The sequence below is a fragment of the Photobacterium japonica genome, from assembly GCF_050337005.1.
In the GTDB taxonomy this organism is placed as follows: domain Bacteria; phylum Pseudomonadota; class Gammaproteobacteria; order Enterobacterales; family Vibrionaceae; genus Photobacterium; species Photobacterium japonica.
Genome location: NZ_JAKJSN010000027.1, coordinates 1 through 57671 on the forward strand (window position 1 = coordinate 1; position 57671 = coordinate 57671).

Sequence of the window (57671 nt, forward strand, 5' to 3'; positions counted from 1 at the left end):
ATACTATACGACTATACTATACGACTAACTGAAGTATGATGTATGTCTAATTTATGAAAACATGCTCTTGATCTTCTTTTTTCAACCAAAAAACCAAAGTTTATATATAAGAAGAACAATTGATTAACAACAATTAAATCTATTACACACAGCCACTTTCATTCTGGTAACGCAATTATTTACAAATATCTTCCATAACGAGAAACCATTATAAATAAAACAGCGTACAACTATTTTCAGTGGCCTCTCCAGTACAAAAATAAAAATCACTGTGCATTTGCATATTATCGATAATTTCAATCATATCAATATCAGGTATCATCACTACACCTCAATAGAAAGCTGAATGATAACGTATTTCCTTGTACTTAATTTGACTCAATATTGATGTTATGTCTTGTATATCTTCACATACAGCATAATAATAAATCAGCGTTCAAAATTAACGAACGCCTATAGTATCAGCCCGCATGAAATAGAGACAGAACAGGTAACTCCGTTTACGCCCCCTCCCCCCCTATTTCACACCACAACAAATAGCCATCAAAATCAACAGTTTATCCCAAGCTTGTTACCATAAAGATGAAAAGTGACACGAAAAAAGGCTTGATGCGTAATTATCAATAAGCATTAACTCACTCAAATAAAAAACCACCGTTTTATTATTGATACACAACATTATAGTATAAATGTTAATAAGGCTATTTTTTGCTCAAAGGGAGGATATTCATATAGGAATAATGATATCTTTGATGTTACTAATACACTCGCATTTAGCATCATAGCTTATGATGCTATTTACACCACATGATGAAATGACCAATAATGATATAATGTTAATTATCATTATGAGTGAAATTTTACTCAAAATAACGACTAATGGTTACTACCCCCTTCTCGTATTTGGTAACCTCTTGCCTGCAATATATGCATCACTGCGAGAATCCTCACGCTTTCATCAATATAATCAAACAGTGTGCGGTTATATTTTTGTATCAAAAACGCGTCGATTTGTCGTTTTTCTCTATATTCTACTCATATTACGCGCGAACAAAAAACATACAAATAAGAGCAATAATATACATGTCATTTACATTTTCGTGACACTGTCACTTTTTTTATTTATTGACCGTTGGCGGGGAAATCGAGTAGCAATGACAACTTACGACCCATTCCCATCATATAAAAACGCGATAACCCTTACGGGCTACCGCGTTTAATCGAAATATTTCATGCTCAACGGTGATCGATGTTCCTTCAATCACCAAACGGCATGGACAGCTATCCTTGTTTTAGAAAAAGAACATTATCCAAAGGCTCCAATGGCTCTCGTTGTTCTTGTTGTTTATCGAGTGCTGACAATTGTTCCCGCATTTCACCCAGCTCTCTTTCCATATAACGTATGTTCCTCACAAGCATTTGCCTATCCATAACCACCCTCTCATGAATGCACTTAGGTTTAGCTTACCCATTTCAACAGATTGATACGCTACACAAAATTCACTATAGCGATTATTTATTAAGGAGAAATACCTCAATCAACAATGGATAAGTATTATCGCCAATGGTTAAAAGTCAAACACTGCTACGCTAACATTTCGACCGGACTGCATTATCGATAAGACAGGTATGACATTTGTTTGAGAAAATGCTGGCGATCTCTAAGTTTTGCTCTTAAAATGCGCCTGCTTTGGGGAGTAGTCACCAACTGTTCGCCTGTCGTCATCTCGAAGCCAAAAGCTTCCGGCAGCCGGGGATGGATAATGCGCACCGCCGCACCATCTTGACGAGACCAACGCCATTAATCATGCATACCATTGCAGGATGTTGCTCATCTTTGGCTAGTCACCTAGCGAAGAAACAACGTCTTTTTTAATGCGCGAAAGGTCCGGTTTATTTCCTATTTCCTGCCCTTTTGCGCGATCGTTCGTGAAAGGAGAAAACTATGAGCCTTTTTAGCTATGAAGGGTTCTTTGTTCTGACCATCTTGATGTTGGCGCTGGACTTATACCAAACTCGTGGCGGACAAGTCACAATCAAAAAAGCCGCGATTTGGAGCCTGTTCTGGGTTGCACTTGCCCTTATCTTCAACGTTGTTATCTATATGTACTGGCCACAAATGGCACCAGACAGCGCTTATACTAACAGCGAAGCAGCAACGGCTTTCTTAACAGGTTACCTGCTAGAAAAATCATTGAGTGTCGATAACTTGTTTGTCTTCGCCCTGATCTTCGGCCAGTTTGCTGTACCTGAATCGATCCGCCCTCGCGTATTGATGCTAGGTGTCGTCGGTGCATTGATCCTACGTGCGTTTATGATCATGGTTGGTTCCGAACTGCTTACCCAGTTCCATTGGATCCTATACATCTTCGCGGCTTTCCTTCTTTACACCGGTTACAAACTGTGGAGTGAAGACGAAGAAGAACAAGAAGATTTCTCTGAATCGCTGCCTGTACGCTTAGTGAAGAAATGTTTCCGCGTAACCGATGATTACAAAGGTAACCGCTTCTTTGTCAAAGACAGCAAAGGTTGGTTGGCAACGCCGCTGTTGATCGTTATCGCCGTCATTGCACTAACTGACGTGATGTTCGCACTGGATTCAATCCCTGCGATCTTCGCGGTAACGAAAGAACCGTTCTTGGTCATGACCGCTAACGTATTCGCCCTATTGGGCCTACGTTCTCTGTACTTTGTACTGGAAGGCATGCTGACACGTTTCTGCTACCTACGCCCTGCACTGGCGTTCATCCTAAGCTTCATCGGTATCAAGATGCTGCTTATGGAAACCGCGTATGCTATCCCAACCGTGATTTCTCTTGGTGTGATCGTGCTGACCATCACCATTGCAATCGTGGGTTCATTGTGGAAAACACGTGAAGTCAAAGTGAAAGCGTAATCACATTACTTAATGTGAACCACGCATAAATAAACAAAAAGCCCCACTTCGGTGGGGCTTTGTTTTATCCGTTGACCATGCTGTACAATTAATTAGCGTTAATAACGGCGATAATTCTTCAACGTCGAGAACTTATCTTCTACCGGCTCGCGAATCGGCCTGTCGTAGCCATAAATGTCTTCACGCATCTGGAGTACATCATTTTCATCCACCCATGCCGTCACGTACGTGAAATCAACATCAATTTTTCTCGGTAAATTGATGTTATCAATCCCTTCCGTTTTCACTAAATGCTTATAAGACTGCGTGCGACGCTGGTAATCCAGAATGTAATCCGCCAATTCTGCCGCTTTTTCGACCCTTACGCACCCAGAACTCAGGTTACGTTTAGTGCGGCCGAATAAACTGCGCGCGGGAGTATCGTGTAAATAGATCGAATAGTCGTTCGGCATCAGGAATTTCACATTCCCCAAGGCATTCGTCGGCCCAGGTCCCTGCATAAATTCATACGGGAAGGTTTCAGGATCAACCGTGCTCCATTCGATCTGCTCCATCGGTATTTCGGTGCGATCACGCCAACTATGGATAATCGTCATATTTTTACGTTGCAGATAATCCGGCGAGGCTTTCACGCCGGGGATCACATCTTCTTTCTTGATGGTTTCCGGTACGTTCCAACGAGGATTCACCACCATGACACTCAGCGCCGACGAAAATAAGTTGGTTGGTCGTGCCGTGCGTCCGACAATCACTTTCGATTCAAAAACCACTTCATCTTTGTGGGTGATCTGCATGTGATAGTCAGGAATATTGACGCGAATACTTGGCCGCTCTTCGCCTGTTGCCCCAAACTGATTGCGATGGAGGTTCAATGCGATAACGCGTGCCACGTCATGGAATGGCAAAGCGAGTTGCCGTGCGGTAGCCGGACCGTACACTCCATCGACCTGTAAGCCGTTACGCTTTTGAAAACGCTTCAGTGCGGCATGAACGTGACCACTGTTGGTCACCACCGTTTCCTGCTTTAGCCAGTCGTACTCAACCTCGGGCAAGTCGCCATGTTGATAGAGGATAGCGAGCACCTTCTGGGCATCAGGAATGATCTTCCCTTCTTTCACTAACACTTTTTTTGCGGGCACATAATCATGCTCAGGCAGTTGCTGATAACGCTTAGCCTGTTCCAGACTGCGCTGGGTCGTGGTGAATGCGGCTTCATCCGCCCGCAAACTCATCATTAACGCTTGTTCATTGGTGCCAAACTGCGGCATCGTGCTGGCAGGCCCCATCGATAATGCGGCCAACATTTGATGATTCACTTGCGTCAAGGTTTGATGACGGAAAAGGATGCTGGGTTTTTTCGTCATTTGCTGCATCAACACCTGATACACCAAATACGAGTCAGTCGCGAGAATATCAAAACCACGCTGGTCATGCTGCGCTTCGAGGTATTCTAACTCCATAATGCGCTCTGCCATGCCCGGCATGAGTTGTGCGTAATCCAAGGTTCTTAAGCGTGTGTACAAGGCTTCTCGCAGTTCAGCGTTTTGCCACAACGGCATAAAACCATTCGTGGCATAAATGCGCTCTATCGGTTCGCTGAAACACAGCGCATTAAGATTATTCAAACAAAGCTGCTGATAACTCTTCAACGCGTCTGGGCGCACTAAACCTACGGCTAACCGTTGTTCCGATTGGATACTCACCGACGCTGTAATCGGTACAGCGGGTTGAGCAGATGCATCACTCACGGTATTCGTGGGTTGAGCTTTCACACCGAAGGTAGAAGCACACAGTGTGATGGCTAAAGACCCGAAGAGGTTGACCGGACGTAAACTAGAGCGGGTGCAAAACATTACAAACTATCCTGAGCTGCGAACATTGACCTATATGAGGCTCATCCCTGAACGGGGCATGATAATCAATGCGGGCTATCGCTTCTTCGACGCACTACGCATAATATTAGTTCTAGTCAAAATAGTGACATAATGACAATTTTGTAACCTAAAATATTGACACCGTTATAAATTAAATTTTCTAAGTCACTCCCAAAAGCCTGCCCGCCTCCTAAATACCCTGCAGTTTTATGTGATCCACACATCGAATTTCCAATTTGGAAATCAACAAAGCTATTATTTTCACTTCAAGAAATCACAGCAGATCGAGTATCTTAGTACCCATAATCAATACGTGGTTAATAACATCATGACACAAGATAAATTTAAACAAATCATCACCCATCCAACCCTTTCTCCTAAGCAAAAATCAAGCTACCTTGCGCTTGAAGCGGATGCGAGCTTGGACTATCTCTCTGTTTCTGATGCCGTCACACAGGCAATGAAAGACGCGGTGTTGTGTGACATGTTTGAAGGTAACGCACCGTTCAAACCACGTTATGTCCTACCTGATTACGCTAAATTCCTAAAGCAAGGTTCTGAATACCTTGAATTGGCGCCGGCAACGGATTTCGATGAGGCACTGAACAACCTTACGATCATTTACCACCATGTACCGTCTGTGACGAACATCCCGGTTTACCTTGGTCAGTTGGATGACGTGCTATTGCCATACGTTGGCGATTTGAGCGATGAAGCGGTATACCGCAAACTGCGTATGTTCTGGATCATGCTTGACCGCACCCTGCCAGATGCCTTCATGCACGTGAACATCGGCCCAACAGACAACATCATCTGCCGTACTATCCTGCGCGTTGATGCAGAGTTGAAGCAAGTTGCGCCTAACCTGACATTCATGTACGACCCAGCTGTTACGCCTGACGATCTACTGCGCGTTGCCAACCAGAACATCTGTGAGTGCAGCAAGCCACACATTGCTAACTTCCCAATGCATGCTAGTGCTTATGATTCGCGCGGCTTTGGTATCGTGAGCTGCTACAACTCACTGCCATTGGCAGGTGGTGCGAATACGCTAGTGCGTATGAACCTGAAGGAAGTGGCAAAAAAAGCCGATTCAAGCCAGCACTTCTTCGACAGCGTACTGCCACAGTACTGCACAACCATGTTTGAGTTGATTGACGCACGTGCAGCGTTCTTGCACGAAGAGTCTGGTTTCTTCAACAGCTTCCTTGTGACGGAAGGCGTGATCGATGAAGACCGTTTTGCTCCAATGTTCGGCATCTTCGGCATGGCTGAAGCAGTCAACACCCTGATGGAAAAAGACGGTGCAGAAGGCCAATACGGTCACGCTGATACCGCTAACCGCTTGGGTCACAGCATCTCTCGTCGCTTGAGCGACATTGTGACAGCAACACCTGTAAAATACGGTTACAACGGCCGTGCTCTACTGCACTCTCAGGGCGGTATCAGCCTAGATGTGGATGTGACACCGGGCGTACGTATTCCTTACGGCACAGAACCGGATCCAGTGAGTCACGTACAAGCATTGGCAGAACACCACCAGTACTACACATCGGGTATCAGTGACATTCTGACCATTGATGAAACCGTAAAAGCAAACCCAGAAGCGATGTACCAGCTATGTAAAGGTGCATTGGCTATCGGTTTCCGTGAATTTACGGCGAACGTACACTCCAATGACTTGATCCGTGTAACGGGTTACATGATCAAGCTATCAGACATTGCGAAATTCAAAGAGCAAGGTTCGCGTACTAACACGACCGGTCTGGGTGAAGAAGCGGCTGCGACAACAGGTATCCTGAATCGCGCACCACGAGTTGTGAGTCATGAGCAAGCACCACGTTTCTGCGACGGTCAGTAAAATACTCAACTTCTCATGCGTTGACGGGCCTGGCAACAGGCTCGTCATCTTTCTGCAGGGGTGTAACTATCAGTGCATAAATTGCCATAACCCACACACGATTGGTGTGTGTAACCATTGTGGTGATTGTGTTACACCGTGCCCTGCAAATGCATTGCGCATGGAAGAAGGAAAGGTTAAATGGGATGCCAGCCTCTGCACACAGTGTGATCTGTGTTTGACGGTGTGTCCTAATCAGTCGAATCCCAAAACACAGGTGATGACGCTGGATGAGATTTTAGGGTTGATACGCAAGCAACACTTTTTCCTTTCGGGGATCACAGTGAGTGGCGGCGAAGCAACCTTACAACTGCCCTTCATTGTCGCGCTCTTTAATGCGGTAAAAGCGGATGACGAACTGAAGCATTTATCTTGCATGGTAGACAGCAATGGCAGCTTAAGTGTGACGGGATGGGAAAAACTCTTACCCGTGCTTGATGGCGCCATGATTGATTTGAAAGCGTGGCAGGAAGAAACACATCGCTGGTTAACAGGACGCAGTCATCACCGAGTGATGCAGTCGATTAACCTGTTAGCGGCGCAGGATAAGTTAGAAGAAATTCGCTTATTACACATTCCCGGTATCACGGACTACGACAGCGAAATTGATGCTGTCAGTACATACCTGCATACCCTTCCACCGCGTACAACGATCCGCTTAAATGCGTTTCAACACCATGGTGTGACAGGCGAAGCATTAACGTGGGATGTTTGCAGCAATGAGGCCATTAGCGCCTTTGCGATGCAACTTGAACAACGAGGCCTAACGGTGACCTATCGCGAACCGCTTGGCGGCTAGTTTTCGCAACTACACGTCGAAACATCAGCGTTAAACTCGCTTAACGCTGCTTTACATTAACGGAATACTTCACCGTTTTCGCCTTCCGTACTATTACGGGAGGCGTTTTTTTATGCACTATTCAGTGTTCGCACATCTTCGCTAAATCAACAACCCCATCAGCCTTATCAAGGCGAATCATGCGTGACTGTCTTCAGCAAAATGCCCTTCTACTTCTACAGGCTGCTGCGAGGCATGGGCAACCTCCACGATTTGCTCATACAACCAACGTTGTGCTGGGTCATTCATGCTTGGCTGATGCCACACCAAACTGTACGAGACTTCCCCGTAATTGAACGGCAGGGGTTTAATTACTAACCCTTTCGCTTGTAACGCCACATCAGCCCACTGACGAGAGCAGGTAAACAACAATTCGCTATGATGACACATGACTGCTGCACTGCCGAAATCCGGCACAGTGACCGCGATACGGCGTTTATGGTGCTGCTGTGCCAACTGCATTTCAAAGAACGGGACATTCAAATCGCCGTCCATGATGCTGACGTGGCCATAATGCAAATAGTCTTCCACCGTCATGGGCAGATCCGCCAACGGGTGATTCGGGCTCATCAAACACACCATTTCATCATCCAGCAGGGTTTCCCAGACCAAATTGGTGTTGGCACTGGGTGGCTGGCTTTTATCATGGGGCAATAAAATGAAATCCAACTGCCCTTTTGACAGGCTGTCGAGTCCCATAGTTTCTCGGGACCAAATTTCCAACCGCATACCGGGCGCGGACTGCAACACGCGGGCTGTTAGCGTTGCTGCCAGTAGCTCAAACGTACTTTCGCGCATTGCCAACGAAAAGCGCCCTTGGTAAGACGCGGGATCAAACGCTTCTTGTGTCAGCATCTGATTCATTTCATTGATCATCTGGTGCACAGTGGGCCCTAAGCGACGCGCAAGCGGGGTGGCCACCAGCTGATTGCCATGGCGGTAAAAAAGCTCGTCATTTAAGCTCTCACGCAACTGGGTCAGGGTTTTACTGACAGAAGAAGGGCTTAAGCAAAGTCTCTCCGCACTGGCCGTCACACTGAGGGTGTCCAACATGACGTGAAGCGTCACAAGGTGCTTCATACTGATTCGAGAAAGTTTGATTAAATCCATAGTCGCTGCACTGGTTATCGTCGATAAAAAAAGCCAGTAGAACATTCTACTGGCTTGTTTAATAATAAATAAATCTGAATATGCGTCAAATGATGATTAACGCACGCCATGCAGAAATTCTGCACGCGTCGCGGGATTACGCTTGAAAATCCCACCCAATGCGGTGGTGGTGGTCACGCTGGTTGCGTCCATCACACCACGGGCTTTCACGCAGTAGTGAGTCGCATCAATCGTGATGGCCACATCGTCGCTTTCTAGCAAGGTTTGTAATGCCACCAGAATTTGTTGCGTCATGCGCTCTTGCACCTGTGGGCGCTGGGCAAAGAAACGAACAATACGGTTGATCTTAGACAGACCGATGATTTTGCCGCGTGGAATATAGGCCACTGTCGCTTTACCGTCGATGGTCACCAAGTGGTGCTCACAGGTACTGGTCAAGGTAATGTCTTTTACCCGCACCATTTCATCACAGTTCATTTTGTTTTCGATGACCGTGATTTTCGGGAAATTGGCGTAGTCTAAGCCAGAGAACACTTCGTCAACGTACATCTTCGCGATGCGATGCGGGGTTTCTACCAAGCTATCATCCGACAGATCCAAGGAAAGCAATTCGAGGATCTCACGCATGTGATACTCGATTTTCTCTTTTTTCTCTTCGCGGCTAACGACTTTATCAGTCATCGGCGTTTCAAGGCCGCGTTCAATCAGTGCTTGGCGCACCAGTTGCGCAGATTCGCTAAATGCAGTCATTCTCTTCCTCCAACTCGCTGGGCTTGTAGAGCAAACATTGAGCATTATTAAATACTTAACTGTTTAAAAAAGCGTGCCAGCCATATTTCAGCCCGCAGGATACCTGTAATTGAAAAGAATTACACCACGAATTTACTCAGGTATTAGTCCTCCTACCCTTTTTTTGTCATAATAATGGCTATAGATAATAAGAAGATGTAGACGGATACCACTATGGGATGTTGTGACGCGCCAGGCTTGATGCCGGTTGAAAAGGCTCTGGATAAAATTCTGGACCAAGTAAAACCACTGGATACCGTAAAGACCGTTGCCCTCTCTGATGCGATGGGCATGGTATTAGCGGAGGATATTCATTCACCAATTAATGTGCCGCCTTTCGCCAATTCTGCGATGGACGGCTATGCACTGCGCAGTGCCGATCTTGAACACACCGATACCCTCGACATGGCCGGTAAATCGTTCGCGGGCGTACCCTTTGAAGGAACCTGCCAAGCGGGTCAATGCATTCGTATCATGACGGGCGCACAAATGCCGGACGGGACGGATACGGTGATCATGCAGGAAGAAACGGAAGCCGATGGCAACGCCATTCGCTTTACCACCAAAGCCCCTCACGGGGATAACGTTCGCCCGATTGGTGACGATGTGGCGCAAGGCGACGTAGTGGTTGCGAAAGGCAACCGCATTACGGCCCGTGAAATGCCTCTCTTAGCGTCACTCGGCGTTGCAACGCTGCCTGTCTTTGCCCGACCGACGGTGGCCTTTTTCTCGACCGGTGATGAACTTCGCCCTGTGGGTGAGCCTTTGGCTGCGGGTCAAATCTACGACAGCAACCGCTACGGCATCCGTGCGCTACTGGAAAAGTTTAATTGTGATGTGATCGATCTGGGTATCATCCCTGATTGCCCTGAAAAATTGCGTGAAGCCTTCACGACGGCGACACAAGCCGATGTATTGGTGACATCAGGCGGCGTAAGTGTCGGTGAAGCCGACTACACTAAAGACATTTTGGATGAACAAGGCCAAATTGGTTTCTGGAAAATCGCGATGAAGCCGGGTAAACCTTTTGCCTTTGGTACCATCAACAACACATGGTTCTGCGGGCTACCGGGTAACCCTGTTTCGGCCATGGTGACACTTTACCAATTGGTACAGCCTATGTTGGCAAAACTGGCCGGTCACAGCCACTACCAGCCACCAACGCGCTTAAAAGCGAAAGCCACCAGCGTATTTAAAAAACGCCCTGGCCGTGCTGATTACCAGCGTGGTATTTACCAGATCAATGCAGAAGGCCAATTGGAAGTCGCGACAACCGGCAACCAAGGTTCTGGCGCGTTCAGTTCGATGCATCAAGCCAACTGCTTCGTCGTTCTTGAACAAGAGCGCGGTCGCGTTATGCCCGGTGAATACGTGACGGTTGAACTGTTTAATCACACGATGTATTAAGCCCGTCTTTATTAATCACAGGCTCATAACCGTCTTTGCAAACACACAACGTGGCACGGTGGCTACACACTGGCGCCACATTGTCGTCTTTGATACAACACCATGAGACAACACAACAGGAAGAACCCCGTGGTAGAACTTACCGATGCGGAAATGCTGCGCTATAACCGCCAAATCATTCTGAAACAATTTGATTTTGAGGGACAAGAAGCCCTTAAAGCCTGCTCGATGCTGATTTTGGGGGCGGGGGGATTAGGGTGTGCATCTAGCCAATATCTGGCGGCTGCCGGTGTCGGCAAGCTCACCTTGATTGATGATGATAAGGTTGAAGTGTCGAACCTACAACGCCAAGTATTACACAACGACAATACCGTAGGTATGTTAAAAGTGGACTCCGCCAAACAAGCGCTGAACACGATTAACCCTAACATCCAGATCGAGACATTCGCGCGTCGCTTGGGTGATGAGGAACTGCAGGCGTTAATCGCACAGCATGACCTTGTGCTCGACTGCTGTGATAACGTAGATACGCGTAACCAACTTAACCGTTTGTGTTTCCAAACGAAAACGCCGCTCATTTCAGGGGCTGCGATTCGCATGGAAGGCCAAATCAGTGTGTACACCTATGAAGACGACGCCCCTTGCTACCAGTGCTTGAGTGCCCTTTTCGGCCAGCAGGCATTAACGTGTGTGGAAGCGGGGATCATGTCACCGGTTGTCGGTATTGTAGGCGCAGTACAAGCAATGGAAGCGATTAAAGTGGCCAGTCAGTTAGGTCAACCGCTGGTAGGTAAGATCCTGATGTTGGATGCGATGAACATGGCCTGGCGTGAAATGAAACTGAGTAAGCAACCAAGTTGCTCAGTATGTAGCTCAGAAGCTTGAGTTCACGCGCGGATAAAACATGACAAAGAAAAAAGGAAGCCATAGCTTCCTTTTTTATGTTGTGTGCATTGTTACTCATGCGATTGACGCTGGCCGATTACTCGAGGAAATTATCAAAAATAGGCGTCAAACGGATTTCAATACGGCGGTTGTCTTGACGACCAGACGCTTTCTTATTGTCTCCAATTGGTGCACTTTCACCAAAACCGAACACACCAACGCGCTTGCTGTCGACGCCGTAAGTGGTCAGTAAGTCTGACACTGACGTTGCACGCTTGGTAGACAATACGCGGTTGTACTCATCAGAGCCCACGCTGTCGGTATGGCCACCGACAAAAATACGTGAATCTTTCTCATTCACCAAAATACCAGAAAGCTTTCTTAGTACATCTTCACCTTCTGCACGCACTGTTGCACTGTCATGATTAAAGCTCTGATCACCTTTCAGTGTGATCAAGACTTGATCGCCTTTACGAGCAACACTGCCGACATCACGGCCGACGACCGCTTGAACATCACGAAGACTCTGACTTAAAAACGCATCCACTTTCTCTTTCGAGACGGTTTTCGTCTTTGTCACCACTTCTTCACTTGTTGACGCACACCCTACAACAAACAGGGAGAATAAAAATACCCATACAACTTTCATTTAAACACCACGCTAAGAAAAAGCAAAACCCTATGAATAAATGACTTTATCAAAAGGCGCTTTCCACATCTGAGCGAAAAAGTAGAGTATGGAGATACTTCACAATCAAATTTGCAAGCGAATAGCGGATTCTTTCAAATTGTGCCGAATTACTATTTCTACTTCACATGGCGTGAAATGATAAAACCCATTTCCTCTCAACAGATACAGTCAGTCATATCAATATGGACCACCCAGAGTGTAAGACGGCTCACGTTTTGAGGACTTATCATGTTACTTATCAAAAATACCAATGTATTCAATGGCAATGATGGCACCCTGCTAGAAGCAGTCAACATCGTCATCAACAACAACCGGATTGAAACCATCAGCCACCAGCCTATCAACGAAGCTGGCTTTGAGCAGGTTATTCATGCTACAGGCCATACTGTGATGCCCGGCTTGATTGATGCACACGTTCACATCTCACTGTCCGCCGCACCACACGTACTCGACACCATGACCCGTGAAGAGATAGCGATCCGTTCTGCCAAGGTGGCTGAAGGCATGCTCATGCGCGGCTTTACCTCCGTGCGGGATGTGGCCGGTAATACCATCGGCCTCAAAACCGCCATCGACAGTGGCTATGCCGTCGGCCCGCGTATTTTTCCTTCACAGGCGGCCATTTCCCAAACCTCTGGCCATTCCGATTATCGTCAGAATCGCGGTCAGCAACGCCTGCGTGGCCATGAAGATTCACCGCTGATGAAAACCGGGGCTTTCACCATTGCCGATGGACGCGCCGAAGTGCTTAAAGCCGTACGAGAACAACTCTTCATGGGTGCTTCACAAATTAAGATCATGGCCGGGGGCGGCGCATCATCGACCTTTGATCCGCTGGATACCCTACAGTACACACTGGACGAACTGAAAGCAGCGGTCGAAGCGGCCTCCGATTACGGCACCTATGTCGCGGCGCATATCCATACCACACCCGCCATGAAGCGTGCAGCCGAAGCCGGCATCATGTCGTTTGAACACGCCACTATCATGGATGATGAGATTGCCCAGATCATAAAGGAAAAAGGCATTTTTGTGATTCCGTCCTATTTTACATCGTCACTGATTGCTGAACGTAAAATTCCATTGGGATCAGAGTCGCTCTATCAAAAGACCGAACGTGTAGGGAAAGCCATGCTGAAATCCGCAGATCTAATCAAAAAGTACGAGATCGACAACCTCTGCTTTGGGACTGACTGCGTGGGCGACTTAGGCGTCCATGCCACTCAGTCACACGAACTGGCGGCCATTGAGCAGGTCTTTGATACGCTTACCGCCTTGCGCATGGCGACCTCTAACTGTGCCAAGCTGTTTAACTTGTCAACGTATCAACATCCGTACCAGGACGGCACATTGGGTGAAATTGCTGAAGGGGCTTACGCGGATTTACTGATTATTGAGGGCAACCCTCTGGAAGGTGTGGCCTGTGTGGTAAATCCAGAGACCCAAAAAGTGATCATGAAAGACGGGATTATCTATAAAAACACACTACCCCAGTGATCAGGGAACGAGGATGATATGACCCCCATGGTATGACCCCATACTCTAATGTCTACGTTCATACCTGCCACAGTAAAGAGCCGACATGATGTCGGCTCTTTGTTATGTAAATACGATTAAACGCGCGGCATACAGTTATTTCTTCATATACAGATCGCGGGTATAGCGCGGTTCTGATGCATTGGTGGTGGAATAGCCCCCGACTTTAGTGTTTTTCAGTACTGATCGCGTGTAGTGATAAAGCGGAATAGCAGGCATAGCATCGGCAAAAATCCTTTCCGCTTGCTGGTAATACTGATTACGGACAGCATCGGTCGGTGCCTGAATCGCTTGTTTCATCGCGTCATCGTAAGCGGCATCTGACCAGCGGGCGTAGTTCATCCCTGTCGATTCAAAGTAAGATAAGAAAGTAGAGGCTTCATTGTAATCCCCCATCCAAGCATAACGGGCCACGGAGAAATCTTGCTGACCCAGTTTCTGCAAGAATGTTTTCCACTCTTGATTCGCCAAATCAACCTTTGCCCCCAGTGTTTTATTCCACATCGATGACATCACAATGGCTAATTTCTTGTGTGATTCCGACGTGTTATACACCAATTCAAAAGACAGTGGCTTAGACGGCCCATACCCGGCTTCAACTAACAAGGCTTTGGCCTGTTTATTCCGTGCCTTTTGACTGAGTTCACCCCATGCCAATACCGGCGCCTCAAAACCATCCACGGACGGCGGGGTTACCCCATAAGCCGGGACTTGCCCCTGCCCTAAAATGGCTTTTGTGACAATGTCACGATCAATGGCATAGGCTAACGCTTTACGCACGCGTGGATCATCAAACGGCTTCTGATGCACATTGAACAGATAGTAATAGGTGCCCAACGATGGCATGGTCAACAACTCATCGGCTCGCTGTTTTTTAATCGCATTGTATTGCTCAAGTGGGAATGAGGAGGTGATATCAATTTCACCGGTACGGAAGCGATTGTACTCCGCCGTCAGATCGGCAATCGGTAAGTAAGTCACCTGCTCGATGACTGTTTTATCGTTGTTCCAGTATGTCGGGTTGCGCTCCAGCACAATCCGCTCGTTCAATGTCCAATGTGTCAGCTTATACGCACTGCTGGTGACGATGTTTTCGGGTTTTGTCCACGCATCACCGTAGGTTTCAATCGCGGGACGGTACACCGGAAATGTGGAGTCATGCGTCAGCATTTTCACCAAATACGGCACGGGGCGATCAAGCGTGATCTGCAAGGTTTTCGTATCCAGCGCCTTCACCCCTAATTTATCCGGAGATAGCTGGCCTTTGCTGATCTTGTCTGCATTCAAAATATGCGCGGTACTGTAATACCAGGAATACGGTGTGGCTTTGTGTGGATCGATAACCCGCTTGAAGCTGTATTCAAAGTCCATCGCCACAATAGGCTCGCCGTTTGACCAACGAATGTTGTCACGCAAATGAAACGTATACACTTTGCCATCGGCTGACGTTTCCCAGTGAGTCGCCAAAGCCGGAATGATCTCCCCTTCCGGACTTTGCGTCACAAGGCCTTCAAACATATCTGAAATCACGCGCGAACTGGCGGTGTCCGACGAGTATGAAGGATCGAGCGTCGGCACTTCATCACCATTCCCCCGAACCAACTCCTGCACTGCCGCCAAGGTGACGTGGTCCGGTACATCTGCGGCCCATGTTGGGGCGACAGCAAGCAGCGCAACCACCGCTGCAATAACCGTTAGCTTACTTCCTTGCATATTTTATCCTTCCTAGATACCTGTTACTCATCAGTTAATTATTAACATACCGCTTAACTTCACAACACGATAGTCTAACAGGCACAAAAAAGCCGGTGATTAACACCGGCTTTTTCTTAATTTGAGTCTGTCACCACGGATCAGTTGTCGTTCAAACGGATACCGTCACGTTCAATCACGATCATGCCCTGCTTATACAGACCACCGATAGTTTTCTTAAACGTTGCTTTACTGGTACGGAACTCTTTGAAAATTTCATCCGGTGACGATTTATCACTCAGTGGCATGAAGCCGCCTTTACGCGCTAACGTGGTGAGTACTTTATCTGCCAAATCGTCCACTTTCGCACGGCCTGCTTTTTGCAGTGACAGGTTAATTTTGCCGTCTTCACGGATCTCTTTCACGTAGGCTTTTAGCTTCTTGCCCGGGAACAATTTACCGAACGATTCTGTACGGAATAACAAGCCCCAGTGCTGATCTTCAATCACCGCTTTGTAACCCAACTCACTCGTTTCTGCGATCAAAACCTGCACTTCTTGGCCTACCGTGTAGTTGGCGGGCGTTTTGTCCAAGAAGCGGTTGAATTTGGTTGAACCCACGATACGACCAGACGCTTTGTCGGTGTACACGCGTACCATAATGTCTTGGCCTTCTTCCAAGCGGCGACGCTGCTCACTAAAAGGAACAAGCAGGTCTTTGTCTAGGCCCCAATCCACAAAAGCACCGAAACTACAAATACCGACAACACGCAGCAGCGCAAAATCACCCACTGTGGCGAACGGCTGTTTAGTGGTCGCGATGATTTCATCGTTTGAATCGAAGTAAATGAATACTTCAAGTTGGTCACCCAGATCCGTACCAGAAGGAACGACAGCTTTCGGCAGTAAAATATTACCGAAATCCTCTCCACCATCAAGGAATACGCCAAATTCAACTTTCTTGACGACCTCTAATGTGTTGTATTGTCCAATTCTAATCATTATCTCGACACTCTCTGGGTAACTCGAACTGCTCGGTGCGCTATGCACCGAGCAGTAACAAAAATGTGATCACGCTCAACGTCATCGTTAGGTCGCGCATTATACGTGATGTTCCTCTGCCATGCCTGACCTATCTTCAATTATTTGTCTGTTTTTCACGCTAATAAAGGGACGATGGGAAAATACCGCTGCTAATAAACGGCTAATTCATCTAAAATTAGCCCACTTCTGCATGCAAGCACAATCGTAAACACGATACTGTACGCGTTGTTTATTCTATCAGTCTGTTTACCGAGGTTATTGAGTATAGTGATCACTGTTGAAAAGAAAGACGGCCACAAGCTAAAAATTTCACACGTCATTCAAGAAACAACCAACAGAGAACTGGATCTCTATATTTTCGTGCCTGGCGAATTGGGGCTGAGCCGGCATATCATCACGGAAGAAGAATTCTTCCACAATGCCATTGTGGGTAAACGTACCTACTACAGTGACATTAACCATTTGCCGCTAGTACACAGCCGCTTAGCCAGCCGAGGAAAACTGTCGACGGAACAGTATCGACTCAGTTTGAGCTTGTACGCCTACCAGTATGCGCTCGCCCTTGAAAAAACGACGCAAATGCTGCTCGACGACAAAGAAGAACGTTCGCTCGAAGAAGTGGAAGAAGTCGCGCAACTGACCATCCGTATTCTTAAGCGTCTGCGTCGAAATGTGCCGAGCGATCAAAAGCTGCACAAGTACTATGAAAACGTCGACAACTACCTCTCTTGGTTTACCGAACAGAAGTTATTGGAGTTAGTGGCGCACCTGCCCCGCAGCAGCGATTACAGTGACATTAAAACCTTGTTGCTCGACATTTCTGCCGCCGAATCTGCACACCGCATCGAGTTAAAGTACAACTCCAGCAAAGCCATGGATGACTTAACCCGTATGTCAAACAAGATGCGCTTATTGCGTCGCTTGATTGAATACCCAGTTACCATGAAAGAAAAAACCACGGAACTGGGTCAAAACACCCGCAAAGTGGTCACGGGGTTCGCCGCCGGTTTTGTGATGATTTTCGTTACCTTAATGCTGATGAAAGCCCGTGGTGTGCTGGGTGATATCACCGCCTCCTTCATTCTGGTGCTGTCGTTTATTTACGCCGCCCGTGAAGTGTTTAAGGATGACTTGAAGGTTATGCTGTGGCGTTGGGTGCGCAAAGGCAAGCCAAAATGGCGAAAGCAATTTTTTGATGCCAACTCCAACCAATTGATCGGCCGTCAGTTGGAATGGATGGAATATCAAGCGTATAAAACGCTGGATAAAGAGATCCGTCGCGTGCGCAAGCACAAGGTCTCACAGCACGAAGAAACGATCTTACATTATAAAAGCACCACCCGCATGTCGCCGACGAAGTTCTTAACCGGTTACGAGCAAACGCGTGAATCCATCATTTTGGATCTTCGCAGCATCACCAAGCTGATGGAAAAAGGGTCACAGAAAATCTATCAATTAAAAGATGGCCAAGTCGCGAAAGAGTCTGTCGAAAAACGCCATTTGATCAACCTGATCACGCGCGAAACCGACGAAGATAAAACCGTGCGTATCCAACGTTGGAAGATCATTATGAACCGTTCCAAAATCGTGGATATCGAACCGATTGATGTAGATAAATAACGCACTGACTGTCGGTCAATAGCCCTACTTTCTCTACGTTGTAAGCATCGCTCAAGTTGTTATGCTTAAAGGGATCATCACTGTTGTTGAGCCCTTTATGAAAACACTGTCCCAGCTAATTTGCCACAATACTTATCGCCAACTGCCGACCGCTTTTGGCACGCCGGTGTCACCACAACCGTTGGATGCCCCTTTCTTGGTGCATGTGAATCCGCACGTGTGCGAATGGCTCGAACTGGATCCGCAACAAGCCCATACCTCCTACTTTGTCGATCTGTTCACCGGTAACGCTACCCACCCAACCTTTGACCCCATTGCAATGAAATACACGGGGCACCAGTTTGGCCAATACAATCCCGATTTAGGGGATGGCCGTGGCCTACTGTTAGGGGAAGTGTTGACCTCAACCGGTAAAAAGTGGGATCTCCACCTCAAAGGTGCAGGCTTAACGCCTTACTCGCGTCAAGGTGATGGACGGGCGGTATTACGTTCAAGCATTCGGGAGTATTTGGCCAGTGCGGCCATGGCAGGACTCGGGATCAACACCACCCATGCATTGGCACTGCTTGGCAGTGAGACACCCGTTTATCGAGAAACAGAAGAACGCGGCGCGACCTTGGTACGCGTGGCAGAAAGCCATGTGCGATTTGGGCACTTTGAATACCTGTTTTACACCCAACAACATGATGAATTGCGCCTGCTGGCTGACTACCTTATTTGTCATCACTTCCCGCACCTCGATAAGCAAAGCGATCAAGACGCTATCGCAGGCGAAGACGCGAGTAGCAACGAAGCTATTAACAAAGAGGCAATGAATAACGAGGCAATAAATAAAGAGACAAGCCGTTATGCGTTGCTGTTTCAGGAGATCGTCACACTCACCGCCACCATGATTGCAGACTGGCAAGCCATCGGCTTTGCCCATGGTGTGATGAACACCGATAACATGTCTGTGTTGGGACTCACGTTTGACTACGGCCCTTATGCCTTTATGGATGATTACGATCCATCCTTCATCTGTAATCATTCTGACTACAGTGGCCGTTATGCCTTTTATCAGCAGCCATCGATCGCCCTGTGGAATTTGTCGGCACTGGGCTACGCCCTCACCCCACTGCTGAGCAAAGCAGCCACTGATGATGCACTCAACCGCTACGAACCCACGTTACAGAAAGCCTATAGCCGCAACATGCGAAACAAATTGGGCCTCGTGCTAGCCTTAGACCAAGATACCGCGTTGTTTTCGGCCTTATTTACCCTACTGAAACAGCAGAGCGTCGACTACACCCTGTTCTTTTATACCTTGTCACAGATCCCCGCGGATGCCCTTGCAACGTCCGGCGATGATTTTGCCTCGTTGATCGCCAATCTCGCCCCTGTGCAAGCGTGGCTTCAAGACTACATGGCACGGGTACAACTCGAACCCCAGTCGGATACAGAGCGGCGTAAGTTAATGCAACAGCATAATCCCAAGTTCATTTTGCGCAATTATTTGGCTCAGCAAGCGATTGAAAAAGCCGAGCGGGGGGATTACAGCATGATTGATGACTTACTCACCGTCCTGCAATCTCCTTATGACGAGCACCCCTCTTTAGCACACCTTGCTGAGCGGACACCGGCTTGGGGCAAAACCCTGGCAATCAGTTGCTCTTCATAATTCATCCAACTCGCACATTAATTCTTCGCCGTTTGTGCGAGTCATTTCACGATTTCCTTATGGCACTTTCACAATATGAGATAATAAATCAAATATTTGATCTGGCTTGTAAATTTACAAGTCAGACCCTGTTAGATTTCGTCGCTTACAATAAAAATTCAAGCGCTCACTGTCTTTGGTCTAGGGATTTATGAACACTCAACGTATTGCGAGCTTTGAATGGGGACGTGTCGCTGCGCTCTGTGCAGTCATCACTCTTCACACTCAAGCTTTTCTCACGACACCACTCATTAACGAAAAACCGTGGATCGGGATGATTATTAATCAATCCTGTCGATTTGCCGTCCCTTTGTTTTTCTTGTTAGCAGGCTATTTCATCATGCCAAAGTTGAAACGCGCCCCTTGGGAAACGTTTCGTCAATATGCAGCGCCTCTGCTCACTGTGTGGGTGTCATGGAGCGTCATCTACCTGCTCATGCCCTTTAACTTCGCAACAGTGATCGAGCAAGGATACCTCGCTGAGCGCAGTGGCTATTGGCAATATTTATTAAGCAACCCACTCAATACCCTCTTTGAGGGCGGCCTGGTGCATTTATGGTACATCCCCGGCTTGCTGTGTGGCTTGGCGGTGATGGCGCAATTGTGCAAAATGGATCAGCAAAAATGGCTACTGCCAGTGGGGATCACGCTGTATGCTTATGGACTATCTGCGGGTAGCTACGAACCGATTTTCATGACGGAATCACCGATCTTTACGCGTAACGGGCCATTCTTTAGCACTCTGTTACTCACGATCGGCTTTACGTTCCGCCACCATAATATTCATGCCTCTAAACCTGTTGCGATTATGCTGGCGGTAGTCGGCATGATGATGCACTTTGCTGAAGCCTTCTTCTTAACCCGTTATGACATGCCGTTTGTGGAACATGACTACCTGATCGGCACGCCATTCTGGACGGCGGGCATCTTCTTGTTCTTAGCCGGTAACCGAACGTTAGGCACATCAAGATTTGTCTCTCAGCTCAGTCAGCGTACCTTGGGCGTCTACCTGTGCCACCTCTTGGTTTTGGTGGTGCTAATGAATCTGCTCCCTCTGCTCGGTTTACACATTCTCATTGAAGACGTACTGGTAATTGTATTGGGCATTGGCCTGTCATTTGGTTTCGCGACATTGATTGAACGCAGCCCGTTCAGTCCATGGCTTCTGCGTCCACGCACAAAGCCGGCAGCCGAACCCCACACACCCCAAAGCAAAACCCAAAGTCACGGGGCGTAGATTAGCTCCCATCTTGAGGCTATTGCCCTAACATAAAAAAACCAGCACTCGCTGGTTTTTTTATGCGTGTCAGTGATCACCACCGCTTGGCTGCTACGAGCTACGAGCTACGAACATAATCAGAAAATCAACAACACGTACTACAGCTAAACCCCACTCGGTCTCCCTTTTCTGCTTTATCCAGCATATCCATTGCGTGGTTTGAAATGGATAAATAGGCATATTTCATCCACACCACGATTGCTTTTATGGCCTTCTTCTCTGAATGAAATTCCTCATAGTTTGATCAAGATGGCTAAGATATGAATAAAAGCAACACCGTTCAGAATAAAAAACTAAGCTATATCACAAGTTTGGTTTATTCCTGACGCCTTTTGGGCTATCTTTACGCGTCGTTAATTTTTGTAATACCGAGATAGGCAACTGCTATGCCCATGAAAACAGATGAACTTCGCACCGTTAGCCTTGGCCCAATGCCAACGGCCGCAGAGGTGGAAGCCGCTTACCCCGTCACTGATGCCATTGCGGATCACATCGCACACGCTCGCCGTCAGGTTGAAGCCATTCTAACCGGCAATGACAGTCGTCTACTTGTTATCGTGGGTCCTTGCTCTGTGCATGATCCTGATGCCGCTATCGACTACGCCAAACGTTTGCTCGATGTGCAGGCACAATACAACGATCAACTTTTCATTGTGATGCGCACCTACTTTGAAAAACCCCGCACCGTTGTGGGTTGGAAAGGCTTGGTGTCGGATCCGAACCTTGATGGCAGCCTGGATTTAGCCAAAGGCCTGCACACCGCACGCAAACTGCTGGTGGACATCAACCGCCTTGGCATGCCAACGGCCACTGAATTCCTTGATATGATCACCGGTCAATATCTGGCGGATTTGATCACGTGGGGTGCCATTGGTGCACGTACCACAGAATCACAAATTCACCGTGAAATGGCATCTGCCCTGTCTTGCCCTGTCGGTTTTAAGAACGGCACTGACGGTAACATTCAAATCGCTGTGGATGCGATCCGTGCGACCCGCGAGTCACACGTGTTCTGTTCACCATCGAAAGACGGTGAGATGACCATTTACCGTACATCAGGTAACCCTTACGGCCACGTGATCCTACGCGGCGGTAAGATGCCAAACTACCACCGTGAAGATGTGGCTGCCGCGTGCGATACGCTGACGAACTTTGCCTTGCCTGCACGCTTGGTGGTGGATTTCAGTCACGGTAACTGCCAGAAACAACACAAACGCCAATTGGATGTGACTGCGGATATTTGTCAGCAGATTGTCTCAGGCAGCACACACGTTGCCGGTATCATGGCCGAAAGTTTCATTGTTGAAGGCAACCAAGCGGTTGATATCAACAATCTCGATGGATTGACTTATGGGCAGTCCATCACCGATCCGTGCCTTGCTTGGGACGATACAGTAACAATGTTGAACATGCTGGCGGATGCCATCGCGACGCGTCAGTCATAATCACTATAATAAACGGTCTCATCCCGCAGGTTGAGACACAATATAATCATCACTGTTTTAGATAGTAATCATTTAGGATTTAGCCATGCCATCTTTTGATATTGTTTCTGAAGTTGATAACGTAGAACTGAAGAATGCTGTAGATAACTCTGGCCGTGAACTCGCGACACGTTTTGACTTCCGTAATGTCGATGCCAGCTTCAGCCTAAGCAAAGAAGTCGTCAAAGTGTCTGCAGAGTCTGATTTCCAGATCAACCAGATGATGGACATTTTCCGCGGTAACTTGTCAAAGCGCGGCGTTGATGCGAAAGCGATGGAACTGAAAGACATCGTTCACTCAGGCAAAACCTTCTACCAAGAAGTGGCTTTCAAACAAGGCGTAGAAAGCTTGATCGCAAAAAAAGTTGTCAAAGCGATCAAAGACGCAAAAATGAAAGTGCAGGTTGCGATTCAAGGTGACAAAATCCGCGTAACCGGAAAGAAGCGTGATGACCTGCAAGGCGTCATGGCACTGATCCGTGAAGGTGATTTCGGTCAGCCATTCCAGTTTGATAACTTCCGCGACTAATTCCTCGCGTCGGTTTCACCCCTATTGAAAAAGGAAAAGCACTGTCTTTTCCTTTTTTTTTCTTCTTTTTTTGTCATGCCCCTTCACATAATCACTGGCGATACTCTGACCATACTTTCTGATATTTGTGCAAACAGACGAACAAACAATGGAAAACCATAGGTATGGTATGGATATTCCCCTATAATCCGCCCTCCTATCTAGGGTTCAATTTGTCGTTTAAAGGTTTTATTAATTAGAGATATCGAGCAGACATGACCCACTAGCGATGTACTCGCATGGAATTGCACCGAAAGATAACGGACATCAACGAAGCCACTTGACCGCTAAGCGGACTTCTCTCACCACTCGCCTTTGCCATGTTCACCTTTGAATGCAGCGATTTAACGCCGCATCCTGCTCATATTCCTTTGTCATTGAATCATTCATGACAAAGCATGGAAGATACACAGCGAGAACCCTTTGAAGGTTATATAAACGATACCTAAAAAGGAGATGTCCATAATGGACTCTGTGAAAAACAATACTGCATCATCTGCCGCTAGCGATAAAAAGCTTGGTTGGAGCAAAAGCGATACAGTATGGGCGCTAGGCCTATACGGTACCGCTGTAGGTGCAGGTACACTATTCCTGCCAATTAACGCAGGTGTGGGCGGTTTGATCCCACTTTTGGTCATGGCTATTCTTGCACTACCAATGACCTACTATGCGCACCGTGGCATGACACGTTTTGTCCTTTCGAGCTCTAACCCAGGTGCCGATATCACTGAAGTGGTAGAAGAACACTTTGGCGCTGGCATGGGTAAAGTCATCACTCTGCTTTACTTCTTTGCGATCTACCCAATTTTGCTTGTATACAGCGTGGCGTTGACCAACACCGTTGAAAGCTTCATGCAGTTCCAGCTTGGCATTGAGCCACCAGCGCGTGCGGTATTAGCTTTTGTGCTGATCGTTGCCCTGATGGCGATTGTTCGTTTAGGCGAGCAACTTATCATTAAAGCCATGAGCGTATTGGTATTCCCATTCGTTGCTGTATTGCTGATGCTGGCAATGTACTTGGTGCCTTACTGGAACAGCTCGATCTTCGATCACGTTATGCCAGCTGAAGGCGGTATGACAACGGTACTGATGGCAGTTTGGTTGATCCTACCGGTGATGGTGTTCTCGTTTAACCACTCGCCTGTAATTTCATCCTTTGCGGTAGCAAAGCAGAAAGAATACGGCGAGCAAGCTGAAAAGCAATGTGCACGCATTCTTGCACGCAGCCACATCATGATGGTTGTCACTGTCATGTTCTTCGTGTTCAGCTGCGTATTGAGCTTGTCGCCTGCGAACCTTGCAGAAGCAAAAGCACAGAACGTTTCTATCCTGACGTACCTGTCTAACCACTTCAACACACCGATGATCGCATACGCAGCCCCGATTGTGGCTATCATTGCTATCACTAAATCTTTCCTTGGTCACTACTTGGGTGCAAGTGAAGGCATGAATGGTCTGATGCTGAAAGTAGCACGTGGACGCGGTAAAGAAGTGAGCAACAAAACGCTGAATACCATCACTGCGTTGTTCATGTTGCTTACAACATGGGCAGTAGCCACCATCAACCCAAGCATCTTGGGTATGATTGAGAGCCTTGGCGGTCCAATCATTGCGATGCTGCTGTTCATCATGCCGATGTACGCTATCAAGAAAGTACCGGCAATGCGTCAATACTCAGGCGCGATCAGCAACGTATTCGTTGTGATCATCGGTCTGATTTCTATGTCTGCGATCTTCTACTCGCTAGCACAGTAATACGTATCGATTACGCAAAAATGAAGGCGACCTTAGGTCGCCTTTTTTATGCATAAAAAAAGCACTTCATCAGAAGTGCTTTTTCAGTAAGTACGTTATAAGTGCCACGTCATGAAAAGGCCAGCTGCAAACGAGGTCCCTTCCATTGAAAAGCTTGATACTGCGCGCTGCTATTTGTACAGCGACCCCTGCCCTTCTGGACGGGTTTTAAAGCGACGATGCAACCACATGTATTGCTCAGGGGCTTCCATGATGGAACGCTCCACCGCCTTATTCACGTACGCGGCAGCGGCTTCTTCATCACGGTGCGGAAACTTATCCAGCGGTGGGAACACTTTCAAGGTGTATTGGCCTGAATCAGTATTTCGGATCATCGCAAAAGGCACTAACGCACAATGTGACGCATCAGCCAGCAAACTGGTCCCTGTGGTCGTGCACGCATCTTCAACCGCAAACAACGGAACGAAGGCCGAACGGTGACGACCATAGTCATGATCCGGGGCGTACCATACTCGCTCGCCCGTGCGCAGAGCATGCAACATCCCTTTCACGTCTTTTCGATCAAGCAGCACTTTATTCGACTGTAATCGACCGTGGTACTGAAAGTAATCAAAGCAAGGGTTATTATTGGGGCGGTACACGCCAATGCCCGGGATTTGTAGTCCAAATGCGCGGGCACCCAATTCTAAATTCAACGAATGCACTGCAATCAGCAGGACCCCCTTCCCTTCCGCTTCCAATTGATGGATATGTTCTAACCCTTCATAAGTTACATGACGCTGTACGCGAAGATCCGGCCAGAACCATGCCATGCTGGTTTCAAACAGCGCTAAGCCTGTATTGTCGATGTTCTTTTTGACAATTGCGTCACGCTCTTCGGGCGGCATATCCGGGAAACACAATTCAAGGTTACGAATAATGGTCGCTTTACGTGCTTTAACAAGGCGCATACCTAATCGCCCCACGACCTGCCCTAAGCGGAATTGGATAAAGTACGGCAACCAACTCAATAGGTACATCAAACCAACCATGAGTAACACTAACCAATAGCGCGGATGCAGTAATGACTTACTAAAAGTGGGTGCAATGAACTTACTCATACATTCAGATCCCGTTTTTCTTGTTATTCCGTATTCAATGTTAGCTGAATCAATACGTTGCCACACACATATTTGCATACGGAAAGCTATACGATATGAGTATATTATTGTCAGTTTTTTTTATTCTCAAGACGTTACAAAACAGTCCGCAGACTTTTCAGCTTGTATTAAGCCAACGATGAGATTTTGCTCACATATTAGTTAAACACGTTGTCAATACGTACGATATATACAGGGAAGCAGGAAGCAGGAAGCAGGAAGCAGGAAGCAGGAAGCAGGAAGCAGGAAGCAGGAAGCAGGAAGCAGGAAGCAGGAAGCAGGAAAAATAACCACACAAAAAAAAGAAGCAAGCGTTCAGCTTGCTTCTTTTTATCTCGTTTCAACAGCAATAACCGTAACGTTTATGCCGAATGCGGCGTCAGTTCTGGTTCTGCTTTCTCGTACAGCGACGGCTCACCTTCAGGGCGCGTTTTAAAACGACGGTGCAGCCACATATACTGTTCTGGGGCCTGCATGATAGAAGATTCCACAATCTTATTCACATACGCAGCGGCCTCTTCAGGCTGATCGCGCGGGAAATCGGCATAGGTCGGTGAAATACGGATCACGTACTGGCCAGAGTCTGACTCACGTACCATGGTGAAACTCAACACTTCACAACCACTGTTATCCACCAGCAAACTGGTGCCCATGGTCGTACAGGCATTTTCTACCGCAAAGAGTGGCGCAAACGTCGCACGACGTCGGCCGTAATCGTGATCCGGTGCATACCATACGCGGGCGCCATTACGCAGCGCTTTCAGCATGCCTTTTACGTCTCTTCGATCAATCAAGGTGCGGTTTGAGCGAGAACGCCCTTTATGCTGGAAGTAATCATAACAAGGGTTGTTATTCGGGCGGTATACACCGCTTGCCGATTTATGAATACCGAATGCACGAGCGCCGAGCTCTAGGTTCATCGAATGCACCGCAATACACACAACGCCTTTACCTTCACGCTCGAGTTGCTCCATATATTCCATGCCTTCAATGCGCACATGGCGATTTACACGCGCATCAGACCAGAACCACGCCATGGCCGTTTCAAACAGCGCCAAGCCAGCATTATCGATATTTTGTTTAATGATCGCTTCGCGTTCCGCTGTCGACATGTCGGGGAAACACAATGCTAGGTTTCGCTCAATGGTGAAACGGCGTTTTTTCATCAAACGCATGGCCGTACGGCCAATACCCTGACCAAGACGGCGTAGCCACGTATAAGGCAACCAACTGATCAGATACATCGTCAGTATCAACAACAGGGTTGGCCAATTGCGTGGGGTTAAAAACGTCCAAGAAAAACGAGGCGAGGTAGATTTACTCATAAAATAACCGCATTACATAAGCTCGAGAGGGAGTCATTGCGAGTGGCTATGCCACCAGTGTTGGGCTCGAATCATACGCTCTGCAGCACGAAAAAAATAGCAAAATCCACTGTCATATTTGGGAATAGGGTGTTCTCCCTAAAAAAAACTATCACACGTAATAAATCTCTGAAAAATTGCCCTCTTTTTGATGCAAAGATAAAAACAAAAACGGCTACTGCGGCCATTATTTCCACAATGAAGCAACAATAACCGTTTTTATCATCAAAAAACCGTGTCTACGACTAACTTTTTCTGCTCTCCGTGACACTAAAAGCCTTCCACCCCCTGCATGTTAGGTAAGTGGTGTGCTATCCCTTTGTGGCAGTCGATGCAGGTTTTTGACCCATCAGCCAGTGATGTGGAATGCTGCACAGAGGCACGTTGCGATTGTTGGGTAAAGTCCATATAGGTGAATTCGTGGCAGTTGCGACATTCCAATGAATCATTCTTCTTCATCCGCGTCCATTCCCTTTCCGCCATGTGCAATCGGCGCGCCTCAAATTTTTCTGGGGTCGAAATAGACCCCGTCATCCATGCCCACACCTCTTTTGATGCCTGCATTTTTCGCGCCATTTTATCGGTCCAATTGTGCGGCACATGGCAATCAGAACAAATCGCCCGCACACCTGTACGATTGGTAAAATGGATCGTCCCTTGGATTTCCTGGTAGACATTGTCTTTATGGCAACTCACACAAAAGGTTTCGGTATTGGTGAGTTCCATCCCTGTATTAAACGCCCCCCAGAAAATGATCCCAGCAATGAAGCCCCCTAAGGTCAGGAACCCCAAGCTGAAATACTTGGCTGGTGAACGCAACAGCGCCCACCATTTCTTTAACCATTGCCACATACGCCTCCTCCTTATTTCTCTTCATCGAGCAGCGTATCGAGATCGGTAAAGGTGGAGCCGACCAGAGGTTTTGCATCGGTCTGCACCACATGACATTGTTGACAGAAATACCGTCGCGGTGACAGCTCTGCCAGAAAATTACCGTCTCTATCCATATAGTGAGTGACACTGATCATTCTCGCCTGCGTTTCCTCTACGCGACTGCGCGCGTGACAGGCCATGCATTTGTTTACGTTCAAATCAACTTGGTAGTTGTCGATCTTATGCGGAATAAGCGGCGGTTGCATCGGGTAACTGCGCGCCGGGATCCGGTCGTTATTAATGGTTTTACTCATCAATGGTGGCTCGGGCTCCCCCTGTAACGCAAAGTGACGCAAGGTGGCGAGGTCATCGCTTTCAATCCCCCCCGCCGCCCCGACGATGGTGCTTACCCACATCAATAGAAGCAACGAAATCAGTCTGTTCATGCTCAGTCTCCCCTTATGCTTTCACCACTTTCACCGCACACTTTTTAAAGTCCGTTTGCTTGGATAAGGGGTCGGTCGCATCCAGAGTGACTTTATTGATGAGCTGACTGGCATCAAACCAAGGTACAAACACGAGCCCTTTAGGCGGCTTATTGCGCCCACGGGTTTCAACCCGCGTTAAGATTTCCCCACGTCGAGACACGACTTTCACTTCGTCCCCACGCCGCAGTCCGCGTTGTTTGGCATCATCGGGATGCATAAACACTTGTGCATCTGGGTACGCTTTATAAAGCTCTGTCACCCGTTGTGTCATCGAACCAGAATGCCAATGCTCCAGTACGCGCCCGGTTGAGAGCCACATATCGTATTCGTCATCCGGACTTTCTGCTGGCGGCTCATACGGCAAGGCAAAAATAATGGCTTTGCCGTCTGCATGGCCATAAAACTCAAATCCCGCCCCGGCTTTCACATACGGGTCAGACCCTTCGCGATAACGCCACAACGTTTCTTTGCCATCAACCACTGGCCAACGTAGCCCGCGCGTTTCGTGGTAACGATCAAAGGGCGCGAGATCATGGCCATGTCCACGGCCAAATTGGGCATACTCTTCAAACAACCCCTTTTGCACATAGAAGCCATACACCTGCGCTTCGCTGTTGGTGACATCTTTGGGGATGTCCTCGAGTGGATACGCATCAACATTGCCATTGGCATACAACACCTCAAACAACGTCTTCCCTTTATACGCGGGATTAGCCGCTAATAGCTCAGCGGGCCATACTTCATCCGTGGTAAACCGTTTGGAGAATTCCATGAGCTGCCAAAGGTCGGATTTCGCCTCCCCGGGCGCCTGCACCATTTGGTGCCACAATTGCGTACGACGCTCCGCGTTACCGTAGCCCCCTTCTTTTTCTACCCACATCGCAGAAGGCAGCACCAAATCAGCCGCTTGTGCGGTCACCGTCGGGTAAGCATCCGATACCACAATAAAGTTGTCAGGGTTACGATACCCAGGCAGCCCTTCTTCATTGATATTGGCCGCCGCTTGCAAGTTATTATTCACCTGTACCCAGTAGGCATTAATTTTTCCGTCTTTTAATAACCGGTTTTGCAACACCGCATGGGCGCCGACCTTCTCCGGTACTGTGCCTTCAGGCAGCTTCCAGATTTTCTCTGCGGTTTTACGGTGTTCAGGATTGGTCACAACCATGTCGGCCGGTAAACGGTGAGAGAACGTTCCGACTTCTCGCGCGGTCCCACAGGCGGACGGTTGCCCTGTCAACGAGAATGGGCTGTTGCCCGGCGTGGATATCTTGCCTGTTAGTAGGTGTATGTTGTACACCAAATTATTACACCACACGCCGCGAGTATGCTGGTTAAAGCCCATGGTCCAGAACGACGTTACTTTCACATTCGGATCGGCATACAGTTCGGCCAATTCAATAAGCTTTTCTTTCGGTACACCCGACATGTCACTGGCCTTCTCGACCGTATAGTCCGAGACAAAGGCCTTATATTCCTCAAAACTCATCGGCTCCGAGGCACCACTGTCTGGGTTTTTCGCCTTCTCCTGTAACGGATTATCAGGGCGTAACCCGTAACCGATGTCCGTCGCCCCACGTTTGAAATTAACGTGTTTACCGACAAAGTCCTGATTCACTTTGTTATTGGAGATAATGTAATTCGCAATAAAATTGAGGATGGCCAAATCGGTTTGCGGCGTAAAGATGATGGGAATATCAGCCAATTCAAAGCTGCGATGGGTATAGGTAGAGAGTACGGCGACCTTCACATCGGGATGAGACAAACGGCGATCGGTTAAACGGGTCCAGAGTATGGGGTGCATCTCGGCCATGTTCGAACCCCACAACACAAAGGCATCGGCCGCCTCAATGTCGTTATAGCAGCCCATAGGCTCATCCATCCCGAAGGTACGCATGAAACCCACTACAGCTGACGCCATACAATGTCGTGCATTCGGATCTATATTGTTCGAGCGAAAGCCGGCTTTCATCAATTTCGAGGCGGCATAGCCCTCATAGATGGTCCACTGCCCCGAGCCAAACATACCAATGGCTTCCGGCCCTTTCGCTTTTAACGTTGCCTTCCATTTCTCTGCCATAATGTCGAAGGCTTGATCCCAAGAGATCGGGGTAAATTCCCCATTCTTATCGAACTTGCCATCGGTCATCCGCAATAAAGGCAGTGTCAGACGATCATCACCGTACATGATTTTGGACAGGAAATAGCCTTTCACACAATTCAGGCCACGATTGACCGGTGACTTAATGTCCCCATGGGTCGCTACCACATGATTTTCTTTCACCCCAACGTTCACCGAACACCCCGTTCCGCAAAATCGACAAGGGGCTTTTCGCCAAGTGATTTTTGTTTGGCTGGCGTCCGTCACCACGTTACTGGCTATTGCGGGCAGTGAAATACCGGCTACCGCTGCTGCACTGGCCGCCGCCTGCGCTTTAAGAAATTTACGCCGAGAACACGTCATTGCTCCCTCACTTTACATCGTTAAATTATTGTATTGATCAGTGCAAGATGCCTATTTATGTCACCCACAGTGTCTTTCTTTCATCCTGTCACTACCTGCAAAAACCACACAAAGAACCCGTAACCGCCCACCACCGCGACAGCCAAAATCGGAAATAAAATAATGGTAATAAACAAGAAAGCTTTGAGCTCAGCACGGTGTCGATTGTCATCTGTCATGACATCCCTCCCTTTCACTCGATACTGTTAACTCTAGTTAGCTTCTGAGAAATTGATAACCCATTCAGTAAAAGCGCACCATCCAAGATGGCCTAACAATGCAACCGCAGCGTAGGATGAATGTGTTACCCTGACGGCTAACGAATTAACATTCCAAGAAAAAGGAAAAATGGGATGACAGTAAGCAAAACCAAAGCCAGTTTTTACAGACGGTTATATGTGGCGTATTTAATTGATCATGGCGTCGCAAACGTGCCAGGGATTATGTCTTATACCGGCATGCCACGAAGAACCGCGCAAGACACGATAAAAAGCTTGGCGGAGCTGGATATCAGCTGCCAATTTGTGCAGGAGGAAGGCGCACGTAACCGGAGTGGTCACTATGAAGTCAGTGATTGGGGGGCGATCAACAAACAGTGGATCGCCGATAACCTGAACGAGATTAAAACGCTGCTGGATTACCCCTAAGCCCCTTACTTATCGCTAAACACTTGCTATATAGGAGCACTTGTTATCGGTAAGCACAGGCAAAGGCCGACACAGGGCTGTTCACCCTGTTATTTTTTACCTTTTTCCATCATGGCTTTCAAATCCGCAAACGGATTGAATGTCGCCGCCACATGATCGTTATCACCGGCTTTTACCACGCTACCCATTTGGTTATCGTGCTCGGTGTACTTTTCATGCTCGTGATCATGACAGAACAAACACAATAGTTCCCAGTTGCTACCATCAGCAGGGTTATTGGTGTGGTCATGATCCACATGGTGGACGGTTAATTCACGCAGATTAGAATAAACAAACTCACGGGAACAGCGACCACATACCCAAGGGTATATCTTCAATGCTTTTTCACGATAGCCTTGCTCTTGACGTGCATAGGCTGCACTGGTTCCGCAATAGTCTGATGACATGTTCTCACCTAAATAGATAATATTTAACTCGCCGATATTAACTGAATTCTGCTTGAAGTGCCGTAATCTTGCGACAATTTCATGAATTCACTCACCGTTCCCGACAATTTGCACTAAAAATGAAGGGGAAGAAAAAGGAAATGGGGAAAATATCACAGCATATCACTCTGTTTATGTACTTATGACAGGGCTTTGTCAGTACGAGTTGCTGTTTAATTCACCGACAAGAATCCCAAATGGTTCAAATCGGTCAAAAAGTTCATGCGCAACAGTGTAATGCACCTTGATTATGATAATATTCTACCTAATTTGTGAATGTAATCTCACTTGATAGAGAAGACGGATTATGGCTTTTGATTTTTCTAAATTAACTGTGGATTTATCGGCAATGCCGACAACGATCGACATGGGGCATGCTTGGCTAGGTGGTTTATTGCTGGTCATGCTAGTACTTTACATCGCCAAGAAAGGCAAACCGGTTGAAATCGAAAAAGTCGTCGAAAAAGAAGTCGAGAAGATTGTCGAGGTTGAAAAACCTGTCGAGAAAATTGTCGAAGTCGAAAAAATCGTTGAAGTAGAAAAGATCGTAGAGAAAATCGTTGAGGTTGAACCGAAACTGAAAACCGCTACCCCTGATGCAGCGCTTCAGCTATTGTCGTTGCTTCAGCAGGAAGCGCGTTTTATCGACTTCATGCAAGAAGATCTGAAAGGCTTTGCCGATGCAGAAATTGGCGCTGCTGCCCGTGTGATCCACGAAGGTGGTCAGAAAGTCCTTAACGAATATTTCCGCTTTGCCCCAGTGCGTGACGAAGAAGAAGAATCACGCATTACGCTACCACAAGGCTTCAATGCCTCTGAAGTCCGCCTAACAGGTAACGTTGTAGGTGAAGCACCATTTACCGGCACCCTTATTCACCGTGGCTGGAAAGTTACTGACGTGAAACTGCCAAAATTGGCAGAAGGCCACGATGCGAAGATTGTTGCCGCTGCTGAGGTAGAACTGTAATGCAAGAGACACAAGAACACCGCTACAGTGTCGGTATCGACTTAGGTACTACACACTGTGTTTTATCGTATGTTGACCTTCATGACGAAGACGCCGCTGTCACTGTCATGCCAATTGCCCAACTGACCACACCGGGCAATGTGGAAGAAAAAGATCAACTGCCTTCTTTCATGTACCAAGCACATGAATCCGAATTGGCCGAAGGCGATACCGCACTGCCATGGAGCGCAAAACCGAACGCTATCGTCGGTGCCATGGCGCGTAACCTTGGCAGCAAGACCCCTATCCGTCTTATTTCAAGTGCAAAAAGTTGGCTTTGCCACGGTGGTGTTAACCGTCGTGATGCGTTCTTGCCGCTGAACAGCCCTGAAGAAGTGATCAAAGCCTCGCCTGTTGAAGCAACCCGCCACTACTTGGCACACCTTGCTGACGCATGGAATCACCAACACCCTGACTCGCCATTGTTTGAACAAGACGTGACGATCACGGTACCGGCGTCGTTTGACCCAGCAGCCCGTGATTTAACCGCTGAAGCGGCACGTGAAGTGGGCTTCAAGCACATGACGTTGCTCGAAGAACCACAAGCGGCGGTATACAGCTGGTTGAAAAACAACGAAGAAACATGGCGTGACCAGGTAACGGTTGGCGATGTGATTTTGGTTGTCGATATCGGTGGTGGTACAACGGATTTGTCTTTGGTGGCCGTAACGGAAGAAGAAGGCAACCTGACACTGAACCGCGTGGCTGTTGGCGATCACATCCTATTGGGTGGCGATAACATGGACCTAGCCCTTGCCTACCGCCTGAAGATGAAACTGGCGCAAGAAGGCAAGCCGCTACAACCTTGGCAGATCCAAGCAATCACGCACGCGTGTCGTGACGCGAAAGAAGCCCTATTAAGCGATGTAGAATTGGCGGCTGTGCCAATCGTCGTGCCAAGCCGTGGCTCTAAGCTACTGGGTGGTACGCTGCAAACAGAGCTGACACAAGAAGAAGTACAACAAACGCTGGTAGAAGGTTTCTTCCCGCGTACCGCGATTGAAGAACATCCGGTTGAAATGCAGCGCGGCGCCCTAACGCAAATGGGTCTACCATACGCACAAGATGCTGCTGTATCTCGCCATGTTGCGGGTTTCCTAAGCCGTCAGTCTTCTGCTGTCGACGAATTGTTTGAAAAATATGAGCAGTTGCACGAAGGCTTTATTCGTCCAACAGCGGTATTGTTCAACGGTGGTGTACTGAAGTCTGATCTATTGTCTGATCGTCTAATGGCGATCATCAACAGCTGGCTAACAACAGCGGGCAGCGACGAAGCCAAACGCCTGACAGGTCTGGATCTTGACCTTGCAGTAGCAAGCGGCGCGTCTTACTACGGCTCAGTACGTAAAGGTAAAGGCGTGCGTATCCGTGGCGGTATTGCAAGCAGCTACTACGTGGGTATCGAAAGCTCTATGCCTGCGATTCCAGGTATGGAACCACCAGTGGAAGCCCTTTGTGTGGCACCGTTTGGTATGGAAGAAGGCACACATGCCGATGTCCCAAGCCGCGAATTCGGTCTGGTGATTGGTCAGCCTGTACAATTTAAGTTCTTCGGTTCAACGGTTCGCCGTGAAGATCCCGCGGGTACACACCTTGATTGGTGGCAGCCGGAAGAACTTGAAGAATTGCCGTCTATTCAAGTGACATTGCCTGTCGTTGAAGGCCGTAGCGCCGGTGAAGTTGTGCCTGTTCGCTTAGCCTCACGTGTAACGGAACTGGGCACCTTGTGCCTAGAGGCCATTCCGACCGATGGCGGTCAGAAGTGGCAAGTCGAGTTCGACGTACGCGACAACTGATCCCCATCAAAACGGCGCCTAAGGGCGCCGTTTTTCTATCCCTCTCATTCTTCATGATGATGGTGTGATGACATCGACATCATTTGATACAAACGCAGACTGAAATCAAAGATTTATCTCCGCGAATATTGCTATACAGCGGTATACTATCGCTAAAATCGGTCATTCCGAATCGCTATACATCGAACGATCTGCTCTGGAGTAACGCATGCCTTCCCCTCGTTTTCTTGTTGGTATCGACCTCGGCACAACCCACACGGTTGTCGCCTATACCCCGATCTCTGACGACCTTGAGTCCAGTCCTATTACTATCTTTGAGATAGACCAGCTCATCGCCCCCGGGGAAGTCGTCCGAAAGCCCTTATTGCCCTCTTTCCGTTATCACCCAGCCGAAGGCGAAATGGATCCCACGCAACTGGTCCTCCCTTGGGATCACCACCCAGTCAGCGGCGATATCAGCTACGCCATTGTCGGTGAATTTGCTCGTGAATTAGGTGCAAAAGTCGAAGGCCGTCAAGTCGTCAGTGCCAAGAGTTGGCTGTCACACACCGGCGTTGATCGTAATGAAGCGATTCTGCCTTGGTCCTCGAATGCCAGCGTCAATAAAGTCTCGCCAGTGGTGGCCAGTGCCAGTTACTTAAACCATGTACGTCAAGCATGGGATTATCACCACCCTAGCGACAAGCTCAATGAGCAAGAAGTTGTGGTTACTGTACCGGCCTCGTTTGATGAAGCGGCACGCGCGCTAACCTTAGAAGCCGCCAAATTGGCAGGTTTAGATAACATTCTGCTGCTCGAAGAGCCACAAGCGGTCTGTTATGACTGGTACGCTAGCCACAAAGCCCAAGCCGATGTGCTGTTAAAAGATATCCCCCTATTGATGGTGTGCGATGTCGGCGGGGGTACCACTGACCTCAGCTTGATTAAAGTCGGCACCAAAGAAGACAAACTGACACTGGATCGTATCGGCGTGGGCGATCACCTCATGCTGGGTGGTGACAATATTGACTTGGCCTTGGCTCACTTGGCTGAGCAACGCTTGCATGGCGCAGATAAAAAACTCAGTGCGGCCGCCCTATCAAAGTTGATCCAACAGACCCGCAAAGTCAAAGAGAAGCTACTCTCTGGCAACGCACCAGACACCGCGAAAGTGACCATGCTAGGTAGCGGCTCTCGCCTCATTGGCGGCGCTAAAAGCGTCGATCTTACCCGTGATGAAGTCCACAGCGTGGCGCTGGATGGTTTCTTCCCTCAAACCGACTTTACCGACCAGCCGAACCAACGCCAAGCGGCAGTTGTCGAGTTCGGTTTGCCGTATGCTGCCGATCCGGCTATCAGTAAACACATGGCGCAGTTCATTGATCTGCACGATACCGTGTGTCGTGAATCGTTCGCTGCGCAAGGGGTCAACATTTCACCGTCGCAACCGGCTATCCCTGTGGCCGTACTGCTTAATGGCGGTGTTTTCAATAGCCCATTACTGTCTGAACGCGTGCTATCCACGTTTTCGCAATGGCGCGGAAAGCCTGTCATTGAACTTAGCAACCCGCATCCCGACCTGGCTGTCGCGTACGGTGCAGTGGCTTATGCCAAAGCCCGCCACGGCGCACAATTGAAAATTGGCGGAGGCTCCGCGCGTTCCTTCTTCTTGGCGCTAGAAGGAAAGAAAAAAGCCAAGCAAGGATTATGCATCTTGCCCAAAGGGCTGGATGAAGGCACTGAAATTCGTTTAAAAGATCGCAAGTTTGCCCTGACCTTGGGCGAACCGGTCCGCTTTAATTTAATGTCATCCACGGATGACACCCATACCCAAGCGGGCGGCCTGTACACCCTCGAAGCCGACAGCTTTGTGGCGCTACCGCCATTCATTGCTACATTAGACGGCGAAAAAGATCGCGCTGACTTGGCCGCGAACCAAAAGGATCGCGAAGAAGTGACACTGGCTTGCCAGCTCACCGAAGTCGGTACGCTGCAAATCGAATGCGTTAGTACGCACGATGAAAACAAGCGTTGGAAAGTAGAGTTTGCGATCCGTAAAGACATCGCCAAACTCAATCAAGGCCAAGCTGGGGGTACATTGGCAGAGTCTGCCCTACCCGCGCACATGGACGATGCCATCGCATTGGTTAAACAGGCCTACGGAGGTAGCACGAAAAACGCCGATGCCAACACCATTAAAACCCTGCGTACTCAGCTGGAAAAATGCTTAGGTAAACGTGATAACTGGGAAACGCCGTGCTTGCGCGCATTGGCCGATTCTCTGCTCGAGAGTAAAAAACGCCGTCGCCGTTCAGATATCCATGAGCGAAATTGGCTAAAACTCACTGGGTTTGCCCTACGCCCTGGCTTTGGTTACCCCACGGATGAATGGCGCATGGAACAAGTGTGGGCGTTGTACCAGCATGGGGTCCAATCTGAAAGCAACACGCAAACGTGGAGCGACTGGTGGACATTCTGGCGCCGTATTGCAGGCGGTCTTAGCCAAGAGCAGCAATTGGTGATCTACAAAGACATCGCGAAATACATCAATCCCAGCGCCACGCGTGACAGCAAGCTAGCCAAAGAGATGCAGGAGCGCAGCTACGAGGATATGGTACGTTTAGCGGCATCACTGGAAAATATTCCGTTTGATAAAAAGCTGCAGTTGATTGAATGGATTTTTGGACGCTTACAAAAAACCCAATATGCGCAAGCCCATTGGTGGGCCATTGGCCGTATTGCGACCCGTAGTCCATTTTCTGGCAGTGCACACAACCTGCTGACGCCGCAACATATCGCTTTTTGTTTGCCTGAATTAATGGATTTTGATTGGCGTAAAGATCCCAACATTGCCTTTGCGGCCGTCATGATGTGTCGTATGACAGGCGACCGCACACTGGATGTTGATGACGCTAACCGTCAGGCAGTATTGAAGAAATTACAATTAAGCAAAGTACCTGAAAGCTGGATTGAGATGGTATCAAGCGTGAAGGTATTAACGGAAAGCGAGACAAAACGGGTGTTCGGGGATGCATTACCAACAGGATTACGCTTAATCGATTAAGGTTCTGTTAGGGTTCGGCTGGTACTCTCAAAGACATAAATGAGAACGAATTTGTTATACCTTAGCACTTTGCTTTGAAATTTTGTCTAGCGAGTATTATATGAACCGTACACAATACCAGATTATTGCGGATCGGATTTTTAAATCTGATAACCAGCGTGTCGCCGTCGAAGCCGTGATTTTTGAAGGCCTCTCAAGCTATGAAGCTGAAAAACGCTTTGACGTCCCTAAAGGGACTCTGTCACGCAACGTACGTAAGTACAAGCGTGAGGTTCAATATCTTCAGAATGTTGCTGCTGCATAGCTGTCACCCACGCTATCAATAGATACAAAAAAACGGAGAGTAATATGCTTACTCTCCGTTTTTTGTCTTCATCTTTATGTGCGATGACCGGCCAAAATTAACCGCTATCAGCTATCCAATCTCATTAATATCAGACTGCTTTGGTCGCATCATCACGACCGCGTAACCAGCAGGTCACAAAATACAATGCAATCCCCGCCACCAGCATGAAACCGTTCGCCACCGTACCAAATGCAAGGTATGCATCAAGCGATGAACCGCTGATAAGGATATCCACCGGCAACCAATAAATATCCGTCAATTGGCGGCCTAACTCACCGCTACCCGTGGCTTGGAAAAGCGCAATCTTTATAATGACGATCACAAACATCACGGTCAATAACGGATAGCGCGTCAACTGTGATACCACCAATAACCCACACGCCAATGGCAATAAAGCCAAACTCATCAGGGTTAATGTGCCCATAAACTGTCCCCAATGCAGCGCAATACTCGGTAATGAGATGTGCATAGACTGCATCATATCTGCCGGTAGCCACAGCATGGCCAGTAACCACACAACCAGATCAGAGAAGATAAGCAGGCAGGAGGCAATCAGTGGCACCACACCCAAAATAAAGATCAGCTTCGCCCCGACAGTTAGATGATCAGACACTGGCATGGAGCGCCAAAACATCAGGCTCCCTTCCTGCTTTTCTTTACGTAGCGTCTTTGGCACGTAAATCATAAACAAGATGAGGTATAACATACCAGCAATCAGTACATTTAATTTACCGATTAAGCCAGCAAAGCCATCTTGGGTTAACCCCCAATCAATCAAACCATTACCGCTTGATTGAATAGAAAATGTCACATTATCGCCCATCATCACAAAGGCAAAATTCAACACCGCAAACAGCGCAAGAAATAACGGCAGTTTAACGACAATACGATATTCCCATAATTCTTTTTCCAGCAAGGTCAATAATGTTTTCATTACGCCTCCTGCTGAATAGCAATGAAAATTTCAGCTAATGTCGGACAAGAAACCTCACCGAGCGTCGACAGTTTCTCTGGTCGAGCATTCTCGTAATAGGCCACCGCACCGTTCTCCCCCAGTTGCATAAATAGCGGCTTCGCCGTTTCTGCCATTTTCACTTTGTCCATCGGTACATCCACTTTGGCATAGCGTGCCGTGACTTGTGCCAGCGACCCTTCACACACCGGTTTGCCTTTCTTTAGGATCAGCACATCGGTCAGTAAATGGGCAATTTCATTCACTTCATGGCTTGCGATAATTAATGCGCGCTCCCCTTGCTGAAACCACGCCATTAACTGCTGGTAAAAACGTTCACGGAAGAGTAAATCAAGCCCTAACGTCGGCTCATCAAGAATAAGCACGCGCGCGTCTGATGACATGATCAAGGCTAAATGCAGTTGCACTTTCATGCCTTTAGAAAGGCGAGCTATTTTTACCTTTGGCTGAACATCGGTATTCGCAAGATATTGATACGCCCTGTCTGCATCAAATTTTGGATGCACACCCGCCATATATTTAATGATTTGCTTTACCGTCATCCATTCTGGCAATAAGGCCACATCGGATATATAAGCGAGATCTTGCACGATATTGACACGGTGTTTTTGTGGCTCTAAACCAAACACCGACAATGTGCCTTCATAATCATGAGAGCCAAGCAGACTTTTGATCAGCGTTGATTTACCGGCACCATTGTGACCCAGTAAACCCAGCACCTGCCCTGCTTGTAATTGAAGGTCAACACCCATCAATGCACGGAAGTGTCCGTACGACTTTCCCAGTTGGTGGGATTGAATCAAGGTTTCCACGGTATTTTGCCTTTTATTCACAAGCATGCGTGCCATTCATTCACGCACGTTTAAAGATTTATCCTAAACGCCGTCGGGTATATTGTCATTATCTCTGTTGATATCAGAGAGGGGGAAGTGTTAAGTGTCTCCCATAACAATGAACAATATCACCATGAAACGACATACAAGAAAAGTGCACCAAGATCCCTTGGCACACTAAAGAGGTAGGATAATTTATTCTGCCTGATCGCAGCGTGTTTATCAGGGATAACGGATAGCACAACAAAAGCGACACAAATAAGCCAATCTCAAACCGTATTGTCAAAGCAAGTACGTCTTGAAATAAGAATGCGCATAAAAGTAAGAAAAAGAATGTTTAGGAAGTTTTTCCTACAGGTCGCGTTTTGCTTTTATTGCTTGTCAAAAACAAGATAATTGACACGCCTTATATGCAAGCTATTGGGTATTATTCACCCTTTTCTAATTCTAGTAGCTCTTCAGGGTGTACGCCGTCTTTTTCCATTTGAGCAAGAATCTCACTCATACGTGCCTGACGCGCTTCATCTTTAAACTCATGAAGTACCGCAATAAGATTATTAATCTTGTGAATAGGCATACGCTTAATTACAGCCTTCTGACGACCCGGTACTTCATCCGCGAAATCAATCAGCATTTGACGGTAGTCAGCACGTTCTTCTTTCACTGAACCTGTTTTTGTATCAACGTTTTTTAACATTGCTGACAATGCTTTTTCAGCAGCTGCGAAATTATCCATGAATATTACCTCTTGAACCGAATACCATGATTGTGCGACAGGCTTAGCATAAGCCAATTAACAGATGTAATGCCGCACACGGCGATCGAAAATGATGACGAATAAAATTATCTCAATCGAGAGAGAAAATCTCTGTAATATTGAACCACATACGATGCAGATCACTGATTCGTTTGAAAGCAAGGGTTGTGGCAATAGCTGAAGACCACACAAGGCAGATGCGCCGATGATACCTCTTGTTTCCAAGTAAGTGAACTTAAATTTCATCGAATCTATCATCCACTGAATCGTACACTGAAAGGCATTGAGAGCTGCATATACCAGTAGTTTGGTTCAGAGTTTTCACTTTGGCAACTCAGGGTGTGCTACATTTAGAATAAAGACAATATACCCCTGAACTGACTCGCGAATCCCTGATAGGCACTCGTGTATACATAGACTCGTGTATAATAGGTCTCATATTTTGACTCTGATAATACATTGCCTAACTTCCATGCATACACTCATTCGCATCTTCATTTTATCCCTGAGCTATTTTATCGCGTCCCCAACTCTGGCCTCCGTAAAAGTAGACGGACACTTTACCGCGACAGACACCTGCCCGGTTTATCAGTCCATCAAGAAAAAAAGTAACCCCGGCTCCCACCACACCAAAATCGGGACGAAATATCAGACCTTGTTCCTCAATAAGGTTGATGGTGATTGGGTACAAATTCGCGTACCCGACGCGATACCTAACACGCGCTGGGTCAATACCCGCTGTGGTAACGCTGCGTTTACCCCCGTCAACAGTGGTAAGAAAAATGCTCATAATGGGACATCAGGCGCGGCTTCAGGCACAGATTCATCAAATAAAAAACAATGTATAACCAAAGGGTTGCATGATTCTTATGTGCTTGCTGTCAGTTGGCAACCTGGGTTTTGTGAACACAGTAACAGCAAAACGAAAAAGCCAGAATGTGTCGCTATGGCAAAAGGGCAGCGCACTATTCACAATATGACGCTTCACGGATTATGGCCTAATAAGCGTGCGTGTGGCATCAAATATGGTCACTGTGCACCCAATAACAAGATGTCGCTATCACCGAGCACTATCAGCACGATAGCCCCATGGATGCCTAATTTTTATTATGAAAAAGATTTTGGTGCTTACCAATGGAAAAAGCACGGCACATGCCAGACCCGTGAAGATGATGCGTATTTCTTGCTTGCAGCCGGACTGGTCAAGCAAGTGGACAGTTCACCGATCGGTGAATATATAAAAGCACACATGGGGGATTCCGTGACCGTGGTGGATTTCCAACGCACCTTAACCAAACAATTAGGTCGCGAAGCGACTCAGCGCATCCAACTTTCTTGCTTGAAAAAACGCTACCTGCAAGAAGTGCGCATTAACCTTAGTAACGATTTCGAGCGTTACTCTTCGCTGCAAGAAAAACTCACGACAGGCCCGACAGCCCGTAACTTCCGCGGTAATTGCTCAGCAACTATCCATATAGAAGAGTAATGGCAACAACCGATTGACCGTTTTTTGCGCAACACCCTGCCGCTAAATGTTGAATATGAGATGTCTGTATGATTTCTCATATTCCCTATCTTGCATTCTATTCGACCTCTTGTACACTGGGTCAATAAATTGCTAACGCAATGAATACAAAGCCCTTTGGCGGACATTAGCGCAGTTTGGTAGCGCACTACTCTGGGGGAGTAGGGGTCGCTGGTTCGAATCCAGTATGTCCGACCAAAGGGCTTTTTTGTTGAATGCTCACCAAAGCATCCCTCCTCTGTCCTTCTTCACTCTTTGCTGTTTTTTGACGACTTTTTTACACAACATTTTCAAATAATTAAGGTAGTATACTTAGGCTTACTGTCTATTTTTGTTTGTTTCTAGGTTTTTATGAAGCTGCTGAATTTTTTCCGTTTGAGTGCAGTGGTCTGTATTGTTCTGGTCGCCTCCATTTTACTGGTCGACCGGTGGCTTTCAGCGCAGGCTTCAACACGCATTTTTGACTCCCCAGCCGAGATCCCATCGCGTTCTATTGGCTTAGTACTCGGCACCAGCAAATATATTGCTAAATCCTTAAATCCATACTACCAATACCGTATCAATGCCGCCATTACCCTGTATCAGCAGGATAAAGTAGATGTCTTGCTGCTAAGCGGCGATAACGCCCATCGGTCATACAATGAACCGTGGACAATGAAGCGCGATTTACTTAAAGCCGGCATACCGGATGAGAACATTGTGTTAGATTACGCCGGATTTAGAACATTGGACTCGGTTGTCAGAGCAAAACGCGTCTTCGACGCCGACCACTTTGTTATCATTACACAACGCTTTCATTGTGAGCGGGCATTGTTTATCGCCGATCACAATAACATTGATGCCATTTGTTTAGCCGTGCCTGAACCTAAAGGCTTTGCCGGATTAAAAATTCGTACGCGCGAAGTACTCGCACGCATTAAAGCCATCATGGATATTTACATTCTTGATATGAAGCCAAAGTTTTTAGGACCAAAAGAGCCGATTACACCGCCTCAATCAGAGAGCACGTTATCTGAAAAATAACGCATGGGCACGTCTGCCGTCATGACAATAAAAAAGCCACTGTGATTCAGTGGCTTTCATTTATATACGATTATCATCATCGCATATTATTGTTTGTCTGCTTTCTCTGCCGATCCAAATGACCGCATAAACTTCGCACGCACACTACGCATGTGAGTCTGCGCATCACGCTGAAGGCGCTGTCGCATAACACGTTGTTTTTTATCCATTCCCTAGCCTATATTATAGTAATCATCATCCTTGAATGACCCTATAATAACCAAGCCACTCTATAAGCAGAATACGCGAAGAATAACAAATAAAAAGTATTGGACTCACATCACAAAAACGCACATCCCTTTTCATTCCTTGTAGATATGCAACCTGCACACCGCACGACATCACCAACCTGTTATGCGTATTTGAAATAACAATTAGATACGCTCACCCCATTAATTCTACTCAGCTCACAGCACTAAAATTTTTCAACACGAAATATCCACAATCAGAAAGCAGTCAATTAACAAAAACAAAACATTTGTTAGCCTTCACCGTGTTAGCTAAGGAAATACATGGCCCTACAATAACTATAATCAAGCAAAGGAATCACTATGACTACCCTGACCATGACAATACAAAAATGGCTGTTTGATAAAAAAAGCATGATATTACTCGCTGATATCGTGTTATTTCTCGTCCTTTTAAATACTTTACCGTTTGAAAAAAATGTTGTCACAGGCCTCAGTATTTTAGTCTTCATTGCTGTGCTCTGGCTGACAGAGGCCCTGCATGTCAGCATCACCGCTATCCTTGTTCCGCTTCTTGCTATCGGCTTTGGTATTTTTGAAACCCCGCAAGCACTCAGTAATTTTGCCAACCCCATTATCTTCTTATTCTTAGGGGGCTTTGCCCTTGCTGCCGCTTTGCATCGGCAAGAGCTGGATAAAGCCATCGCCGATAAGGTACTCCTGATCGCCAAAGGTCGCATGTCTGTCGCGGTATTCATGCTATTTGGCGTTACCGCCGTGCTATCCATGTGGATCAGTAATACCGCAACAACCGCGATGATGTTGCCATTGGTTCTCGGCGTCCTAAATAAAGTAAATGCGAAAAGCGAACGCAGCACTTACGTCTTTGTGTTGTTAGGGATCGCCTACTGTGCCAGCATCGGCGGGATCGCCACCATTGTCGGTAGCCCACCAAATGCGATTGCGGCAGCAGAGGTCGGATTGAGCTTTACCGAATGGATGGCCTTTGGTGTACCTATTTCATTGGTCTTGTTACCGCTGACCGTCTTCATGCTGTACATGATCCTCAAACCCAACCTGAAGCATACCTTTGAACTTGACCATAAACCTGTCACATGGAGCAACGGCAAGCTGATCACACTGGCCATTTTTGCCATTACCGTCTTCCTTTGGATCTTCAGCAAACCCATCAATGCCTTTCTGGGCGGGTTCAGTAAATTTGATACGCTTGTAGCCCTGTCAGCCATTGTCATGTTAGGGGCTTCTCGCGTTGTGCAATGGAAAGATATTGAAAAATCGACTGACTGGGGGGTGTTATTACTTTTTGGTGGGGGCATCTGCCTGAGTAACATCTTAAAAGCGACGGGGACGAGCGTGTTCTTGGCGCACAGCTTGGGGAGTTTCCTGGCACAAGCTGGCCTGTTCTTTACCATTTTGGTAGTCGCGGCCTTTGTCGTGTTCTTAACAGAATTCGCCAGTAATACCGCCAGTGCAGCTTTGCTAGTGCCGGTCTTTGCGACCGTAGCAGAAGCGCTCGGTGTTTCTCCGGTCATTCTGTCTGCCTTGATAGCAATTGCGGCCTCTTGTGCCTTTATGTTGCCTGTGGCAACGCCGCCAAATGCCATTGTGTTTGGGTCAGGCCATATCAAGCAAACAGAGATGATGAAGGTCGGAATTTACTTAAACCTAGTGTGTATCGGCGCCTTATCCGTGATGGCTTACCTGTTCTGGTAGTCAATTTTTCATCATCAAACATTCAAGTCCTACTCACCGTCCATAAACCAACAAGGTGGCCTCATCGCCACCTTGTTTCTTTTCTAGATTGAGACAATGAACCCAAACCCGCTAACCGTTATAGATCATCCGCCGGATAACGCACACCCATGATCTCTCGGGCTTGCGTAATAATCGCACTCACAATATGTGTACGGGTTAACCCAGCGTGTTCACTTTGCTTGCTCTGCACTAAACAGGCAAATTCCGCCGCTTCATACACCATCGCATTCTCATCTTGTTCAACCGTTAAATTCACTGCGGGTTCACCGCGACGATGCAAATGCACGCCATGACATTCCGAAATAAAATCGATCAGCAATGTGCCCTGCTCACCCTGAATCTCACTCGGGATATAACCATCGCTGACTTTGGAGTGGCTGATCGTCACATCAAAGTCACGGTAGTGCAATACCAGTGTGCCATGAGCATCGACGCCCGAATCTAATCGCACACCTTGCGCCGTCATGCTATTCGGCTCCCCAAATAGGCTAATTGCGGCACTCAATGGGTAGATACCAATGTCCATCAATGAGCCGTTTGAAAATGCCGGATTAAATGTATTCGGGTTTTCCCCCTGCAGGTACTTGGCATAACGAGAAGAATATTGGCAGTACGAAAAAGACACTTTCCTCAAACGGCCTAATTTTGGCAAGGATTGTTTGATCACGTCAAAATTAGGGGTATACGGCGTTTTCATGGCTTCAAACAAGACAACACCCTGTTGCTGAGCCAAAACGATAAGGTCTTCCACCTCTGCGAGATTAGAGGCTAACGGTTTTTCACCGATCACATGGATCTGATGATTCAGAAAAACGCGGGCCTGCACTGCATGCAGCGAGTTAGGGCTAGCAATGTACACCGCATCAACCTCACCCGATGCCGCCATGGCATCAAGGCTATCGAAGCAGTGCGTGACGTGATACTTTTGCGCAAATTGCTGCGCCGTTTCCATGGTGCGTGAATACACCGCATTCAGTGAATACTGGCCCGTTGCTAACGCAGCGCGAATAAACTGATCAGTGATCCAGTTGGTACCTATAATGCCTAAACGGATCATGCCTTATTCCTTCTCCTATTTTTGAGCAGTGTATCAAATCAACCTCGCGGTCATCGTAAAAATCGGCAATAAAAAAACCAGCCACAAGGGCTGGTTCTGTTTAATGCCGAATCAATCCATCGATTCGACGCGGTTTCGTCCTTGTCGTTTCGCTTTATACAATGCAAGATCCGCACGTTGGATAAAGTTATCAATAGTTTCGCCTGGAATGTATTCCGACACCCCGACACTGCATGTCAACGTGAGGCTACCTGACCATTGATAACTTTCAATGATCGTACGGATCATATCAGCGAACTCTTTGATCCCGCGAAGATCTGTCGCAGGACAGAACACGATGAACTCTTCACCGCCCCAACGAACAACAACATCTGTCTTTCTGGCGCGTAAGTTCAACACTCGCGCAAACTCTTTCAGGATTTCATCACCGACGCGATGACCATGGGTATCATTGATCTTTTTGAAGTAATCAATATCAATGTATGCCATCGAGAAGGCGTGACCGTTCAATTTCGAGAAGGCCAACACTTCCTTTAACCAACAGTCGACGGCATGGCGGTTTTGTGCTCCCGTCAAATTATCGGTATACGCCAACTCTTCAAATTTCAATGACTGCTCATGCAAACTTTCATTGGCATCTTTCAAGAATTCCGCTTTGGCGACCATTTCTTTCAATTGTACGTTCAAACGACGGCGTTCCACAAACAAGAAACAGGCGGCCGCTAATACCCACAATGCCATATTAATGCGTAGCAACAACTCTTCACTCACCCATTCACCGTAAAAAACCAAACGGTTCAATTGAAGGGTGTAATGCGCTTGCTTCACATAACTGCCGGTCGCAATTTCAATCTGCACGATGTTATTAAACTGCGGGCCCGAGGTTTCAATCGGTAGTTCATATTCCGCAATCCACCATGACAGCACCTGAAAGGCATCTAGCGGGATCACGGTTAAGCCCTGATCAATCCCGGGGGCATATTCGATGGCATTAAACTTCAGAGAGACCGGATCCTCTTTACTCGAATACGCCGGATCAAAGTTACGCAAGTAGATGCGAATACGTTCACCTTCCACTGCGCTAAAGTAATCCACATCAATACCCACTGAGTGGAAATTACTCAAGTCCAACCCTTGAGTGGTCTTAGATAAATCAATCGCAATTTCACAATAAGGCCACTGACCTTTGTCACCAATGTCACAATTCAATACCAATGATTGTCCATTAATATCTATTTCAGAAACGGTATTGCCACCTTGGGTACGGTCATCAATACACTTCACCGACGAATTTTTTGCACTGATGCTATATTCTTTATCGAAACCGCCTAACGCATAAAACAGATAGGAAAAAAAGGAAAAGGATAATAATGCGTAAGCAGTATGTCGCAAATGACGACGCAACTTATCCATTGAAATACCTACTCATGACAACTTCTTGACACCTAAAAAATCATGTAAATTAACAGAAACAACCAGTATCTGTACTTCACGCTATAAGCATATATTACAATTTGATGACATTATCAGAATGAATTGCACATCCCAAACAGTTTCTTGATACAACGAGATCGCCCCGACRATTCTTATTTATAATTATCTTATTTGTTGCTTATTTTCATTTGAAAAGTAACAAGCACTGCCGTAAGCAGCGCTTTTTGGTATTCGATACCCGTTATCGTGCTGAGTGACGGCCTCGATTTTTATGAATTTTATGTTTAGCCTTCGCACGACGTTTCTCCCCAGAACGACCACGGCGTTGGTTTTCTGGCGGTTCGATGGTTGGATCTGGCTCATAACCTTCTAACCACTGTTGCGGTAATTTTTTATCCAGCAAATCTTCAATGGCACGCAGCGCCCATTCTTCATCAATACTCATCAATGAAATAGCATGGCCCGTCATCCCTGCACGGCCAGTTCGACCAATACGGTGCACGTAATCTTCCGCTTGGAATGGCATGTCGAAGTTAACCACGTATTCCAGTTGTTCGATATCCAGACCACGCGCAGCCACATCTGTCGCCACCAGCACGCGTATTTTGCCTGATTTAAAATCGTCCAGCGCACGCTGGCGTGCCCCTTGGCTTTTATCACCATTGATCGAGGCCGCTTTGATGCCATCTTTGCCTAACTCTTTTGCCAGTGCATCTGAGCCCTGCTTGGTTTTGGTGAAGACCAATACCTGCTGCCAGTTACGCGAACCAATAAGGTAGGCAAGTAATTCGCTCTTACGGTGTTTATCCACCGGATACACCATTTGCTCAACCGTTACTGCGGTCGAGTTTGCTGGCGTCACTTCAATCAGCTTAGGATCAGTCAAAATATCATAAGCCAGTTTTTTCACTTGCTTACCAAACGTGGCGGAGAAAAACAGCGTTTGGCGCTCGACTCTCATGCGACGCATGATCCGTTTGATATCGTCAATAAAACCCATATCCAACATGCGGTCAGCTTCATCTAACACCAAGAATTCAACCTGACGCAGGTCCACGGTACCCACGTGTGCGTGATCCAATAAACGTCCAGGGGTCGCCACTAAAATATCGGCACCGGCTTGGATCGCCTGAATTTGCATTTTCATGCTAGTACCGCCGTACGCCACGGCCGTTTTCACCGCAACCCCTTGGCTGTACTGCGTCAAACTTTCATACACTTGCTGGGCTAATTCACGCGTCGGCGTTAACACCAAGGCGCGAATTTGTTTATTGCTGCGCTCAACGACGGGACGCGCTAACAGCTGGTGGATCAATGGCAAACCAAACGCCGCAGTTTTACCGGTACCCGTTTGCGCCCCCGCAAGGACATCATGACCAGCCAAGATCTCTGGAATGGCTTGAGACTGAACAGGGGTCGGCTCAGTAAAACCAATTTCGTTAATTATTTCAAYAAGTTGGCTACTTAAGCCCAAAGATTGGAAAGACATGAAAAGTTCCGGCGTAATATAAAGAGCCGGATTCTAACAAACTTACCCGCCAGGGAATACGAATGATGTGTTTTCGAGGAGAAAAATGTGCAGAAAAGAAAAAGCACAGTAGGGATAACCCATGCTGTGCTTTCATCAATTTCTATTCAATATCAAATCACTATCAAGGAGTGACTCAGCGACGAGCGCCTTATTGTTTGATATTCAGGAAGGCTGCGCCACGGACACCGCCCGCATCACCGTGCTTCGCTTTGATGATGGTCGGCACGCGAGACACTGACAACAGGTGCTTCGGCAAACGCTTCGGCATTTCTGTGTAGATAAGCTCGAAGTTTGACAAACCGCCGCCCAGTACCACAACGTGTGGGTCAAGACCGGTAAACAGATTGGCAAAACAAATCGCCAACAACTCCATGAAGCGATCAACGTGTTCAACCGCTTTCGCCTCGCCTTCTGCGTGGCGAGTGATGATCTCAACCGCTTTTAGCTTCTCACCGTAATAATGCGCGTAAAGCTGCTCAAAACCACGACCAGACAAGTAATTATCGATACAGCCTTTGTTCTTACAGCCGCAATCAAACAACGGGGCGTTTTCACCCAAGTGGAACCAACCGTCGATAGGCATACGGGTATGACCCAGTTCACCCGCCACGTGGTTTTTGCCTGAGAACACTTGGCCATCAAACACTAAGCCGCCACCAAAACCCGTACCCAGAATCAAACCCAGTACCGATTTTTCGCCTTGCAGCGCTTCGTCCCACGCTTCTGAAAGCGCAAAACAGTTCGCATCGTTATCAATCGCAACACTGCGACCTAAACGTTCTTCCAGATCTTTACGTAGGTTACGTCCCATTGCTGCGGGAATGTTAGAGGTCAATAAGGTGCCATTTTCCGCGTCTTCAATACCCGGAATACCGATACCCACATGACCTTCACACGCAAACTCGTTGTCTGCTTTTTCAATGATTGAAACCAGGGTATCAACCAGTTTGTTGTAATCGTCACCCGGTGTAGGTACGCGCTCCGTGGCCACTCGCTCTAATTTTTCATTAAACGCACCAAATTCAATTTTGGTTCCACCTACATCAAAGCCGTAGTACATCCTGCACTCTCCGATAAAAATCATAAAAAAACAAAACTGAAAAAATTATCCACAGTTCTACACCTACAGACTGTGACCAAACACTAATTTAACGCTGTTTTACTATGAGATTTCTCGCGTTTGTTGAAAGAAACGTCATTTCTTTGCAGAAATGACGCCTTCTTTGTCATTAACTTACCAATGTAAAACGCTATCGCGATCAATTACGCATACGTGGCCATGTAAGATTGAAGCTGCGAAATGCTATTGTGATCCGGCAACAGGCGGTTCATTTTTCCAGTAATGTAGTTCTCACGGAACACATCAAACCAAAGGTCCAGCACGTCCGCGTTTTTCTGCTCGCCATACAAGTCAATAATACGCGCAGCCACTTCCGCAGTGCCCAATTGATTCTCTTTCGAGGCTTCACGCATTTTATAGCGTGACGGCTTCTCAGGGCTAATTGATAACACGGGGAAGTGATTCAGGTACGGGCTCTTACGGAACATTTTTTTCGCTTCCGCCCAGCTCCCGTCCAGCATAATGAACAGTGGACGCTTACCGTCTGCAAGGGTCACGGTTGGGGCAACACGCTCCGGCTCTGCATATTCCGCAGGGAATACCACATACGGCTGCCATTGCGGATCGGCCAACAGTGCCAGCATGTCCGCATTCGGCTCTGTGCGTGACCAAATATAGGCATAAGTGTCTTTAAACAGGTCTGCGATCAAACGCCCTGTGTTGCTCGGTTTAAGCACTTCATCATCGTACATTACCAGCAAGAAGGCCGCGTTGGAGTCTATCTCTGGTTTATTGGCACAAATACACAGATGTGTACGTAACATGCAAAAACCACAACGCTCCACTTTCCCTCCGCGAGCAAGAAAAGGACGGGTAGAACGCGCAAGGCGCTCATCATATAAAGTATGGACAGCATGTATACGCATAACGATTCAACCAAATACAAAAAACGCCAGCATTGTACTGGCGTCAGGGGGGGTTGCAATCATTATTGATAAACGTCGTACCCACCTTTCCGTATTTGGCACGCGTTAAGGCGGGTATGGGGGCGGACGTTACCGACAGATTTCAATCAGAATTACGCCGGCATTAATGCGGCTTGCTGGCTGATGGCGGTATCAAATAAATTTTTAACCAAGCCAATATAATCTTCAAGGAAGACCACTTGCTCATTGGTCGGGCTGCGTGACCACGCCCCTGCCAGCACTTCACTCAGATCCGCCATCACCGCATCCGCTTCTTGCATTAATTTGAAGCGTACATCAGGATGCAAATCCGGATTTTGGGCAAACACGGCCATAATATTGGTCGCAATCATATCCATTACTACATCTTCCACTGTCTCGTCACAGACATCAGCGGCCGGTTTTTCAAACAGTGACAGGTGCTCGGTAAAATACTCGATCAGTGCGTGATAACCTTCAGACTCTACAACCATGGTACAACTCAACTCTTTTTACTGACTAAACCTAACTTATGACTATTGCGAGCGAGGCAAGATACTCTCCGCCTTTTTGCCCATCATCATAAGCCAATATAAACATGCATTCGCAACACGCCGATGCGCTACGCCATTGAGGACATATCCGTCTCGCTATTCACACCCGCGATATAATGGACGGCGCTTTGGTTACGTCCACTCTTCTTCGATTTATACAACGCCGCATCGGCACATTCTAGCCAATGCTCATAGTTTTTTAACCGAGGAGACCATTCACAGATCCCCAAACTAATTGTGACCTTCACGTCCCGTACATCGACCGTCACGGCATCTTCTTCGACACGTTGACGTAACCGTTCAGTAAAGCACAGTGCCAGCTCAGCCGTCGTTTGCGGCAGAATAATACCAAATTCTTCCCCCCCATAACGGCCTGCCATATCGCTTTGGCGTTTGGTACGGCGCAATATACTGGAAATATTTTTAATTACCGCATCACCGATCACATGCCCAAAGGTATCATTCACTAATTTAAAGTGGTCAATATCAAACATCACCAAACTGGCCGGCTGTTGGGTTTTATGGCAGTAGTCGAACGCATCGGATAAACAACTTTCCCAATGCCCTCGATTGTACAACTGCGTCAATCGATCCGTCATACTCAAGTGTGTTAATTGCGCGTTCGACTCCCGCAGGTGATTCTTACTTTTCGCTATGTCCGAGACATCCGTTAACATCAGACAAATATGGGTAAACGCCCCCTTCCCTGATTTTAGCGGCGTTAGTATCAGATTTTGATACATCGATGACGAACCGCCAGTGATAGGACTGAAATTGCTGAACTGAAACACATGCGGCCGATCTTCCCAGCAACTGAAAGAGCGAGTGCCTAATTTAAACGTGGACTGAATTTTATTCTTCAACCACGTTTCAGGCAAATCAGGTACCACTGAAAACAGATTTTTTCCAATGATCTGATCATCACTGATCCCACTGTACGCCTGCATGAACGTATTCCATGACAACACCCGATACGCCTTATCTAACATGACCACCCCAGCGTCTATGTTGTCAATAATTTGCATCGTAAGATAGCTATCAGCAACGCCTCCTTGATCCATCAATGCAATGTCTCCATCATTTGTTTGATCACTTGGGTGGAATGCTGATCCAACATGAAGAGCACATGACACTCAACATCCAGCAATTCTGACTGGTAGCGGTATTCTACGGTAAATAACTCATTTATTTCGCATTTTCTTTCACCCCATGCCATGTATTCTTCCATGAGTATGGGTTGACGGACAGAGAACGGGATCATCAATTGATCTGACAGCGAGACCAAGAATGACGACACCATGAGGTTCGCAATATCAATCACGATTTCACTCTTATACTCGTCAACTTGACTAAAACCCAAACGTTCACCGAACGCATAGATGTCTTCCCCGCACAAACTCACCAAAGCTTCACCATGTATACCTCCCCCCACAAACCGTTGCGCTATCGCCGTCGTTTGATGCGACTGCCTGATATCATTGATGGTCATTGCCAATTCGCCGGCACTGAGCATCGCCACATTAGGAAAGGGCATTTTGATAGACTCACCAAAATGATCAGAGATAATCGCCGCTCCCCGCCCTAACGCGACATTGGCCACGTTTTTAAACGCCGTGATGTATTCCGCTGTATCTGGAAGGGAGGTATCTGCCAGCGTTGCACTGTAAACGCTCTGCACTGACGTACGATCTACAGATAACGGGAAACCGCACTGTGTCAGCATTTCAAGCAATTGCTGTTGAGTAAACGATTTGAGCAAACACCTCACGTCACCGTTCGCTAAGCTGCTAGCAAGCACCGGCTTTTCTCTCTCAGCCGACAGTACAATGATCTGTGTGGGATGCGGGTTAACAGAACGCAGCCTAAGCACGTCAAAACCCACTATTACCGGCATGGTTGAGCCCCAAAACAACACATCAATCTCTGAGATCGCTAACCGTTCAAGCGCTTCTTGTTCATTTTCTGCAAAATACAACACAACGCCATCAAAGCAACCTAGCTGCTTTAACATAGAGCGATGTACGACAGGCGAATCATCACAGATTAATATCGATACTTTTTTAAGCACGCATAATGCCTTTTCATGCATAATGATTAATCATAATGAATCTCATCTATATTGACATTAACCCGCACAGAAATTATCCAAGCAGTGAGCCAAGTCGTCTTTTATTTTTGAATGAACAATGCCTTTTGCAAATAAAAACAGAGGTAGGTCTTGTTTATTTTAAAAAGGTATAAATCAAATGCCTTATTTAATTTATCAATACCATGCGCTAAACCGCCTCCTGAATAGTAAGTAGTCAATGATTGCACTTCGATGACGATATACAGTAGGATCGTGTGATAACTCAATAAAAGGAAGTCAGACTATGAAAGTGATCCGCCTTGTGCTTGGTAAGTTAATCTTATTGCTCAATGCCGTTTTTTCCCCGAAATCGATCCAACGTGACAGCGAATCACAACAAAAAATCGAACAAGAACTGCAAGCCATCACGTTATATCAGTTTGAGTCATGCCCGTTCTGCGTCAAAGTGCGCCGCACCGCAAAACGCCTGAACCTGCCACTGCAAACCCGGGATGCGAAACAACCCGAGCACGAAGAAGCCCTCATTGCCGGAGGCGGTAAACGCAAAGTCCCTTGCTTGCGTATCGAAGACGACGCGGGCACGGTTAACTGGATGTATGAATCCAACGATATCATTGCCTACTTAGAGCAACGCTTCGCCTGATAGCCCCCATCGACGTGTCAGCGTAATGTCACCCTTGCTCAGTGCGTTACGCTTTCATTTTCTCCTTATTTGTACAAGCCATCCCCGTCTACCCGCGTATTCTTTTGCTAGACTTCATGCATTACTCCCTCCATGAGGATACCGTATGCATTGCTGGCACGTGCTCTCTCTTTCTTACTTTGGATTCACCGCCCTCCTGCTGACGCCCACGGCGCTGGCAGAAAAAATCACGTACAGCACCTTAAAAAATGGCGATGTTATTACCGTCACTTTAGATCAATTACTGCCTACACAGGCGGTTCTCGATTACGATGCGGAATACGCCAAGCTGCAATATTACGCCAATGACCGTAAACACATCTTCGATACGCTATGCCGGGTTAATGGCGCGAAAGGAATTAAAAAGTGGGATGACGATGCCTCTCCACTGGATCCTGAAAGCTACACCTGCAAAGCCGACGTGGGCACCGATGTGGATGCGCTCAGCAATGTCATTATTGGCCCAGAAGAAGGCATTCTCTATCTCGTGGATCACCTAACTGTACTTTCCAGTTTTTGGGATATGCCCAATGGCGGTACCAGCGTACCCGTGATGGTTAAAATCAGTCATAATTTATTGGCATCGGGCGATGACTTCTGGGCAGAGATGAATAATGACCGTGAAGTGTGGCTGAGGAACTACAAAGGGAAGAAAATATCACCGGATGATTTACCGGAATACATCGGTTTAAAACAACTCAAACATGATAAATATCTCTCTTTAGTTAATTTCCTTGATGGAATTAGCTATGCGATGCCGAAACCTGATGGAAAAAATACTACACAAGCCGATATTCCCTTTCTTGCCTTACATTGGGCATTAGCCTTACGCAAGAAAATGAAAATTTCAGACTATAACCTCAATGACCCAGAGGAGTATGCAACCGCCATTACCGAGGCGGCCACCATTATGGTGGATACCCCAGATGATCAAGATATTGGCCTGTCGAAACGCACCGCAAAAGAGATGGGGAAATTTGATCAAGTAGACAGTGAGGCCCTTGAAAAGCTGCTCACCGACAAAGACTCTGCATTTTCATTGGCGATGGCTTATCGATTGGCGAAAAAAGAAAAGTCCACGCCCAAATCGCTCATGGTGAAAGACAGCGACAAAAAAGACCTTGATACCCAAGATGCAAAAAACCAAGACTCAGATAACAAAGGCAATACGGATAAAGATGGGAAAAAAGCCGAATCTTCCCAATCTGGTACCGATAAACAGACAAAAAGCCCAAAAGCCGATAACGACCAACCAAACGCGATCAATGAAACCACAGAAAAGCCCTAATGTGTCGCGCGTAATGTATGGATAAACATTCAGGCTCCCCTTACTTCAGGTGGTTAATTCGGTCTGCGTCCCCCTGTATATAACAGCCAAGATGCAGGCTGTAGTACTGCTGCATGGTACGCGCAATCAAGGCGGTGATATCCGTCGGATACGTCCGTAATGTGGTGAGCATGTGCAGCGGTACCCATTCAAGGCCTTGAATATAGTGTTCATCATTGAGCCCCTGCAAATTATTCAAATGGGGATCGCCCTGATGCGCCATGATGTGATAAAAGAACTCCGCGTGATAGCGCTGCGAGGTGGTTTCATGGAACTCCCGTACCGCCAGCAGCTCCCCGACGGTCACCGTGAGGCCCGTCTCTTCTAAACACTCTCGCCGTAGACAATCCTTGGTACTGATATCCCCTTCTTCTACACCGCCACCAGGTGGGATCCAATACTCGCCGCTGGCGTCTTTCACCCTGAGTAATAAAACCGTATCATTTTCTATCAGGATCCCAGCGGCTCGAATACGATGTTTCATACGCTTTATTTCCCCCCTCAAAACTGAATTTATCGACAAAGCATAGAATAATACAGAAATCCCATGAAATATCGTCGATTAAACCGTGAAGTCTAACGGATAATGACAAGCAGATTTTCACTCCACCGTATTTCACCGTTAATGTAATCGATTTCATCCCCTTCAGATAAAAGCGAGTCCATTTTATGAGTGAGCATGCTGTAAATAAAGTCACAACACATCATGAAGGCGAAATCTTACATATTCATAAGTCTTGGTTTACGTTTAAAAGCCTTATTCTCTTAGGCGTTTATTTTTCCTTAATTCAACTCATTGGCATAACTATTCAACATAGCGTACTGAATAAAGAATACATCACGTTTTTCAGCATACACTATTTCGTCTTTTCCTGGTTTATATTGAGTTATTTATTTTTTGCGACTTGCATTAATCATACTGTCTTAGTGATTAATGCCAATATGCTTGTAAAATATAATGCCCCGCTCCCTTGGAAAACAAAGAAGATTATTTATCTTAATCATATTACTGATATTTATCCTTCCCCCTATATGGTGCACGCCACCAGCGAGGGGGAAAAAGTCAAACATTACTCACTGACTCTACTGACCACAGAAGGGAAGACGATATCGCTATTTAACGGGG

Annotated in this window: 48 protein-coding genes and 1 tRNA gene (1 of these 49 running past the window's edge); 24 read left to right on the plus strand and 25 right to left on the minus strand. The window is 47.2% G+C overall.

Translation table 11 applies throughout. The annotated features are described in order from the left end of the window. Window positions 1–1945 precede the first annotated feature (1945 nt). Window positions 1946–2896, plus strand: coding sequence for a TerC family protein (locus L4C36_RS11760; protein ID WP_428477997.1), 951 nt, complete (start codon window positions 1946–1948; stop codon window positions 2894–2896). Between the two features lie 98 nt (window positions 2897–2994). Here the strand turns inward: L4C36_RS11760 and L4C36_RS11765 are convergent, their stop codons facing one another. Beyond that, a complete protein-coding gene (locus tag L4C36_RS11765; protein ID WP_428477998.1) occupies window positions 2995–4749 on the minus strand; it encodes a L,D-transpeptidase family protein in 1755 nt (584 codons plus the stop codon). Window positions 4750–5098: 349 nt separating this feature from the next. Between L4C36_RS11765 and L4C36_RS11770 the strand changes: the two genes are divergently transcribed. Both L4C36_RS11770 and L4C36_RS11775 read left to right on the plus strand, forming a co-directional pair. Continuing rightward, the gene (locus tag L4C36_RS11770; RefSeq protein WP_428477999.1) at window positions 5099–6631 is read left to right on the plus strand and encodes a YjjI family glycine radical enzyme; all 1533 of its coding nucleotides are present in this window, start codon (window positions 5099–5101) and stop codon (window positions 6629–6631) included. Further along, complete coding sequence (locus L4C36_RS11775) at window positions 6597–7469, plus strand: YjjW family glycine radical enzyme activase (protein ID WP_428478000.1); 873 nt, start codon at window positions 6597–6599, stop codon at window positions 7467–7469. Before L4C36_RS11770 ends, L4C36_RS11775 begins: the two co-directional genes overlap by 35 nt. Before the next feature lie 177 nt (window positions 7470–7646). On the opposite strand, the gene L4C36_RS11780 is transcribed toward L4C36_RS11775, so the two are convergent. Beyond that, window positions 7647–8618, minus strand: coding sequence for a LysR family transcriptional regulator (locus L4C36_RS11780; protein ID WP_428478001.1), 972 nt, complete (start codon window positions 8616–8618; stop codon window positions 7647–7649). 96 nt (window positions 8619–8714) lie between these two features. Further along, complete coding sequence (gene folE / locus L4C36_RS11785) at window positions 8715–9368, minus strand: GTP cyclohydrolase I FolE (protein ID WP_428478002.1); 654 nt, start codon at window positions 9366–9368, stop codon at window positions 8715–8717. 213 nt (window positions 9369–9581) lie between these two features. Here folE and moeA point away from each other — a divergent pair, with 213 nt between their 5' ends. After that, on the plus strand, window positions 9582–10814 hold the full coding sequence (moeA, locus tag L4C36_RS11790; protein ID WP_428478003.1) for a molybdopterin molybdotransferase MoeA: 1233 nt from the start codon (window positions 9582–9584) through the stop codon (window positions 10812–10814). 129 nt (window positions 10815–10943) lie between these two features. Then, window positions 10944–11699: a molybdopterin-synthase adenylyltransferase MoeB gene (gene moeB, locus L4C36_RS11795; RefSeq protein ID WP_428478004.1), complete on the plus strand. Its 756-nt coding sequence runs from the start codon at window positions 10944–10946 to the stop codon at window positions 11697–11699. Window positions 11700–11796: 97 nt separating this feature from the next. On the opposite strand, the gene L4C36_RS11800 is transcribed toward moeB, so the two are convergent. Further along, complete coding sequence (locus tag L4C36_RS11800; RefSeq protein ID WP_428478005.1) at window positions 11797–12348, minus strand: OmpA family protein; 552 nt, start codon at window positions 12346–12348, stop codon at window positions 11797–11799. Between the two features lie 267 nt (window positions 12349–12615). On the opposite strand from L4C36_RS11800, the gene L4C36_RS11805 reads away from it, so the two are divergent. Next, window positions 12616–13887: a metal-dependent hydrolase family protein gene (locus tag L4C36_RS11805; protein WP_428478061.1), complete on the plus strand. Its 1272-nt coding sequence runs from the start codon at window positions 12616–12618 to the stop codon at window positions 13885–13887. A 135-nt stretch (window positions 13888–14022) separates the two neighbouring features. On the opposite strand, the gene L4C36_RS11810 is transcribed toward L4C36_RS11805, so the two are convergent. Together L4C36_RS11810 and L4C36_RS11815 are read right to left on the minus strand one after the other, a co-directional pair. Further along, window positions 14023–15639 carry a peptide ABC transporter substrate-binding protein gene (locus L4C36_RS11810; RefSeq protein WP_428478006.1) on the minus strand — a complete coding sequence of 539 codons (1617 nt, stop codon included), beginning with the start codon at window positions 15637–15639 and terminating at the stop codon, window positions 14023–14025. A gap of 140 nt (window positions 15640–15779) precedes the next feature. Further along, complete coding sequence (locus tag L4C36_RS11815) at window positions 15780–16619, minus strand: CvfB family protein (RefSeq protein WP_428478007.1); 840 nt, start codon at window positions 16617–16619, stop codon at window positions 15780–15782. A 309-nt stretch (window positions 16620–16928) separates the two neighbouring features. Here L4C36_RS11815 and L4C36_RS11820 point away from each other — a divergent pair, with 309 nt between their 5' ends. From L4C36_RS11820 to L4C36_RS11845, 6 genes are all read left to right on the plus strand, one after another. Beyond that, window positions 16929–18281: a hypothetical protein gene (locus L4C36_RS11820; protein WP_428478008.1), complete on the plus strand. Its 1353-nt coding sequence runs from the start codon at window positions 16929–16931 to the stop codon at window positions 18279–18281. Between the two features lie 97 nt (window positions 18282–18378). Beyond that, entirely contained in the window at window positions 18379–19938 is a 1560-nt protein-coding gene (locus L4C36_RS11825; RefSeq protein WP_428478009.1) for a protein adenylyltransferase SelO, read from the plus strand. 190 nt (window positions 19939–20128) lie between these two features. After that, complete coding sequence (locus L4C36_RS11830; RefSeq protein ID WP_428478010.1) at window positions 20129–21214, plus strand: acyltransferase; 1086 nt, start codon at window positions 20129–20131, stop codon at window positions 21212–21214. A gap of 428 nt (window positions 21215–21642) precedes the next feature. Further along, on the plus strand, window positions 21643–22701 hold the full coding sequence (locus L4C36_RS11835) for a 3-deoxy-7-phosphoheptulonate synthase (RefSeq protein WP_428478011.1): 1059 nt from the start codon (window positions 21643–21645) through the stop codon (window positions 22699–22701). An 85-nt stretch (window positions 22702–22786) separates the two neighbouring features. Further along, window positions 22787–23269, plus strand: coding sequence for a YajQ family cyclic di-GMP-binding protein (locus L4C36_RS11840; RefSeq protein ID WP_428478012.1), 483 nt, complete (start codon window positions 22787–22789; stop codon window positions 23267–23269). 504 nt (window positions 23270–23773) lie between these two features. Further along, window positions 23774–25063: a serine/threonine transporter gene (locus L4C36_RS11845; protein ID WP_428478013.1), complete on the plus strand. Its 1290-nt coding sequence runs from the start codon at window positions 23774–23776 to the stop codon at window positions 25061–25063. Window positions 25064–25233: 170 nt separating this feature from the next. Here the strand turns inward: L4C36_RS11845 and lpxL are convergent, their stop codons facing one another. From lpxL to L4C36_RS11875, 6 genes are all read right to left on the minus strand, one after another. After that, complete coding sequence (gene lpxL / locus L4C36_RS11850; RefSeq protein WP_428478014.1) at window positions 25234–26163, minus strand: LpxL/LpxP family Kdo(2)-lipid IV(A) lauroyl/palmitoleoyl acyltransferase; 930 nt, start codon at window positions 26161–26163, stop codon at window positions 25234–25236. Window positions 26164–26564: 401 nt separating this feature from the next. Continuing rightward, window positions 26565–27527 carry an LpxL/LpxP family Kdo(2)-lipid IV(A) lauroyl/palmitoleoyl acyltransferase gene (locus L4C36_RS11855; protein ID WP_428478015.1) on the minus strand — a complete coding sequence of 321 codons (963 nt, stop codon included), beginning with the start codon at window positions 27525–27527 and terminating at the stop codon, window positions 26565–26567. A 309-nt stretch (window positions 27528–27836) separates the two neighbouring features. Next, window positions 27837–28418, minus strand: coding sequence for a NapC/NirT family cytochrome c (locus tag L4C36_RS11860; RefSeq protein ID WP_428478016.1), 582 nt, complete (start codon window positions 28416–28418; stop codon window positions 27837–27839). An 11-nt stretch (window positions 28419–28429) separates the two neighbouring features. Further along, window positions 28430–28885, minus strand: a complete 456-nt coding sequence (locus L4C36_RS11865; protein WP_428478017.1) for a nitrate reductase cytochrome c-type subunit — start codon at window positions 28883–28885, stop codon at window positions 28430–28432. 13 nt (window positions 28886–28898) lie between these two features. After that, window positions 28899–31391: a nitrate reductase catalytic subunit NapA gene (gene napA, locus L4C36_RS11870; RefSeq protein WP_428478018.1), complete on the minus strand. Its 2493-nt coding sequence runs from the start codon at window positions 31389–31391 to the stop codon at window positions 28899–28901. Between the two features lie 80 nt (window positions 31392–31471). Beyond that, window positions 31472–31609, minus strand: coding sequence for a periplasmic nitrate reductase, NapE protein (locus tag L4C36_RS11875; protein ID WP_428478019.1), 138 nt, complete (start codon window positions 31607–31609; stop codon window positions 31472–31474). 174 nt (window positions 31610–31783) lie between these two features. Between L4C36_RS11875 and L4C36_RS11880 the strand changes: the two genes are divergently transcribed. Beyond that, complete coding sequence (locus L4C36_RS11880) at window positions 31784–32077, plus strand: winged helix-turn-helix domain-containing protein (protein ID WP_428478020.1); 294 nt, start codon at window positions 31784–31786, stop codon at window positions 32075–32077. An 89-nt stretch (window positions 32078–32166) separates the two neighbouring features. Here the strand turns inward: L4C36_RS11880 and L4C36_RS11885 are convergent, their stop codons facing one another. Then, window positions 32167–32523: a YajD family HNH nuclease gene (locus tag L4C36_RS11885; RefSeq protein WP_428478021.1), complete on the minus strand. Its 357-nt coding sequence runs from the start codon at window positions 32521–32523 to the stop codon at window positions 32167–32169. 346 nt (window positions 32524–32869) lie between these two features. On the opposite strand from L4C36_RS11885, the gene L4C36_RS11890 reads away from it, so the two are divergent. The 4 genes from L4C36_RS11890 (at window position 32870) to L4C36_RS11905 (ending at window position 38711) form a co-directional block, all read left to right on the plus strand. Beyond that, window positions 32870–33529, plus strand: a complete 660-nt coding sequence (locus tag L4C36_RS11890) for a DUF2760 domain-containing protein (protein ID WP_428478022.1) — start codon at window positions 32870–32872, stop codon at window positions 33527–33529. After that, window positions 33529–35364 carry an Hsp70 family protein gene (locus tag L4C36_RS11895; RefSeq protein WP_428478023.1) on the plus strand — a complete coding sequence of 612 codons (1836 nt, stop codon included), beginning with the start codon at window positions 33529–33531 and terminating at the stop codon, window positions 35362–35364. Before L4C36_RS11890 ends, L4C36_RS11895 begins: the two co-directional genes overlap by 1 nt. A 208-nt stretch (window positions 35365–35572) precedes the next feature. After that, entirely contained in the window at window positions 35573–38407 is a 2835-nt protein-coding gene (locus L4C36_RS11900; protein WP_428478024.1) for an Hsp70 family protein, read from the plus strand. 100 nt (window positions 38408–38507) lie between these two features. Next, complete coding sequence (locus L4C36_RS11905; protein WP_428478025.1) at window positions 38508–38711, plus strand: helix-turn-helix domain-containing protein; 204 nt, start codon at window positions 38508–38510, stop codon at window positions 38709–38711. Window positions 38712–38841: 130 nt separating this feature from the next. Here the strand turns inward: L4C36_RS11905 and L4C36_RS11910 are convergent, their stop codons facing one another. The 3 genes from L4C36_RS11910 to L4C36_RS11920 all read right to left on the minus strand — a co-directional run bounded on the left by L4C36_RS11910 (window position 38842) and on the right by L4C36_RS11920 (window position 41295). Next, window positions 38842–39687, minus strand: coding sequence for an ABC transporter (locus tag L4C36_RS11910; RefSeq protein WP_428478026.1), 846 nt, complete (start codon window positions 39685–39687; stop codon window positions 38842–38844). Further along, entirely contained in the window at window positions 39687–40538 is an 852-nt protein-coding gene (locus tag L4C36_RS11915) for an ABC transporter ATP-binding protein (protein WP_428478062.1), read from the minus strand. Before L4C36_RS11915 ends, L4C36_RS11910 begins: the two co-directional genes overlap by 1 nt. Before the next feature lie 448 nt (window positions 40539–40986). Next, the gene (locus tag L4C36_RS11920) at window positions 40987–41295 is read right to left on the minus strand and encodes a hypothetical protein (protein WP_428478027.1); all 309 of its coding nucleotides are present in this window, start codon (window positions 41293–41295) and stop codon (window positions 40987–40989) included. 493 nt (window positions 41296–41788) lie between these two features. Here L4C36_RS11920 and L4C36_RS11925 point away from each other — a divergent pair, with 493 nt between their 5' ends. From L4C36_RS11925 to L4C36_RS11940, 4 genes are all read left to right on the plus strand, one after another. Further along, entirely contained in the window at window positions 41789–42802 is a 1014-nt protein-coding gene (locus L4C36_RS11925; RefSeq protein ID WP_428478028.1) for a ribonuclease T2 family protein, read from the plus strand. Window positions 42803–42962: 160 nt separating this feature from the next. After that, window positions 42963–43039 (plus strand) — tRNA-Pro (locus L4C36_RS11930). 153 nt (window positions 43040–43192) lie between these two features. After that, window positions 43193–43864 carry a SanA/YdcF family protein gene (locus tag L4C36_RS11935; protein WP_428478029.1) on the plus strand — a complete coding sequence of 224 codons (672 nt, stop codon included), beginning with the start codon at window positions 43193–43195 and terminating at the stop codon, window positions 43862–43864. A gap of 590 nt (window positions 43865–44454) precedes the next feature. Further along, on the plus strand, window positions 44455–45825 hold the full coding sequence (locus tag L4C36_RS11940; protein WP_428478030.1) for an SLC13 family permease: 1371 nt from the start codon (window positions 44455–44457) through the stop codon (window positions 45823–45825). A 118-nt stretch (window positions 45826–45943) separates the two neighbouring features. Here L4C36_RS11940 and L4C36_RS11945 read toward each other — a convergent pair whose 3' ends face one another. From L4C36_RS11945 to L4C36_RS11980, 8 genes are all read right to left on the minus strand, one after another. Beyond that, window positions 45944–46924 (minus strand): Gfo/Idh/MocA family protein, encoded by a 981-nt coding sequence (locus L4C36_RS11945; RefSeq protein ID WP_428478031.1) that lies wholly within the window; start codon window positions 46922–46924, stop codon window positions 45944–45946. 111 nt (window positions 46925–47035) lie between these two features. Continuing rightward, window positions 47036–48337 (minus strand): GGDEF domain-containing protein, encoded by a 1302-nt coding sequence (locus tag L4C36_RS11950; RefSeq protein ID WP_428478032.1) that lies wholly within the window; start codon window positions 48335–48337, stop codon window positions 47036–47038. Window positions 48338–48599: 262 nt separating this feature from the next. Further along, window positions 48600–49847 (minus strand): DEAD/DEAH box helicase, encoded by a 1248-nt coding sequence (locus tag L4C36_RS11955; protein ID WP_428478033.1) that lies wholly within the window; start codon window positions 49845–49847, stop codon window positions 48600–48602. 190 nt (window positions 49848–50037) lie between these two features. Continuing rightward, a complete protein-coding gene (gene nagK / locus L4C36_RS11960) occupies window positions 50038–50949 on the minus strand; it encodes an N-acetylglucosamine kinase (RefSeq protein WP_428478034.1) in 912 nt (303 codons plus the stop codon). A gap of 203 nt (window positions 50950–51152) precedes the next feature. Next, window positions 51153–51875 (minus strand): tRNA-uridine aminocarboxypropyltransferase, encoded by a 723-nt coding sequence (locus L4C36_RS11965; protein ID WP_428478035.1) that lies wholly within the window; start codon window positions 51873–51875, stop codon window positions 51153–51155. 152 nt (window positions 51876–52027) lie between these two features. After that, window positions 52028–52387 carry a DUF3802 family protein gene (locus L4C36_RS11970; protein WP_428478036.1) on the minus strand — a complete coding sequence of 120 codons (360 nt, stop codon included), beginning with the start codon at window positions 52385–52387 and terminating at the stop codon, window positions 52028–52030. Window positions 52388–52515: 128 nt separating this feature from the next. Further along, window positions 52516–53508, minus strand: a complete 993-nt coding sequence (locus L4C36_RS11975; protein ID WP_428478037.1) for a sensor domain-containing diguanylate cyclase — start codon at window positions 53506–53508, stop codon at window positions 52516–52518. Beyond that, window positions 53508–54515, minus strand: a complete 1008-nt coding sequence (locus L4C36_RS11980; RefSeq protein ID WP_428478038.1) for a response regulator — start codon at window positions 54513–54515, stop codon at window positions 53508–53510. Before L4C36_RS11980 ends, L4C36_RS11975 begins: the two co-directional genes overlap by 1 nt. A gap of 304 nt (window positions 54516–54819) precedes the next feature. Here L4C36_RS11980 and L4C36_RS11985 point away from each other — a divergent pair, with 304 nt between their 5' ends. After that, window positions 54820–55179 carry a glutaredoxin family protein gene (locus L4C36_RS11985; protein ID WP_428478039.1) on the plus strand — a complete coding sequence of 120 codons (360 nt, stop codon included), beginning with the start codon at window positions 54820–54822 and terminating at the stop codon, window positions 55177–55179. A 145-nt stretch (window positions 55180–55324) separates the two neighbouring features. Next, window positions 55325–56506: a ParB/Srx family N-terminal domain-containing protein gene (locus L4C36_RS11990; RefSeq protein WP_428478040.1), complete on the plus strand. Its 1182-nt coding sequence runs from the start codon at window positions 55325–55327 to the stop codon at window positions 56504–56506. Window positions 56507–56546: 40 nt separating this feature from the next. Here L4C36_RS11990 and L4C36_RS11995 read toward each other — a convergent pair whose 3' ends face one another. Next, window positions 56547–57029, minus strand: a complete 483-nt coding sequence (locus L4C36_RS11995) for an NUDIX domain-containing protein (RefSeq protein ID WP_428478041.1) — start codon at window positions 57027–57029, stop codon at window positions 56547–56549. Window positions 57030–57214: 185 nt separating this feature from the next. On the opposite strand from L4C36_RS11995, the gene L4C36_RS12000 reads away from it, so the two are divergent. After that, a protein-coding gene (locus L4C36_RS12000; RefSeq protein ID WP_428478042.1) for a hypothetical protein crosses the window boundary here: on the plus strand, window positions 57215–57671 show its 5' portion. 116 nt of this gene lie beyond the right edge of the window; only the first 457 of its 573 coding nucleotides appear in the window; its start codon is at window positions 57215–57217; its stop codon lies off the right edge, out of view.

Bases quoted from the DNA above. Each gene is read 5' to 3' on its own strand.
- L4C36_RS11760 (WP_428477997.1), top strand. From the start codon at position 1,946: ATGAGCCTTTTTAGCTATGAAGGGTTCTTTGTTCTGACCATCTTGATG.
- L4C36_RS11765 (WP_428477998.1), bottom strand. From the start codon at position 4,749: ATGTTTTGCACCCGCTCTAGTTTACGTCCGGTCAACCTCTTCGGGTCT.
- L4C36_RS11770 (WP_428477999.1), top strand. From the start codon at position 5,099: ATGACACAAGATAAATTTAAACAAATCATCACCCATCCAACCCTTTCT.
- L4C36_RS11775 (WP_428478000.1), top strand. From the start codon at position 6,597: ATGAGCAAGCACCACGTTTCTGCGACGGTCAGTAAAATACTCAACTTC.
- L4C36_RS11780 (WP_428478001.1), bottom strand. From the start codon at position 8,618: ATGGATTTAATCAAACTTTCTCGAATCAGTATGAAGCACCTTGTGACG.
- folE (WP_428478002.1), bottom strand. From the start codon at position 9,368: ATGACTGCATTTAGCGAATCTGCGCAACTGGTGCGCCAAGCACTGATT.
- moeA (WP_428478003.1), top strand. From the start codon at position 9,582: ATGGGATGTTGTGACGCGCCAGGCTTGATGCCGGTTGAAAAGGCTCTG.
- L4C36_RS11800 (WP_428478005.1), bottom strand. From the start codon at position 12,348: ATGAAAGTTGTATGGGTATTTTTATTCTCCCTGTTTGTTGTAGGGTGT.
- L4C36_RS11810 (WP_428478006.1), bottom strand. From the start codon at position 15,639: ATGCAAGGAAGTAAGCTAACGGTTATTGCAGCGGTGGTTGCGCTGCTT.
- L4C36_RS11815 (WP_428478007.1), bottom strand. From the start codon at position 16,619: ATGATTAGAATTGGACAATACAACACATTAGAGGTCGTCAAGAAAGTT.
- L4C36_RS11825 (WP_428478009.1), top strand. From the start codon at position 18,379: ATGAAAACACTGTCCCAGCTAATTTGCCACAATACTTATCGCCAACTG.
- L4C36_RS11830 (WP_428478010.1), top strand. From the start codon at position 20,129: ATGAACACTCAACGTATTGCGAGCTTTGAATGGGGACGTGTCGCTGCG.
- L4C36_RS11835 (WP_428478011.1), top strand. From the start codon at position 21,643: ATGCCCATGAAAACAGATGAACTTCGCACCGTTAGCCTTGGCCCAATG.
- L4C36_RS11840 (WP_428478012.1), top strand. From the start codon at position 22,787: ATGCCATCTTTTGATATTGTTTCTGAAGTTGATAACGTAGAACTGAAG.
- L4C36_RS11845 (WP_428478013.1), top strand. From the start codon at position 23,774: ATGGACTCTGTGAAAAACAATACTGCATCATCTGCCGCTAGCGATAAA.
- lpxL (WP_428478014.1), bottom strand. From the start codon at position 26,163: ATGAGTAAGTTCATTGCACCCACTTTTAGTAAGTCATTACTGCATCCG.
- L4C36_RS11855 (WP_428478015.1), bottom strand. From the start codon at position 27,527: ATGAGTAAATCTACCTCGCCTCGTTTTTCTTGGACGTTTTTAACCCCA.
- L4C36_RS11860 (WP_428478016.1), bottom strand. From the start codon at position 28,418: ATGTGGCAATGGTTAAAGAAATGGTGGGCGCTGTTGCGTTCACCAGCC.
- L4C36_RS11865 (WP_428478017.1), bottom strand. From the start codon at position 28,885: ATGAACAGACTGATTTCGTTGCTTCTATTGATGTGGGTAAGCACCATC.
- napA (WP_428478018.1), bottom strand. From the start codon at position 31,391: ATGACGTGTTCTCGGCGTAAATTTCTTAAAGCGCAGGCGGCGGCCAGT.
- L4C36_RS11875 (WP_428478019.1), bottom strand. From the start codon at position 31,609: ATGACAGATGACAATCGACACCGTGCTGAGCTCAAAGCTTTCTTGTTT.
- L4C36_RS11880 (WP_428478020.1), top strand. From the start codon at position 31,784: ATGACAGTAAGCAAAACCAAAGCCAGTTTTTACAGACGGTTATATGTG.
- L4C36_RS11885 (WP_428478021.1), bottom strand. From the start codon at position 32,523: ATGTCATCAGACTATTGCGGAACCAGTGCAGCCTATGCACGTCAAGAG.
- L4C36_RS11890 (WP_428478022.1), top strand. From the start codon at position 32,870: ATGGCTTTTGATTTTTCTAAATTAACTGTGGATTTATCGGCAATGCCG.
- L4C36_RS11895 (WP_428478023.1), top strand. From the start codon at position 33,529: ATGCAAGAGACACAAGAACACCGCTACAGTGTCGGTATCGACTTAGGT.
- L4C36_RS11900 (WP_428478024.1), top strand. From the start codon at position 35,573: ATGCCTTCCCCTCGTTTTCTTGTTGGTATCGACCTCGGCACAACCCAC.
- L4C36_RS11905 (WP_428478025.1), top strand. From the start codon at position 38,508: ATGAACCGTACACAATACCAGATTATTGCGGATCGGATTTTTAAATCT.
- L4C36_RS11910 (WP_428478026.1), bottom strand. From the start codon at position 39,687: ATGAAAACATTATTGACCTTGCTGGAAAAAGAATTATGGGAATATCGT.
- L4C36_RS11920 (WP_428478027.1), bottom strand. From the start codon at position 41,295: ATGGATAATTTCGCAGCTGCTGAAAAAGCATTGTCAGCAATGTTAAAA.
- L4C36_RS11925 (WP_428478028.1), top strand. From the start codon at position 41,789: ATGCATACACTCATTCGCATCTTCATTTTATCCCTGAGCTATTTTATC.
- L4C36_RS11935 (WP_428478029.1), top strand. From the start codon at position 43,193: ATGAAGCTGCTGAATTTTTTCCGTTTGAGTGCAGTGGTCTGTATTGTT.
- L4C36_RS11940 (WP_428478030.1), top strand. From the start codon at position 44,455: ATGACTACCCTGACCATGACAATACAAAAATGGCTGTTTGATAAAAAA.
- L4C36_RS11945 (WP_428478031.1), bottom strand. From the start codon at position 46,924: ATGATCCGTTTAGGCATTATAGGTACCAACTGGATCACTGATCAGTTT.
- L4C36_RS11950 (WP_428478032.1), bottom strand. From the start codon at position 48,337: ATGGATAAGTTGCGTCGTCATTTGCGACATACTGCTTACGCATTATTA.
- nagK (WP_428478034.1), bottom strand. From the start codon at position 50,949: ATGTACTACGGCTTTGATGTAGGTGGAACCAAAATTGAATTTGGTGCG.
- L4C36_RS11965 (WP_428478035.1), bottom strand. From the start codon at position 51,875: ATGCGTATACATGCTGTCCATACTTTATATGATGAGCGCCTTGCGCGT.
- L4C36_RS11970 (WP_428478036.1), bottom strand. From the start codon at position 52,387: ATGGTTGTAGAGTCTGAAGGTTATCACGCACTGATCGAGTATTTTACC.
- L4C36_RS11975 (WP_428478037.1), bottom strand. From the start codon at position 53,508: ATGGATCAAGGAGGCGTTGCTGATAGCTATCTTACGATGCAAATTATT.
- L4C36_RS11985 (WP_428478039.1), top strand. From the start codon at position 54,820: ATGAAAGTGATCCGCCTTGTGCTTGGTAAGTTAATCTTATTGCTCAAT.
- L4C36_RS11990 (WP_428478040.1), top strand. From the start codon at position 55,325: ATGCATTGCTGGCACGTGCTCTCTCTTTCTTACTTTGGATTCACCGCC.
- L4C36_RS11995 (WP_428478041.1), bottom strand. From the start codon at position 57,029: ATGAAACATCGTATTCGAGCCGCTGGGATCCTGATAGAAAATGATACG.